We start from the raw sequence: 55,258 nt of genomic DNA on the forward strand, positions 1-55,258 counted from the left end.
GCCGCGCGTCCCAAGATGAACGTCCGAAATCCAGATCGTCCGATAACGACGACGCGGCGTCCCAGAAGGACCAATGCCCCGATCGAGCTTCGAGAGTCGCTTTGATCGGATATGGTCGGCCTCGGCCGCCATAAGTCGGTTCGGTCTCATGCGCGCCTCCGATGGCTCGATGGGCTTGAGGATGGGCCTAAGGTCGCTGCAAATTGTTACAGTTTGAATCGGTGCTCGACGTCAAAATGTGGGGGCCAAAGCAGACATTCCTCAAGCATTCATCGAATTGTCACTCACTTGTCACCGAACCCTGCTGCTCTTGCGACTAGGCCATCAACATGGATGGCGGGTCCAGGAGGCGGAAGTGAGCCGTTCCAGCGCACAGGAAACCCTACCGGCATCGGGGGCGGCATGAAGCCGCGGCTGCTTCTGGTCGAAGACGATCCGGGACTGATCGAGCTGCTGAGATGGCATCTCGAACGCGAAGCGTTCGAGGTTGCGCAGACTCCCGACGGCGAGGAGGCGCTCATGCTGGCGAAGGAATCGCCGCCCGACGTCATCCTGCTGGACTGGATGATCGAGGGCATTTCGGGAATCGAGGTCTGCCGACGCCTTCGCCGAACGCCCGGCACTGCCAGCGTCCCAATCATCATGATCACCGGCCGCGACGAGGAGGGCGATCGGATCTGCGGTCTCGATACCGGCGCCGACGATTATGTCACCAAGCCCTTTTCCCCACGCGAGCTCATCGCCCGGATCGGCGCGGTGATGCGCCGGTCGCGCCCCGTCCAGCCGAGCGAGGAGCTGCGTTTCGCCGATCTCGAGATGGACCTGGCGCGCCACCGGGTTCGCCGGGGCGGCCAGAACGTGCCGCTCGGACCAACCGAGTTCAGGCTGCTGCGCCAGCTGATGGAAAATCCGCGCCGCGTCTTCTCGCGCGAGCGGCTGCTCGACCTCGTATGGGGCCGCGACAAGGAGATCGAGATACGCACGGTCGACGTCCATGTCCGTCGTCTGCGTCAGGCCCTCGGCGCTCCCGGCAAGCCGGAGTTGATCCGCACCGTCAGGCAGGCAGGCTATGCTCTCGACGACGAAGCGGCCTGATCTTCGCCGACGGGCCCTGGCGGGCGCCGGATTGGCTACCGCCGGGCTGCTGGCGTTGCTGATGCTTCGGGAGCCGGGCACGGTGCCGGCGCCGGCTCCTCTCCCGCCGCTGCCGCCCCCGCCGATCGCGCCGGCCCCGGTGCAAGCTCCGATTCCGGCACCGAATGCGGACGGGTTGCGTCTCTTCGGCCTGCTCGGGCGGGGCGCCGTCATCGGGCTTGCCGACGGTGGGCAGTCCTTTTTCGCCATCGGCCGCGAGATCCGCCCGGGCCTGAAGGTCGCGCGGATCGAGCAGAACCATGTCGTCCTGGCTTCGGACGGAGGCGAGGTGCGTCTTGGTTTCGACGGGGCGCGGCCGCCGGAAGCGCCCGCGTCGGCCGCGGAACCGGCGGTCCCCAGCGCCGGCTCCCGGCGCGACGAAGCCCTGGCCTACCGATTCGGCCTCGCACCGCGCCGTGCGAACGGCCGAATCACGGGCTATGCCGTGCGTCCGGGCGCGAACCTCCCGCTCCTGCAACGGGCCGGACTTCGGCCCGGAGACGTGATCGTCAGCGTCAACGGGCAGCATTTCGACAGCGACGAAAAGGTGCTCGAGCTGCCGAACGAGATTGCCGGTTCCTTCACCGCCGAGTTCGAGTTCGAACGAGGCGGCCGGAGAATGCGTGCTTCACTCGACGTAAATCCAAGGACTTAGTCTAGGTAGAATTGCGTCTATTACACTAATGTTTCTGGATAATTACGGATTGTATTCATTAGTGTTTCAGAAATTCGACGAACTGGTCTGTAACACAACTATCACAGAATCATCTTAGCCCCCGCTTTCGAAAGCGTCGCATCCAGCGAGTCGCTTCCACTCCGAACCACAAAGGGGGTCAGCATGTCCAAGTTCCGCAAGCTACTTCTGCTCAGTTGGGCGGTCATTCCGCTGGCGGCCTGCGGGGCCGACGATATCGCCTCGCCGGGCGAAGGCGTCGTCGTCCCGCCGCCAAACAATGGCGGCGGCAACCCGCCCGCACCGCCGCCCTCGCCGCCGCCGCCCACGGGTGGACCGGCAGCCTCCTGCCCCACCAATACGACCGATCGCGGCGTGCTCGGCAACCGGCGCAACTGCGAAATCTCCGGAACGATCACCGGTCAGCGCCTGGTCCAGAACCTCGCCGGCGTAGTCTATTCCCTGTCCGGCCGCGTTCAGGTCGGCACCGATTGCGGACCGGATCCGGCTGCGCCACTCGCCGGCTGCGAAACCGGCCAGCTCAGCATCGATCCGGGCGTCGTCATCTTCGGCTCGGGCGGTCTCGACTTCCTGATCGTCAACCGCGGATCACAGCTGATCGCGGAAGGTACGCCGAACAGCCCCATCATCTTCACCAGCCGCTCCAATATCGAAGGCACGGCGACCGACGATTCGATCGGCCAATTCGGCGGCATCGTCCTGCTCGGCCGCGCGCCGATCCAGGCCTGCAACCAGCCCAACGTGCCCGGCGGCAGCGTCAATTGCCAGTCGCAGGTCGAGGGAACGACGGGCTTCTATGGCGGCGCGACGGCGAACGACAATAGCGGCCGCATCCGCTACGTTCAGGTCCGCTATCCCGGCTTCGAAGTCTCAACCGGCAACGAGCTCAACGGGATCACGCTTGCCGGCGTCGGCAGCGGCACGATGATTGATCACGTGCAGGTGCACAACAGCTCCGACGACGGCATCGAATGGTTCGGCGGAACCGTCAATGGGCGCTACATCGTCATCACCGGCGCGGACGACGACAGCCTCGACACCGACTTCGGCTACAAGGGCGCGAACCAGTTCGTTCTCGTCGTGCAGCGCACCGGGGGCGGCGACAAGGTGATCGAAGGCGACACTTCGGGCAACGGCAACAATACGCCGCGCTCTTTCCCGAAATTCGCCAATGCGACCTTCGTCAACCGGCGCTCGAACGACGTCCTGAACCTTCGCGGCGGGATGGATTTCGCCCTGTTCAACAGCGTGGTTACCGGCCAAGGCAATTGCCTCGACGTCGACGACGGTTCGGTCACCATGCAGCCGGCCGGTGCGGCCGACGACGAAGAGGGTCCGCCCATCTTCCGGTCGACCTTCTTTTCGTGCCCGACGCCGTTCCGCGACGAAGCCGACGTGACGGCCGCCCAGATCCAGGCGGTCTTCTCCGGCAACAACAATGTTGCCGACGGCACGTCGACGCTGGGGAACCTGTTCGTCAACGGCCCGAACGAGAGCGGCGTGGTCGCCACCGATCCGACTTCGATCAGCTCGTTCTTCCAGAATGTCGGCTATATCGGGGCGGTCCGCGACAGCTCCGACCTGTGGTTCGTCGGCTGGACCTGCGGGCTCGGCTTCACCACCGGATCGTGCACCGCCAACCCGGCCGCCTGAGCGCGCGCAGCCACGACGGGGCGGCGGCTGCGGCCGCCGCCCCCGTTCACAGCATTATCGGGGGCAGATAAATGAAAGCCGCACCAATCATCCTTCTTCTGTCGACGGCGCTGACGGCGCCGGCGTTCGCCCAGAGCACCGGCGGCGCGGATCCGGCGACGGCAACGCCGCCGGCGACCGCCGAGCAAGAGCCGGAGCAAGAAGTCGAAATCTCGGGTCCCGGCGCGGACCTGGGCGAGAGCATCACCATTACCGGCCGGCGGTCACGCAACGAGATCCGCCAGGCGCCGCAGGTCCTTTCAGTCCTCTCCACCGAGGATATCGAGCGGACCGGCGAAGGCGACATTGCCGGTGCGCTGCAGCGGGTCACCGGCCTTTCGGTCGTGGGCGGCCGGTTCGTCTTCGTTCGCGGTCTCGGCGAGCGCTACTCGCTCGCCTTGCTGAACGGTTCGCCCTTGCCCTCGCCCGAGCCGCTTCGCCGTACCATTCCACTCGACCTTTTCCCCACCGGCGTGATCGCTAGCTCCGTGGTCCAGAAGAGCTATTCGCCGGCCTATCCGGGCGAGTTCGGCGGCGGCGTCATCAACCTGACCACGCGCGCCGTTCCCGACGAGCCGTACCTGGACATCGGGGCCAGCATCGGCGCCGACGATGAAACCACCTTCCAGCTCGGCTACACCTATTTCGGCAGCCGCACCGACTGGACCAGTTTCGACAATGGCGAGCGCAGCGTACCGGGGCCGCTCCGGGATGCGCTTGACAGCGGAAACCTGCTCGTCGTCGGCCAGAATTTCTCGCTGCGGCAGGTGCAAGACATCACCGCCAGCCTCTCCAATTCCCGCACCAGCGTCATTCAGCGCAACGAGGAGATTCCGCCGAACTGGAGCGCCAACATCAATGGCGGCACGTCTTTCGACCTGGGCGGCGGCGTCGAGCTCGGACTGATCGCCGCGCTCGGCTATTCCAACAGCTGGCAGACGCGAGGCGGCCTGCAGCAGATCGCCGCCGGAATCACCCCGATCGACGGGGTCGACACGCTCCAGCCCGACGTCGACTATCGATTCGTCAGCACGGAGAATCGCGTCGTCCTCAACGGCCTCGCGGGGGTCGGTCTCGAATTCGGCGAACATCGCCTGAGGTGGACGAATCTCTATATCAGGGACGTGCTCAAGGAAGCGCGCATCCAGGCCGGCACGAACGAGATCAACGTCGGCTCCGATCCCGTCAACATCAGCAACACCGCATGGTTCGAGCGGCAGCTCCTTTCGACCCAGGGCGTCGGCGAGTTCCGTTTCGGCGATTTCGGGATCGACCTGCGCGGTGCCTATGCCAAGTCGCAGCGCGACTCCCCGTATGAGCGCACCTTCAGCTACCGCTACGACCCCGTCGCCGACGACTATGTCAACGACCTGCGCACCAACGGCCAGAATGCGCGAATATCGTTCAGCGAGCTCGATGACGAGGTGTGGTCGGCTTCGGGCGACCTGAGCTGGAGGATTCCGAGCCTCGCGAACCTCACCTTGTCGGCCGGATATGCCTATTACCTCAACGAGCGCAGCTCGACGCGGCGCGACTTCCGCTTCACCCCGCTCGACGTGCTTCCGTTCGAGGTGGCGCAGCAGCGGCCAGACTATCTCCTGTCCGACTACAACATCTATACCTACAATATCGTGCTCACCGAGGTCTCGGGAACGGCGGGCGCCGCTGCTTACGATGCCGATCTGGAAGTGCACGCTTTCTACGGCCAGGCGCAGATCGAGCCGATCGATGGTCTCCAGATCTCGGCCGGCGCGCGATACGAGGACGGCAGCCAGTCGGTCACTCCGCTCGACCTGTTCGGCCTCGGCGGTGAATCGATCATCCCCACGGAGATCGAGGAATCCTATATCCTGCCCGCAGCGACCCTAACCTGGTCGATGACTCCCGACATGCAGCTGCGGTTGCACGCCTCGAAGACCATTGCCCGGCCTCAGTTCCGCGAACTGGCGCCGCAGCAATATCTCGACACGGAGACGGATCGAACCTTTTTCGGCAACCAGTTCCTGACGGACAGCGAGCTGCTCAATGCCGAGGCTCGGTTCGAATGGTATTTCGGCCGCGACGAGCGGCTGACGGTGGCCGGATTTTACAAGGACATCGATCGGCCGATCGAGGCGATCGCGTTCCAGCAGGGTGGCACCTTCTTCACCACCTTCGCCAATGCCCCATCGGCCCAGCTTTACGGCGTCGAAGTGGAAGCGCAGCGCTACTTCCCGCTAGACTGGGTCTCGGATGCCCCGTTCTTCTCGACGCGCCGGCTGGTCACCATCGCCAACTACACCTTCTCGGAGTCCGAGATCAGGGTGCGGGAAGGCGATACGACGATTCCGGTGGGCACGGGTGGCTTGCCGGTCCCGGCAGAAAACGTGTTCGACGATGGGACGCCGCTGACCGGACAATCGCGCCATCTCGTCAATCTGCAGCTTGGCCTGGAAGGAACCGACCGGCTGTCGCAGCAGACCCTGCTGCTGACCTATTCCAGCCGCCGGGTTTCGAACCGTGGCCTCGGCCAGCAGCCCGACCTGATCGAGGAGCCGGGCCTTCGCATCGACTTCGTGTGGCGCGAGGGGGTGCGGATCTTCAACACCGAGGTGGAGCTGAAGTTCGAGGCGCGCAATCTCACGCGCGAGAATTACGAGGAATTCCAGTCCTTGAACGGCTCGCGGATCGATACCAACACCTACGATCTCGGCCGGACCTTCAGCTTCGGAGCGACCTTCCGCTTCTGATCCGGAGTACGGGGCTTTCAGGGCCGGCCAGCCACGCTTCACCGCGAGGTTGCGCCGGCCCAACTTTTTGGCCAGCGCCCACGCCTCCATCCTGGTTGCGTCTTATCCTCGATCTCGTTATTGAGAATGAGACGCAATAGCGAACAGGAGAGCGCGATGCACGTCGGCCGGATGAAGAGCGGGTTGGACTGGAACGCGCTGGTGACGGTGAGGTTGCTTCGCCGCTGGGCCGCGGCGCGGGACGAACTGGCCAATCCACTGCCAACTCTGGTGGAGTTGGCTCGCCAGATCGATTGTCCGCCGGAGGCGGCCATCGCACTGGGAAGCTTGTTTCAGCTGACGGAAAGCTGCCTCGGCCGTCCGCTCAAGGCGGAATGCTGCTGCAGCCGAACCCTTAGCGAGGACGAGCGCGCCGTACTGCTGATGATCGCCGCCGCTGCGGGGCCGGGTGAGCCCTTCGCACTTCCCGAAATTCCGCACGGGCTTCCAGGTGCTCTGGCGTGGGCGGCATCGAGTGTAAGGCGGCTGCTGGGTTCCGGCGTCGGCCCGGCCGTCATGCTCCGAACCGGCCGATGCCCGTTCCCCGCCCGTCCGCAGACCGCCATCGTCTGAGGCGCCGTTCCGCACCTGGCGGCGCCGCCGCCGAGCTAGAGAAACCGCAAGGGTGCCGCCGCAATCTCCTGCTTCAGGTCGAAGACCGCCCGCTCGCACTGCGACCGGGTCGGATAACCGTCACCGGACGCGACGATCTGGTCGTCGTCCCGCTTGAGGCGCCAGCGCCAGTCTCCACCGCCCATCAGCCGGCTGCCCCTGAGCGATGCGACAACGCTTCGCTCACGCTCGTAAATCTCGAAATACATCCGCCAGTCCTCCGTCCGCGGCCGACTCGCGGCCCCGGGATGCCGAGTCCCGGCGGATATAGCCGGTTTTCAACGTCTTGCTATCGGAGAAGCGGCGCCAGAAACAGTCAATGGACGGCCCTCGCCTGGACCGCCTCCTTGGTCTCCAGCGAAAAGCGCGACTCGGCCCGAGCGTGCGTCCCGAGCAACAGGTCGGCGGCATAACGGCCGACCGCGGGCCCGTGCTTGAAGCCGTGTCCGGACCCGGCACCTACCAGCAAGGTATTGGCCCATTGCGGATGGAAATCGATCAGGAGGTCGCCGTTCGAGCTGTTCTCATATTGGCAGACTCGAGCTTCGCTGAGCGGACTGCGAACCAGAGCGGGAAAGCGGCGCGCCATGTAGGTACGAACATCCGCAAGCGCTCCGGCCGAGGGAGTCCGGTCGCCGACGTCGGGGTCGAGCGGAGGACCATGGGCGTCGTGCGCAATCTTGAAGCCCCGCCCTTCCAGGTCGGGGAAGCCGTAATAGATGTCGCCGTCATTATAATCCGCCCAAGCCGGGAGACGCGCGGAGGCAAAATCGTCGGCCCCGGGTGGCGGCGCGAAGAAGAAGACTTCCTGGCGGGTCGGGAAGATGCGGGAGCCGAGCAGGTCCGGGAACAACCGGCCGAGCCAAGGGCCGCAGGCGAAGACGAAATGGTCGGCGCTGAGCGGCACGCCCTCGGCGGACACGACCTGCTCGAGCGCGTGGGCCGCGGTCGGGGGCCGAACCGCCACCTGCCGATACTCGCCGCCGGCGCGAACGAATTCGGCGACCAGGCTCTGGACGGCGCGCCGGGCGAGCAAGACGCCAAAGTCGGGCTCGAACAGACCGGCTTCGACGCCGGCGAAGTCGATCTGGGGGAATCGCCTTCGCATTGTCGCCGCATCGAACAACTCCGTCGGAAGGCCGAGCCGACGGTGCGCCTGAATCGTTTCCTCGAGGAAGGACTCGACGCGCTGAAAGAAGAACAGGACCCCCGTCGGTTGGAAGATGGGCAGCCCCGCGGCGTCGGAGAGGCGGCGCCACTCCGGCAGCGATTCGACCGCCATGCGCGTATAGACCGCGTCGGCGCCATAGGCGCTACGAGTCATCCGGCTCTCTCCGCCCGACGACGCGCGCGCATGTGCCGGGCCCCAGGCGTCGAGCAAGAGGACCCGCCTTCCGGCCTCGAGCAGCCGCTTCGCCGTCCAGGCGCCGAACACCCCGGCGCCGACGACGATCACGTCCCATCGTTGCCGCCCGACCAGCGGACCCGGCCCGGCCGCCACCGCCGGGACAGCGGCCGCAGCCGCCGCGCCGGCGATCAGGCTGCGACGGGTCACGCCAGGCAAGAGGGGCCGAGCGCGATCAGGAGCCGAAGCGCTTTCGCACGGTGATGCCGATGATCCGAGGCTGGCCGACATTGAAGCCGAGCCGAGCCCGGCCGCCGCGCTCGCGATCGAAGGAAAGCAGGGCGTTCTCGTCGAACAGGTTGGTGACGTAGACCATGACACCGAGCCCATTCTCCCAATCCACGCCTGCGCTCAGGTTGACATAGTCATAGGCCGGAAGCCGGAGATCCACGATCGTCGCGGCCGTGGCGGGGGCGCCGCCGAACGGAAGGCCGTGCACGAAGGCGCGCGGACTGTCCTCCTGGTCCCCCGGCTGGGTGTAGCGGCTCCCGACATGCTGATAGGAGGCGCCGACAAACGCTTCCGCCCCGGCCGCGATTGGGAAGCTGTAGCTGGCGTCGGCGGAGAATTGGAACTCGGGCACCGACGGCAGGCGATTGCCTTCGCGAATGCCGCCGATGACGTTGCCGGCGCCGTCGCGGACGGTGGAATCGAATTCCGCCTCGATCAGACTGGCGGCAAGCGAAAGGGCAAGACCGTCCACCGGCTCAGCCGACAGCTCCGCTTCCACCCCCATGGTGTGCGCCTTCTCGGCATTGAAGACGATACGCGACGAACAGGACCCCGCGTCCAGCGTCACCTGGAGGTTGCTGATGTCGGTATAGAAAGCGGCGGCATGGAAACCGATCGCGCCGCGCTGGCCGCGAACCCCCACCTCATAGTTCCACAAGCTTTCGTCGTCATAGTCCTGAAAGCCGCCGAAAATGGCTTCGTCTTCCGGCGTGCAGAGCGGTAGGTTGAGCGGATCGTTGACGCCGCCGAGCCGAAAGCCTTTCGACGCCTGAGCGTTGAAGCGGATGTCCTCCACAGCCTCCCAGCTCAGGATGAAGCGCGGACTGAAGCCATTCGAGGTCGTCCGGTCGGTCCGGTCGTCGCCGTTCGCGAACAGCCCGCCGGAGGTAAACCGCCTTTCCTCCTCGAAATCGTAATAGCGGCCGCCGGCGGTGGCGGTGAGGCGGTCGGTGATGTCGTAGCTCGCCTCGCCGAAGAAGGCAGTCTGGCGAATATCGTACGGCAGGTCGGCATTGTAGGGCGAATCCGGGCCGAAGCCGTTCGCTACCGATGCTGCCGTGCCCGGACCGAGCGTCGCGTCGGTAAAGGCGTCATAGCCGGGGGTGGGGAGGCGCTGGCGATAAAAGCGGTCGGTCTTGGAATAGAAGCCGCCAACCACCCACTGGAACGGCCCGTCGCCGGTGGAGCTCAGCCGCACTTCCTGCGAGAAGGTTTCGAGATCCGTCCTGTCCACGAGGTTCGACGGCAACAGCACGGCCTCTTCCGGAAAGCCGAGATCGACCGAGACGCTGCCACTGAGCGAGCTCGCGTCGCGGCTGACGAGGATGTCCCGATTGATGTAGGTCGATACCGAGGTCAGCTCTACGCCGCCGAAGCCGAAGCTGGCGGTCAGGTCCGTGAGCAGGGTGTCGTCGGCAAAGCTCTCATCGAGCAGCAGGAATTGCTGGCGCTCGTCGAACGTCACGGCAGGACGGGTCGTGGTGAAAGGGTTGGCGAAGAGATTATATACCTCCTGACGATTGAATCCGTCGGCGCGGATCTCCTGATAGAGAATCCGCGGCGTGATCCTGATCGCGTCGCTCGGCTCGAAGGTGATGGCGACGCGGCCACCCACGCGATGGCCGTCATTGACGTCCTCGTCGATTCCCCCGCCCTCGCGGAGCGCCTCGATGAAGCCGCCGTAGCGGGTGTAGTAACCGACGGCCCGCACGGCGACGCTCTCGCCGACGGGGAGGTTGACCATGCCCTTGATGTGGCCGCCGAAATCGTCATCGTCGACCAGGTTGAGATTGCCTTCGACCAAAGCTTCGATCCGGTCGAGGTCCGGCTGGTTGGTGATGTAGCGGATCGTGCCGCCGACCGATCCGGACCCGAACAAGGTCCCCTGCGGACCGCGCAGCGTCTCCACCCGGTTGAGGTCGAACAGATCGATGTCGGGCGTGAACAGCGACAGCGAGATGACCGATTCGTCGAGATAGACGCCGACCTGCTCCTTCACGCCCGGTTGATCGCGCACGATCTGTCCGGCGGAGACGCCGCGCACGGACACCTGGCTCTGACCGGGACCGAGATTCTGGATCGAGAGACCGGCCACATTGCGCGACAAATCCTCGATCGTGGTGGCGCCGGAGCGCTGAATGTCCGCTTCCGTCTGCGCGTTTATCGAGAAGGGAACCTCGAGCAGCGACGTTTCCCGTTTCGTGGCGGTGACGATGATGCTCTGCTCCTCCGCCCCCGCTCGGGGCTGCGGATCCTGGGCCATGGCCGCATCAGAGGCCGCCAGAGCGAGGATGGAGGCGGCGGGGCCGAAAAGGACGCGACGTTGCGCAAACGGGGCAATGCCGAGCATAATATTCCCCTCCTTTATGTTTCGGCGATGAAATACTCCTTCTTCACGCGACTGGACAGCACGGAGCAGGGACTGACATAAAAACGTCATCAACTGTGGTGGCGAGGCAACACGCCCCTGGTTCCTCCCCGTCCGCCCTCCGAGCCGAACGCGGAAGTCGACGTGCGGAACGCGTTCAAATTCGCCGAGAGCCTGACTTTGTCCTCCGGCCGCGCTAGACTGGCCACCAAGCTCCCAACCAGACCGGATCGATGAACATGGCGCACCAGGTCGACGACACCCGAATTCTCGAGATCAAGGAATTGTCGCCGCCGGCGCACGTGCTGCGAGAATTCCCGATCAGCGAAGCGGCTGGAGAGACCGTCTTCGCGTCGCGAGCGGCGATCCACGCCATACTCCACGGCCTCGACGACAGGTTGCTGGTCGTCGTCGGGCCCTGCTCGATCCACGACCCGGGCGCGGCGCGCGAATATGCCGGCCGGCTGGTCGAGCAGCGCCGCCGGCTTTCCGACCGGCTCGAGATCGTCATGCGCGTCTATTTCGAGAAGCCGCGAACGACCGTCGGCTGGAAGGGGCTGATCAACGACCCCGATCTGGACGGCAGCTTCAAGATCAACAAGGGGCTGCGCACGGCCCGCGAACTGCTGCTCGACATCGCGGAGTTGGGACTTCCCGCGGGGACGGAATATCTCGACATGATCACGCCGCAATATGTCGCGGACCTGATCGCCTGGGGCGCAATCGGCGCCCGCACGACCGAATCACAGGTGCACCGCGAGCTTGCATCGGGCCTTTCCTGTCCAGTGGGCTTCAAGAACGGCACCGACGGAAACCTCCGCATCGCTTTGGATGCCGTGAAGGCTGCATCGCAACCGCACCATTTCCTGTCGGTCACCAAAGGGGGGCATTCCGCGATCGTCGCGACCAGCGGCAATGAGGATTGCCACGTCATCCTGCGCGGCGGCCAGCAGCCCAATTACGACCGCGACAGCATCGAGTTTGCGAGCCGTGCTGCCAGCGCCGCCGGCCTGCCCTGCCGGCTGATGGTGGACGCCAGCCATGGCAACAGCCGCAAGCAGCCCGAAAATCAGCGCGCCGTGATCGAGGACATTGCCGGCCAGGTCGGCCAGGGCGAGCGCCGGATCTTCGGCGTGATGATCGAGAGCCACCTCGTCGGCGGCAGCCAGGATCTCGTCCCCGGCACCGCTCTGCTCTACGGACAGAGCATCACCGACGGCTGCGTCGGCTGGGACGAGACGGTCGAGTTGCTCGACCGCCTGGCGCAGGGTGTGGCTCTGCGGCGTGCCGCCTCGGCCACCGCTTTACGCTCGGCCTGAGCTCTCCCACGCGGCACGCACGTCGGTGGAAAAGCGGTTCCCACCTCCGCACTGCCTGTCTAACGTCGCGGAAAATAACGGGGGAATGATATGCGACTGACCAGCTTCCTGGCCCTTTCCATGCTGATTTTCGCCGGCCCCGCGCACACCGCGCAGCCGGCACCGCCGGCACCGCCACCAGCCGGCGAGACGATCGTCATCCATGCCGGCACCTTGCTCGATCGGCCGGGCCGCCCACCACGCCGAAATGCCAGCATCATCGTCCGGGGCGGACGGATCGAGGCGGTCCAGGACGGCCTGGTCCCGGCCCCTGCCGGAGCGCGGCTGATCGACCTGTCCGACCGCTTCGTACTGCCGGGGCTGATCGATTCCCACGTCCACCTCACCTCCGATCGCGCCGGGGTCGAAGGACAGCTTGCCGAGATCACCGACAGCGTCCCGCTGCGCGCCTATGAAGCGGCGTGGAATGCGCGCAAGACGCTCGACGCTGGCTTCACGACCGTCCGAAATCTCGGCGCCGACAGCGGGGTCACGCTCGGCCTGCGCGACGCAATTTCGCGGGGCTGGGCTATCGGCCCGCGAATCGTCGACTCAGGCACATCGATATCGACGACGACCGGCCACATGGATCCGACGCTTGGCGTGCGCGAGGAATTTCACGAAGCCTTGTTGAAGTCGGGAAGCACGTGCGACGGTGCCGACGATTGCCGCCGCGCGGTGAGGCAGCAGATCGCGCGCGGGGCCGACGTGATCAAGATCGCCACGACCGGAGGGGTAAACAGCCGAATCGGCCTGGGGCTCGGCGCACAGATGCTCGAGGATGAAGCAAGGGCAATCGTCGAGACGGCGCACCTTTACGGCCGCAAGGTAGCGGTTCACGCCCATGGCGCGGACGGCATTGTCCTGGCGCTCCGCGCCGGCGCCGACTCGATCGAACACGGCACCATGCTGGACGACGAAGGCATCCGTCTGATGCGTGAGACCCGCGCTTATTATGTGCCGACCCTCTCGACCGTGAACGGCTATATCGAGCGCCTGCGCAACAATCCGGGCGCCTATACTGGAGAGGTACGCGAGAAGATCGAATGGCGGATCGGAATCACCGGCCAGTCGCTGCGCCGCGCGGTTCCCGCGGGCGTGCGGATCGCCTTCGGAACCGATGCCGGCGTATCTATGCACGGCCGCAACGCGGACGAGTTCCTGCTGATGGTCGAGCACGGCATGGACCCGATGTCGGCGATCGTCGCCGCGACGGTCAATGCCGCCGACCTGCTCGGCCTGGCCGCCGAGGTCGGCACGATCGAGCCCGGCAAGGTGGCCGATATCGTCGCTGTCGGCGGAGACCCGCTGAGCGACGTCGGCGTGCTCCGCGACATGGATTTCGTGATGGCACGCGGGCGTGTCCACCGCCTCGACGAATGACCGACCGCTCCGCATCCGTTCGTCCCAGTGGAGAATGACCTTCATGACCTTCACCCTCGATCGTCGCCGGTTCCTGCTCACCTCCGCCGCGGCGACCGGTGCGTTTGTGCTGCAGGGCTGCGCAGGTCTCGCCCCGCGTTCCGACACCGCCGCGGCCCGATCCCTGTACGACAGCATCTTCGAGGGCATGCTCCGCGCTTCGCCGGAGATGGCGAGCGGACTTGGGCTCGACACCGGCGAACGCGCCTTTCTGAAAAGCCGCCTGAGCGACGCTTCGCCGGCCGGCAAGATGGGTCCCTATCGGCCGCTGCTCGATCAGCTGCCCCAGCTTCGGCAGATCGACCGCTCGCTGGTCGAGGGGCGCGAGCGGGCATGGCTCGATACCGTGCTTTGGCTCGGCGAGCGGATGAGCGAGGCGGCGACGTTCGATTATGGGGGCATCGGCGGCTACAATTATCCGATCCCCTATGTGATCTCGCAGCTGTCGGGCGCCTATCAGAACGTTCCCGACTTCCTGGACAGCCAACACAGCATCGACACTCGCGAGGATGCACAGGCCTATGTTGCGCGCCTTGAGGAATTCGCCCGCGCGGTAAACCAGGAAGTGGATCGTGCGCGCGCCGATGCGGCCCGAGGCGTGGTGCCGCCGGCCTATATCATCGACAAGGCGCTCACGCAGACACGGGCGCTTCGGCGCGAGGAGGGGCACGAATCGGGCCTCGTCCAGTCGCTCGTTCGGCGGGCGCGCGACAAGGGCGTTGAGGGCGACTGGGCGACCCAGGCGGCCGGGATCGTCGACGGCCGCCTCGCCGCCGCACTCGATCGGCAGATCGCGCTGCTCGGCGAGCTTCGCCGCGGAGCCGGCCAGGAAGCGGCGGCTAGTCGGCTCCCCGATGGGGAGCGCTTCTACAATCTGTGCCTTCGCTTCCATACGAGCACGGCATTGACGCCAGACCAGGCCCATCAAATGGGCCTCGCGCAAGTGGCCGAACTCCAGGCCGCGGTCGATCCGCTGCTGCGACGGGAAGGACTCACCGAGGGAAGTGTCGGCGCGCGGCTTACCGAGCTCGGTCGGCTCGAGCGCTATCTCTACTCGAATGACGATGCGGGACGTGCGGCGCTGATCGCGGACCTCAACCGGATGCTCGAAGAGATACGCGGGCGCATGCCTGAATATTTCAACACCATTCCGGACGCAGGCATGGCCATTCGGCGCGTACCGCCTGCGATCGAGGCCGGGGCTCCACGCGGTTACGCCCAGGGCGGCAGTTTGGACGGATCGCGGCCCGGGACCTTCTACATCAACCTGGTCGATACGAGCATCTGGCCGAAATGGTCGCTGCCGACCTTGACCTATCATGAAAGCGTCCCCGGCCATCTCTGGCAGGGCGCAATCGTGTTAGGAAGCGAGGATATCCCGCTTCTCCACCGCAATATCGGCATCCCGGCGTTCGGCGAAGGGTGGGGCCTCTATGCCGAGCAGCTCGCCGACGAGATCGGCGTCTATGCCGATTTTCCTCAGGGCCGGATCGGCATGCTCCAGAGCTTCCTGTACCGCGCCGCCCGCATCGTTCTCGACACCGGACTCCATTCGAGGGGCTGGAGCCGCGAACAGGCCATCGCCTATTTCACAGAACAGGTTGGGCTGGATCCGATCTCCGCGACCAGCGAGGTGGAGCGCTATATCGTCTGGCCCGGTCAGGCGTGCAGCTACAAGATCGGACACAATGAGATGGTTCGGCTTCGCGAAGAGGCGCGCAGCCGGCTCGGTGCACGCTTCGACATCAAGTCGTTTCACGACGCCGTGCTGCTCGGGGGCGACATGCCCCTCGAGGTGCTCGCAACGGTCGTCGCTGACTGGACCCGGACGCGGCTCGGCTGACGACGGGATCGCCGCGCCGACCTGGCCATGTCCATCCGGTCCGGCCACTGGCCCTATTCGGTTGAGGCGAACCGCGCGCTTCCGCGGTCAAGCTGGGCCAGAAGGCTACGGTCACGATTATAGATGTCGTCCCGAAATTCGAGCCCGCCCTCCGACGGGGCAACCGTAAGATAAGTGATGAAGACCGGCACGAGCCGCCGAAGCTTCACTTCCTCCTCCGGCTCGCCGCTCGTCGGGCCGATGTCCCGGCCAAACAACCATCGAGAGAGGCGCCAGGCGTCCTCCAGCCTGACGCAGCCCGAGCTGAGCCAGCGGTCGGACCGGTTGAACAGCTCCCGATCGGGCGTGTCGTGCAGGTAGATGCCGAGATGATTGGGCATCATCAGCTTGATTTCGCCCATCATGTTTCGAGGGCCGGGCAACTGACGCATTCTCAACTGCTGCCGGCCCGCGGCGACCGCCGCCCAGTCGACCTGGCTCGGATGGAGGACCACAGCATTTTCGGACCAGTCCGACAGGACCTCATATTGCTCGCGCTGCAGATAGGACGGACCCTGGCGCTGGACGTTTACGGCGCGTACGCGGGCCAGATCGGGGGGAATGTTCCAATAGGGATTGAGCGCAGCATAGCGGATCAGGGCCGCCATCATCGGCGTCTGCTCGCTCGATTTCCCGACGATCACTCGCATGCTGTCGACCGGACGCCCGTTTTCGTACATCCACAGGCGCGCCGCTGCGGCGTCGACGAGAATGAAGCGGCGGCCGGGATTTTCCGGGAGGGCCCGGGCGCGGGCGAGGTTCGCCTCGAGCAGCCGCTCATAATGAGCCGGCCCGCGATTGAGCGCCGCGATGGTTCCCGTGCCCGCAATGCCATCGTCCGGCAGCCCATGGGCACGCTGGAACGACTTGAGGATTTCGGCAACTTGGGGATCGAACGTGCCGGAAGCGGGCAGGCCAAGGCGTCGCCGCAAGGCCTGAACTCTCGATCCACGTGCGCCGACACGCAGCGCCGGCCCACCGGGGATACGAACCTGCGGCAGGCTGCCCCACCGCTGCCGGTAAGCGGCCAAAGCGTGGCGTAGTTGGACGTAGACCGGATTGCCACGATCGAGACCCTCGATGAGGTCATCGACGTCGCGAAGGCTCGAAATAGACGTGGGGCCGCGCCGCTCGGACCGGGGTTCGAGTTCTTCGTCGATATAGTTCATGCCGACGTTCACGTTCGGAACATCGTCGACGAAAGCGAGAAGGGCTTGGGTGAGACGCAACTCGGCGTCCGCTAGCGCGGCTGGAGCACCGCCCCGCGCAGCGGCGACAGCCGCGTCCAGATTTGCTGCCGCTGGAAATCCGGTGCCGCGAAGGGCGCGGACGAAGGTGCGCGCCTCCGAGGCCAGCGAGTCCGACTTCACCCACAAGGGCCGATAGCCACGCGCTCGATAGAAAGTCGACAGCCTCGAATCCGTGCCCGAGCCCTGGCGGATCAACGCCTGGACGGCAGCAGGCTCCGCGTCCGCGGCCGACGCAGCGGCCGGCAGCGACGCGACGCAAAGCAAACCGGCCGCTGCCGCCGCAAGCAAGCGGCGGGACCGGAACCAATTCGAATATGAGGGAATATCGTTCATTCAGGACCGTCCCGCGACCGATCCTCGCTACGCATCACCAACTTCTTCCCCTTGGTTGCACCGAAAGCCGAACCTCTCGCATGAGATCCGACCATCCGAACGGGGGGCACCGCCCTTTCGTTCCCAAGGTCGCACAAGGCCGGGGCGAGGCAGGACCCGAACGCCATACCGGAGACGCCGGCCGGTTTCCCGGCCGGCGTCTAAACCTTCATTCGTCGACGGGAACTCAGCCCCGCTCGCCCGAATAGACCGGAGCCGGCGGCGGCGGCGGCGGAGCCGCAGGCTGCTGCAGATGCGGCGGCGGCGATCCCTGATAGTAGGTGCCGTTATACATATAGCCATCGGCATAGCCGTCATTATCCTGATCGGCCCAGACGGCGCCGGCGATGCCGCCGATGGCGGCGCCAACCACGGCACCGGTAATCGGGCTGAGCCCGCCTATAAGCGCACCGGCGCCAGCACCGGCAGCGGCACCCACTGCAGCACCCGTACCGGCGCTCGCAAGCGTGTCGCGATCACCGTCAGCGGTGGTGCAGGCGGCAAGGGACATGGATCCTGCCAGCAGGACCGTAGCAATCATCTTCGTCATATATTCCTCCCTGATGCGGGCGGGGAAACAGAGGCCGACAGAAGTCCGCGGCAAGGTGTTGCCCGCAACGGCAGCCAAGAAACGACGAACGTGGGGCATCGTTCCGCCGACGAAATCGGGTCCGTTCCAAATTCGGACTCCTCCGTTCAACGGTGCCTTAAATACGTTAAGCCGTTCCCGGACCGGGCGCCTACGTCGCAGATGCGAGAATTTCTCCTTGCCGTAACGGCCACGATCGGGGCAAGTTGACGCTGCCGTCCTGAACGATGGCGAGTTATCGGATTACGTCGATCGGCCGGGATGCGGCTCGCGATAGCGTTCGCAGCCGATGGTCGATCGTGGATGGATCAGGATTGCGGTGGGGGGTATGCGCCCGCGCATCTTCTAGGGAGGTCGAGAATGCGTTCATCTTTGCTTGCGGCGGTCGCCGCAGCGTCCCTCATAAGCGCCAGCAGTGCCGCCGTCGCACAGACCGCAGCGCCGGCTGCCCCAGCCGCCTCTGTCGAGCGCACCGGCGCCAGCGTAGAGGGTGGCAGCGAATTGCAGGGTACCACATTGTGGGTGGCTGCAGCGGTTGCCCTGGCGCTGCTGGTCTGGGGGCTGATCGAGCTGCTGGGCGACGACGAAGAGGAAGCGCCGGTCAGCCCGTAAGGGCAGAATTTGGTCGCATGCATGCTCTTGCATAAATATTCATGAGCATGCATATGGCGGCCAATGATCGACATTGCCATTCTTGGAGCTTCCGGATTCGTTGGGGCGGAGTTGCTGCGGCTCTCCGCCCTGCATCCCGTGCTGCGCCCCGTCCGGCTGTTCGGTGACAGCCAGGCCGGGCAGCAGCTTGCGCAAGTCCATCCACATCTCGGGCTCGCTTATCCGGATCTGACTGTCGAGACGTTCTCGCCGTCGGCGCTCGACGGCGTCGGCATGGTCTTCGCGGCGCTTCCTCACGGCAAGTCCCAAGAGGTCGCTCCCGCGATCATCGAGCGCGGCATTCCCTTCGTCGATCTGGGCGCCGACTTCCGCCTTGACGACGCCGCCACCTATGAACGCTGGTACAAGGAGCCTCACCGCGCGCCGGAGCTCATGGGCCGCTTCGTCTACGGCATCCCCGAAGTGAACCGTGCTCGGATAGCCGCCTCGAAAACCGTTGCGGCGGCGGGATGCTATCCAACCTCGGCCATCCTCGCGCTGAGGCCGTTGCTCGACCTCATTCAACCGGGAACGATCGTCGTCGACGCCGCGTCCGGCGTCTCGGGCGCCGGCAAGGCGCTCAAGGAAGAGACTCATTTCAACACGGTCGACGAGAATCTGACTGCTTATGGCCTGCTCGGTCACCGCCATACTGCCGAGATGGAGATGCTGCTGGGTGCCGGCTTGCTGTTCACGCCGCACCTTGCCCCGGTGAATCGCGGCATTCTCGCCACGTGTCACGGGGTCGCGGCACGTCCTCTGGAGCCCGACGAGCCGCTCAGGGCCCTCGAGGCCGCTTATGCCGGCGAACCCTTCATCCAGGTGTCTGAGAGGCCGCCCTCGACCAAATGGACCTGTGGATCCAACGCCGTCCATCTCACCGCGCGCTACGACGAACGCACCGGCCGCGTCCTTGCTATCGCCGCGCTCGACAATCTCGTGAAAGGGGCCGCCGGCCAGATGATCCAATGCGCCAACCTCATGCTCGGCCTCGACGAGGCGGCGGGCCTTCCCAAAGCTGGAATGTGGCCGTGAGCGTGACCGCCGCCGAAGGCTTCGTCGCGGCCGGCTGCCATGCCGGAATCAAGCGGCGCCGGCACGACATGGCGCTGCTCGCGACCGCCGATCTGCAACCGGTCACGACCGTTGCCGTCTTCACCCAGAACAAATTCGTCGCGCCGCCGGTCACGCTGTCGCGCGCTCGGCTCGCCGGCAATGGCGGCAAGGCAGCCGCGATCATCGTCAACAGCGGCAATGCCAATGCGGGCACCGGCGCCCGCGGCCTGGCCGACGCCACGGCGATGGGGCAGTCCGCCGCCGAAGCGCTCGGCATAGCGGAGCAGGACGTCCTGGTCTGCTCGACCGGTATCATCGGCACGCCGCTGCCGATGGACGTCATCGTGGCTGCGGCGCCGAAACTGGCGAAGAAGCTATCGATCGAAGGCGCCGCAGACGCCGCGAAGGGAATCCTCACGACCGATCACCTGCCGAAGGAGGCGGTCGTTCGCGGCTCCACCTTCACCGTCGGAGGAATGGCAAAGGGCTGCGGGATGATCGCCCCGAACATGGCGACGATGCTCGCTTTCCTGACCACCGACGCACAGGTCGATCGCGAAGTGCTTCAAGCGGTGCTCAAGGACGCGGCAGACCGCACCTTCAACACTCTCAACGTGGATGGCGCAACTTCCACCAACGATACGGCCGTGCTGATGGCGAGCGGCCGGCGCGGCGCCCCCGATCGCGCCGAATTCGCCGATGCCGTGCACCGCGTCTGCGAAGACCTGACGCTGCAGATGGCACGTGATGCCGAAGGCATGACCAAGATGGTCAAGCTCCTCGTCAGCGGTGCCGCCAGCGATGAGGAGGCGCGTGTCGCGGCCAAGAATATCGCGGAAAACAATCTGGTGAAGTGCAGTTGGCACGGGGGCGACCCTTATTGGGGCCGATTGCTCGCCGCGGCCGGATCGGCGGGGGTCGCCTTCGAGGTCGAGCGGTGCACCGTCGCCTATGGCGGCATCGTCGTCGCGCGCGGGGGTGCGCCGATCGCGCATGACGAGGCAGAAGTCGCCACGCACATGAAGAACGAGCAGATCGACATCGAGGTCGCTTTGGGCGTCGGCGAGGGCCGGGCACAAGTGATCGGGATCGACCTCGGCCCCGGCTACATCAAGGAAAATGTGAAGACGTCATGATGAGTGCCGGAGAAACTGCGCGCGTGCTCGTCCAGGCGCTGCCCTATGTCTACCGATTCGCCGGCAAGGTCGTCGTGGTGAAGTTGGGCGGCGCCGCCATCGACGCGGAGCTCGACCGGGCGCTTGCCCAGGACGTCCTGCTGCTGCGCAGCGTCGGGGTGCGCTGCGTCCTCGTGCATGGCGGCGGTCCCCAGGTCGATGCCATGATGCGGCGTGTCGGCAAAGAGCCGGAATTTCGCAACGGCCTTCGCGTCACCGACGCGGAAACCCTCGAGCTGGTTCGCATGGTGCTGGTCGGCAAGATCAATCGCGACCTGGTCGCCACGATCAATCGCGAGACGCGCGAAGAGCCGGTCGCGGTTGGCGTTTCCGGCGAGGACGCCGGTATGCTGACCGTCGCGCCGCGGGAGGCGTCGCTGGGCTTCGTCGGCGACGTCAGCAAAGTGCGCGCCTCGGTTCTGCACCGGCTGCTGGACGAAGGACTGACCCCGGTCGTCTCGACGATCGGCGCGGACGAGAGCGGCCAGGCCTACAACGTCAACGCCGACGAGGCGGCGCGCGCTATTGCCGTCGCTATGGCGGCCGAGAAGATCGTGTATCTGACCGCGGCCCCCGGCCTGCTGGCGGACGTCAAGGACGAAAGCAGCCTCGTGCGCCGGATCGGCGCCTCCGCGCTTCGCGAACGGATCGAGCATGAGAGCGTGAGTGCCGGCATGATCCCCAAGCTGCGGGCCTGTGCCGACGCGGTCGACGGAGGCGTGGGCACTGCGCACATCATCGACGGTCGGGTGCCCCATGCCTTGCTGATCGAGCTCCTCACCGATGAGGGAATCGGGACGATGGTGAAGAGGGAGATGGAGGGGTGAAGGACCTGCTGAAGATCTGCGACCTCGGCCGTCAGGACCTGGCGGAAATACTGGCCCTGTCGGAACGCGGCGATCTCGGACGTCCGCTGGCCGGCAAGGGCGTTGCCCTGGTCTTCCAAAAACCTTCGGCTCGGACTCGCAATTCGATGGAGCTGGCGGTCGTCCAGCTTGGCGGACATCCTGTGTACATCCAGAAGGACGAGGTCGGGCTGGGAGAACGGGAAAGTGCCGAGGACGTGGCCCGCACCCTGTCCTGCTACCATGAGATCATCGCCGCCCGGGTCATGGACCATAGCGATCTGGTCACCATGGCAGGCGCCACCGAAACGCCCCTGCTCAACCTCCTGTCCGACACCGATCATCCGCTTCAGGCGTTGGCAGACCTTCTGACCATCAGGCAACTCGTCGGTCGCCTGGACGGCGTCCGCATCGCCTATATCGGCGACGCCAACAACGTCTGTCGCTCACTGGCCGAGGCATGCGCGCTCTCCGGAGCGGAGCTCACCGTCGCGAGCCCCCAAGGCTACGGGCTCGAGACCGTCATGGACACGCTCCCCGACGGCGTCCGGCAGGTGGCCGATCCCGCGGAAGCCGTGGAGGGCGCGCAGATAGTCTATACCGACGTCTGGGTCTCGATGGGCCAGGACGGCGAGGCGGAGGAACGGAGGCGCGCCTTCGCGGCCTATCAGGTCGATGCGGCGCTGATGGCGCGCAGCGCCGATGCCTGGTTCCTCCATTGCCTGCCGGCCCGGCGCGGCGAGGAAGTCTCGTCCGAGGTAATGGACGGCCCCCGCTCGGCGGTCTGGCGTCAGGCGGAGAACCGCATGCACACGGCGCGCGGCGCGATGGCCTGGATGATGACGCGGTGAGCCGGGATCGGTCATGACCGATACTCGCTCCCGACGATTGCGCACCCTTGCCGACCTTCTTCGGAGCGGCACCCTGGCGAGCCAGGAGGAAGCGACCGAGCGGCTGCGCGCGCTCGGCTTCGCCGTTACCCAGGCGACGGTATCCCGCGATCTCGAGCAGCTCGGCGCGATCAAGGTGAAGCGGGGCGGCGTGCTCACCTATGCGCTCCCCGACCAGATGGCCGAGACCGACTGGACCGCCGGCCGGCTCGAGCGGATCCTCGGCGAATGGGTGCTGTCGATCGAGGCGGCGGGGCAGCTCCTCATCGTCAAGACGCCACCCGGCTCCGCCCATTTGGTCGCCTCGGCTATCGACCATGCCCAGCTGCCGGAGATTGCCGGCACCGTCTCGGGCGACGACACCCTCTTCCTTGCCGTCCGCGACGGCGTGGCCATTCCCACCCTCCTCTGCCGCTTCGAGCGGCTGATGGGCAAAGCGAAAGAAGTGTACGCATGAGTGACAAGCGCCGGGCCGAAGGCCCGAAGAAGGTGGTGCTCGCTTATTCCGGCGGCCTCGACACCTCCATCATCCTCAAATGGCTTCAGACCGAATATGGCGCGGAGGTCGTCACCTTCACCGCCGATCTGGGCCAGGGCGAGGAGGTCGAGCCGGCGCGGCGCAAGGCCGAGCTGCTCGGCATCAAGCCGGCCAACATCTTCATCGAGGACCTGCGCGAGGAATTCGTCCGCGACTATGTCTTCCCGATGTTTCGGGCGAACACCGTCTACGAGGGACAGTATCTGCTCGGCACGTCGATCGCGCGGCCGCTCATCGCCAAGCGGCAGATCGAGATTGCCCGCGCAGTCGGCGCCGATGCCGTCTGTCACGGCGCGACGGGCAAGGGCAACGACCAGGTCCGTTTCGAGCTCGGCTATTATGCGCTCGAGCCCGACATCAGGGTGATCGCGCCGTGGCGGGAGTGGACCTTCGCCAGCCGCGAGCAGCTGATCGACTTCGCCGAGAAGCACCAGATCCCGATCGCCAAGGACAAGAAGGGCGAGGCCCCCTTCTCCATCGACGCCAACCTCCTCCACTCCTCGTCGGAAGGAAAGGTGCTCGAGGATCCTTCGGTCGAGGCGCCGGAATATGTCCATCAGCGGACGATCTCTCCTGAGGAGGCGCCTGATCGGCCGACGGTGATCGAGATCGCCTTCGAGCAGGGCGATCCGGTCGCGATCGACGGCGAGCGCCTCTCGCCGGCGGACCTGCTCGCCCGCCTGAACCAGCTCGGCCACGATAACGGCATCGGCCGCCTCGATCTCGTCGAGAACCGCTTCGTCGGCATGAAGTCGCGCGGCGTCTACGAGACGCCCGGCGGGGCGATCCTGCTCGCCGCCCATCGCGGCATCGAGTCGATCACGCTGGACGGCGGCGCCATGCATCTCAAGGACGAGATCATGCCGCGCTACGCCAAGCTCATCTATAACGGCTTCTGGTTCTCTCCGGAGCGCGAGATGCTGCAGGCGCTGATCGACAGGAGCCAGGAATTCGTCACCGGCACGGTGCGGGTGAAGCTCTACAAGGGCAATGCCACGGTGATCGGCCGCGACAGCCCGTTCGCGCTCTACGACCAGGATCTGGTCACGTTCGAGGAGGGCAGCGGCAGCTACGACCAGCGCGACGCCGCCGGCTTTATCCGCCTGAACGCCCTCAGGCTGCGCATCGCGGCGACGCGGGCGCGAAGGGCGCAGGGCTGAGCGGCGAGACCGATCTCGACCGGCTTCTCGCCGGGCTCGAGCCGCGGCTCGACCGGGTCGAATATGGCTTCGAGCCGGTGGCGGAGCCGCCGTCGCTGGGCGGCGTCTTTGCCTTGATTCGGGAGGAGGAAGGGCTGACCGCGATCCGCCCCGGCTCCGGCTGGGCGCGGATCACGCTCGGCGTCCATTCCAGCCTTGAGGCGGTGGGGCTTACGGCGCGAATCGCGGGCGCCCTGGCCGAATCCGGGATCGCCGCGAACATCGTCGCCGGCTTGCGGCACGACCATCTGTTCGTGCCGTGGGGCCGACGGGAGGAGGCGCTGGCGGTGCTGGCTGGCCTTTCCCGCGCCGGCGCGCGATGAGGAAAAGCCTCATGAAGCTCGCCATCCTCGAGACCGGAACCCCGCCGGAGCCGCTCATCGCCCGCTTCGGCCGCTATCCGGCCATGTTCCAGCGCCTGCTCGGTGACGGCTTCAACTATGAGAGCTACGACGTGCCGGCCGGCGAGCTGCCGCCGGTGCCGCGCGGTCACGACGCCTATCTGATCACCGGCTCCCCTGCCGGCGTGTATGACGGCCTGCCCTGGATCGGCGAGCTCGCGGCCTTCCTGCGCGCGACGGACCGGCATGTGAAGGTGGTGGGCATTTGCTTCGGCCACCAGATCATGGCCGAGGCCTTTGGCGGCCATGTCGAGAAATCGGAGAAGGGCTGGGGCGTCGGCCTCCACACCTATCCGGTGGTCCGCCGAGAGCCGTGGATGGACGACGTGCCTGCGGTCGCGATCCCGGCCTCGCACCAGGACCAGGTGGTGATCCAGCCGCCGAAGACGCACGTCATCGCGTCATCCCTGTTCACGCCTTATGCCGGCCTGGCCTGGATCGACCGTCCGGCGATTTCCTTCCAGTTCCACCCGGAATTCTCGCCCGATTATGCGCGGGCGCTGATCGACGGCCGCCGCGACCGGATCGCCGACGCGGACCGGGCGATCGCCTCGCTCGACGGGCCGAACGACAATGCGCGCGTCGGCGAATGGATCGGGCGCTTCCTTGCCCGCTGAACCCTTGCCTCGCCGAAGGCGCGGACCTAGTCGGACCGGAACGGAGGAGATGCCATGAAGACGAGAGCCGCGATCGCCGTCGCCCCCAACCAGCCGCTGGAGATTCACGAGGTCGACCTCGACGGGCCGAAGGCGGGCGAGGTCCTGGTCGAGATCATGGCGACCGGTGTCTGCCACACCGACGCCTATACGCTCGAGGGCAAGGACAGCGAGGGCATCTTTCCCTCGATCCTCGGCCATGAGGGCGCCGGCATCGTCCGCGAGGTCGGCCCCGGCGTCACCTCGGTGGCGGTCGGCGACCATGTCATCCCGCTCTACACGCCGGAATGCCGGCAGTGCAAAAGCTGCCTGTCGCGCAAGACCAACCTGTGCACCCAGATCCGCGCGACCCAGGGCAAGGGCGTCATGCCAGACGGCACCAGCCGCTTCCGGCTCGGCGGCGAGACCATCTACCACTATATGGGCTGCTCGACCTTCTCCAACTTCACCGTCATGCCAGAGATCGCCGTCGCGAAGGTCCGCTCCGACGCGCCGTTCGACAAGATCTGCTATATCGGCTGCGGGGTCACGACCGGCGTCGGCGCGGTGATCTGGACGGCCGGCGTCGAGCCTGGCTCGAACGTCGTCGTCTTCGGCCTTGGCGGCATCGGGCTCAACGTCATCCAGGGCGCGAAGATGGTCGGGGCCGACAGGATCGTCGGCATCGACGTCAATCCCGGGAAGAGAGCGATGGCCGAGCAATTCGGCATGACCCACTTCATCAATCCGAACGAGGTGGGCCAGGACAAGCTCGTCCAGGCGATCCTCGACGTGACCGACGGCGGCGCCGACTACAGCTTCGACTGCACCGGCAATACCGACGTGATGCGCGCGGCGCTCGAATGCTGCCATCGCGGCTGGGGCGTCTCGACCATCATCGGCGTCGCCGAAGCGGGCCGCGAAATCTCGACCCGTCCGTTCCAGCTCGTCACCGGCCGGGTCTGGAAGGGTTCAGCCTTCGGCGGCGCGCGTGGCCGCACCGACGTGCCGCGGATCGTCGACTGGTACATGGATGGCAAGATCGAGATCGATCCACTGATCACGCATACGATGCCGCTGGAAGACATCAACAAGGCCTTCGACCTGATGCATGCAGGCGAAAGCATCAGGAGCGTCGTGGTCTATTGAGCATGAATCTCGATACGGTCTCCGTCACCCGCGCCCATGGCGGGACGCAGCATGTCGTGCGCCACGACAGTCGCGAGACCGGCACGCCGATGACCTTTTCGATCTACCTGCCGCCACAGGCGCAGGGCGGCACGAACTGTCCGGTCGTCTGGTACCTGTCCGGCCTTACCTGCACCCATGCCAACGTCACAGAGAAAGGCGAGTTTCGGCGCGCCTGCGCCGAGCTCGGCCTGATCTTCGTGGCACCGGACACGTCGCCGCGCGGGCCGGACGTGCCGGACGACGAAGCCTATGATTTCGGTCAGGGCGCGGGCTTCTATGTCGACGCGACGGAGCCGCCCTTCGCCGCGAACTTCCGGATGGAAAGCTATATCATCGCCGAACTGCCGGAGATCGTCGCTGCCGAGTTCCCGGCCGACATGGCGCGCCAGGCAATCACCGGGCATTCGATGGGCGGCCATGGCGCGCTCACCCTCGCACTCCGGCATCCCGGCCGCTACCGCAGCATCTCCGCCTTCGCGCCGATCGTCGCGCCGAGCCAGGTACCTTGGGGGGAGAAGGCGCTCGGCCGCTATCTCGGCTCCGATCGCGCGAAGTGGCGCAGCCATGATGCGGTCGCCTTGATCGAAGACGGCGCGCGCGTGCCCGAGCTGCTCGTGGACCAGGGCGAAGCCGACAACTTTCTCGCGCAGCAGCTGCAGCCGGAGCGGCTGGAGCGTGCCTGCATGCAGGCGGGCATAGAGCTCAGGCTGCGGATGCATCCCGGCTATGATCACAGTTACTATTTCATTTCGACGTTCATGGCCGACCATCTTCGCTGGCACGCCGAGCGGCTGGCGGCGGACTGAAGCGCCATGATGTCGGTGCCGACCGACGCGACAGGACGGCCGGAGGTCAGGGCTCCTGATATCCGGTGACACGCACCTCAAGCGGGAAAGTCGCCGGGTCGCGCGTGAACAGCAGGCCGATTTTCCGATCGCCGCGGCCGGGTATATAATCGATCGTCGCCCGGCTCGTCTCGACGGCCACATCTCCCTGCTTCAGTGCGCCTTCCACCTGAACGGCCGCCGCGGTGCTGTCGGAGAGGTTTCTCACGCCCACTTCCGCGACAAACCCGTCACCCGCCGGCACAAGCCGCTCCGTCTGGGCGACGAGGACGGACGGGCCCTCGTTCGCGCCAGTTGCCGCTTCCCAGCCGATGAAGCCGAGCAGGCCCAGCGCGACAAGGGCGCCGACGGCCGCCATCAGCCATTCGAGCAAAGACGTTGCCGCGGGGCGCTTTCTGTCGGCCATGTCCGTCCTACACGACCAGCCGGGCGATGGCTGCGCCGATCGATCCGGGAAAGGCAAGCACTGCTACCATCATCGCTATCTGCGGCAACCCGGCTCCCTGGGTGCGTCCGAACGTCCACAGAACGAAAAGGCTGACCGCGACCACGATCGCGTAGCCCGCCAGCGTGTAGTGCATCAGGACCGCCACGAAGCCCCCGGCTCCGCGTTCTTTCTGGCCCGAGAAGCCGACCGCATAGACCAGGAGGTCGAGCAGCAGGATCGACAGCAGGACCATGGCGACCCCATGCCAAGGCGTCATGCGATAGGCGATCAGCACCATCTCCTCGGTCGGCGCGACATTGAAGGACAGGAACAGGGCGCCGGCGAGCATGAGAAAAAGCTGGCCTCGATAGGTGCCGCGCCACCTTTCCGTCCCCTTCTCCTCCTCCGCCTGGCCCAGCGTCTTGTTGGCGATCATGGCCCCGAAGCTGGCCGGAACGGCCTGGACTGCAATTTTCCCGGTGACCTCGCTCGCAGGCATGCCGAACTCGACCACGCCGATCAGGAGGAGCACCGCGGCCGATGCGACCACGGCGACGGCATAAGCGGCAAAGGCATCGAGCACGTCCTCGAGCCGGCTATGGGTCTCCTGGAAACCGGCGACGCGCGACAGGCCGACCAGGACGACGAAATTGGCGAGCGCGAAGACCAGCAGTCGGATCCGGTCGAGATAGAATCCGAACCACCACATTTCCATCGTCATCAGCAACGGCAAGCTGAAGATCACCGCGCCCGCAAAGGCCCGCGCCAGCCCGACGGCATAGAGCCTGTCCTCACGTCCGATCCCCCGGACCGTGGAAGTGGACACCGGCCATACTCCTTCGTCGACGTTACGGCCTGGAAACGGTCGCCATCGAACGCAGGTTCCCCGCGAATAGCCGCCGGGCGGTCGAGGCACGCCGCGGCTGGAAAAGCGGGCCACCCGCCGCTAGCGCCGAATCGTGGATTTCATCGACTCCCTGATGGTGAAGATCGCGCTGATCGGCCTTCTCGGCATCGGCGCTCAATGGATCGCCTGGCGGACGGGAAAGCCGGCTATTGCGCTGATGATGATCGCGGGCCTGATCGCCGGGCCGGTCACGGGAATCATCGTCCCGGAGCGTGACTTCGGCGCGCTTATGGAGCCGATCGTCAAGCTGGCGGTCGCCGTCATCCTGTTCGACGGCGGCCTCAGCCTCAACTTCCGCGAACTGAAGCACAGCGGCGTCGCCGTCCTGATGCTCGTACTGGTGGGCGTTCCGGTCGGGTGGGCGCTCGGCACCGCGGCCGCTTATTACGGCGCGGGACTGCCGCTGCCGCTCGCCGCCTTGTTCGGCGGAATCATGGTCGTCACCGGTCCTACAGTGATCGGCCCGATGCTGCGCAGCCTCAATATCGGTCGACGTCCCGCACAGATCCTCAAATGGGAAGGTATCGTCAACGACCCAATCGGCGCTCTGCTCGCCGTCTTCATCTTCGCATGGATCACCTATACCGGTGAGAGCGTCAGCATGGCCGACATCGCGATCGAAGTCGTGCTCGCGACGGCCGCCGCCGCTTTGTTGGGCGCCGGTCTCGCTTTCCTCGTAACTTGGCTGTTTCCGCGCGGCTACGTGCCGGAATTCCTGAAGGCGCCCGTCCTGCTCGTCACCGTGATCGGCGGCTTCGTGGCGGCTGACATCATGTATCACGAAACCGGCCTGGTGACGGTCACGGTGATGGGCATCGTCGTCGCAAACCGACAGGTCTATGCGTTCGCCTCGCTGCGCCGGTTCAAGGAGGATCTCGGCGTCCTGCTCGTCTCCGGCGTATTCATCCTGCTCCCGGCGACCCTGGATTGGGAGACGATGCGCGCCTTCGAGCTTCGTTTCCTTCTCTTCCTGGCCCTGCTCCTGTTCGTCGTCCGACCCGTCACCGTCATGGTCAGTCTGCTCTTCACGCGGCTGCCCTGGAACGAGCGGCTGTTCATCGCCTGGATCGCGCCGCGGGGTGTCGTGGCGGTCGCGATTACGGGCCTGTTCGCTTTCCGGCTGTTCGAGCTCGGGGTCGAGGGCACCGAAGCGCTGGTGCCGCTGTCGTTCGCCGTCGTGATCGCCACTATCGTCGCGCACGGCTTCACGGCGCAGACCCTCGCGCGCCGGCTCGGATTGGACAGGGGTCCGGGGCTTGGCGTGCTGCTGGTCGGCGCTAACGGTTGGACGGTCGCGCTGGGCACCTTCCTGAAGGAGCTTGGAGTCCCAGTCACCGTTGCCGATACCAGCCGGCTGGCGCTTCGTCCGGCGGCCCGTGCGGGTCTCGAAACCTATCAGGGCGACATATTGAACGAAGTCACCCAGGACCATCTTGAGCTGTCGGATTACCAGCATCTGATCGCGGCCACCGAAAGCCCCACCCGAAACGCCCTCATCTGTACCGACCTGGGTCCGGAAATGGGCTATCATGCGGTTGCGCAGATCGGCGTCGACAGGGACCATCCGCCGCTACACGATCGCGGCCGGGTCCTGTTCGGCGAAGACGGCTCGATCGATGCCCTCCTCGCGCGGCAGGACGAAGGCTGGCAATTCCGCCGCACGCCTATCACCGAACAGTTCAGTCTCGCCGACAAGCGAGAGCGCATGCCGGCCGGGACGATGATGGCCGCGATATACAAGCCCGACGGCCGGCTGCGCTTTTTCGCAGCCGATTCCAGTCCGTCCGCGGAAGCGGGGGACGTGCTGATCACCTACGGCCCTCCGGAACGCTGATCGTCCCCCGGCCCGGTGCAGATTGGGCGCGCGGGGAACCGCGGGGCGCCCCGCGGTTTGCCCCGTCATGCTGTTCGAGAGCCTGGAATCCGTCGCTCGGGTCGTCGTCATGGCCCTGCTGGCTTATACCGCGCTGATCATCGTGCTGCGTCTCGCCGGCAAACGATCATTGGCAAAGCTCAATGCCTTCGATCTCGCCGTGACGGTGGCATTCGGCTCCGCGCTTTCGAGCATCATCCTCACGTCCGACATCCCCCTCGCGGACGGGCTGGCTGCCCTCATCTCCCTCGCTTTGCTTCAATTCTTCGTCGCCAAGGCCTCGGTGCGTTCCGCCCGCTTCGGCAGGATCATCCGCTCGACGCCCCGGCTGCTGGTGCGCGAGGGCCGCTGCCTGACGGAGGCCATGGCGCGCGAGCGAATCACCCGAGGCGAGCTCGAGGCCGCCATCCGCAATAGCGGGATCGGGCGGATCGAAGACGTCGCCGCCGTCGTGCTCGAGACGGACGGCAGCCTCAGCGTCATCCCGGCTGGGGGCGAAGGCGAGCTTACCGCCCTGCGCTCTGTGGCGTCGTGAAAAAGCAGAAAGGAAGGCGATGAGCGAAACGGGCATGGCTGGAATCATCGATGCCATCACCGTGGCGGTGGAGTTGGCCGGAATTCTCGTCATCATCGGCGGGGCGCTCGTCTCCGCGGGCCTGTTCGTCCAGGCGGCCCTACGAAATCCGCCGGGCGACGCCTATCGCTCCCTGAGATCCAATCTCGGCCGATCCATTCTCCTCGGACTCGAACTGCTGGTTGCGGCGGACATCATCAACACGGTGGCGATCGAGCCAAGCCTGGAGAGCGTCGTCGTGCTGGCCGTCATCGTGCTGATCCGCACCTTCCTCAGTTTCTCGCTCGAAGTGGAGATAGAGGGACGCTGGCCATGGGAGCGCAATGCGCGTGGGGCTTAGCGCCCGCCTTCTCGCGCCGGCTCAGAGCGAAGCGGCCCGCGCCGCCGGTGTCTCGAGCAAGGCGGATACCTCCTCCGCCGGCATCGCCTTTCCGAACAGGAATCCCTGGCCGGTGTTGCAGCCGTTGGCGCGCAGGAAGTCCGCCTGCCGAACTGTCTCCACGCCTTCGGCCACGACCTCGATATTCAGGCTTCGCCCGAGATTGAGAACGGCCAGGACGATTGCCGTGTCATCCGAATCCGGGGTCGCGCCGAGCCCGCGGATGAACGACTGATCGATCTTCAGCGCGTCGACCGCGAACTCCTTCAGGTGCGACAGCGAGGAGAAGCCGGTCCCGAAGTCGTCGAGCGCGACGCGCACCCGGCTGGCGCGCAGCACGCGTAGCGCGCGCGCCACATATTCCGAATTCTTGCCCTGGAAGATGGTCTTTTCGGTGATCTCGACCTCGACATGCTCGTGCGGGATTCGCGCCTTCGTCAGCCGGGCGAGCAATGACTCGGCGAAGTCGTCATTCCTGAATTCCGCAGCCGACGTGTTGATCGATACCCGTCCGAACGGCTTGCCGCCGTCGAGCCAGCGCCGCATGTCCGCAAAGACCTGCTCCTGCATCCGCTCGCCGACCTGGCGCGCGAGCGCGACGTCGCCGAAGGCCTCGGCAATCGTGGCCGGCATCTGAATTCCGCGCGCGGGGTGGCGCCACCGCAGCAGCGCCTCGAACCCGGAGACCGCGCCGGTGCGCAGGTCGACCTGGGGCTGGTAGAAGGGAAGGATCAGGTCTTCCCGGAGAGCGTCTCGCGCCAGGTTCAGCATCGACAGCCGGTCCTGCAGCTCGGAACGCATCGCCGGCGCGAACATGGTGATGCCGCCGCGGCGCGACAGCTTCGCGGAATAAAGCGCCAGATCGGCATTCTTCATCAACTCGTCCGGCGAACCGCCTTGATCGGGGAAGAGCGCCGCGCCGACGCTGGCCCGGCAATCGAGCGAATGGCCGAGATAGTTGAACGGCTCCTGCAGCGCCTGCAGGATCGGCGTCAGCACCGCCGCCGGCGCATCGGCCCCGTCGATCTGACGAAGGATGACCGCGAACTCGTCGCCGCCCAGCCGGGCGACCGTGTCGGCCGGGTTGACAGCCTTGCGCAGCCGCTCGGCGAAGACGCGCAGCAAGGCGTCGCCGGCATCGTGGCCGCGCTCGTCATTCACTTCCTTGAAGTGATCGATATCGAGGATCAGCAGCCCGACGCGCTCACCATCGGCGCGCGCCTGCCGAAGCGCCTCCTGAAGCTGCTCCTGAAAGAAGCGGCGATTTGGCAACCCGGTCATCGCGTCGTGGCCGGCGGCCCAGCGGGCGCGCTCGGCGCTGCGCCGCTGCTCGGTCACGTCGCGCGAGATGGCGAGCAGAGCGGTCGGCGCTCCCGAATCGCCGCGCACCGGCGTCACCGCGACGTCCCACCACTTTTCGCTGCCGTCGGTCGCCCGGTTGCAGCCGGTGAATCGGCCGACGCCGCCTTCCTGGGCCTGGGCAACCGCGGCCTTCAGCGATGCCTGCACCTGCACCGGCCAGCAATCCGCCCAAGGCCGGCCTTCGAGGCTGGCAAAGTCTTCCACGCCGGCCGCGGCGAGGCCGTGGCGGTTCATGAAGGTCGTCCGACCGTTCGCGTCGAGCAGCGTGATTCCGTCGGCGCTCGCTTCGATGATGCTGAGATTGAGCGCCTCGCCGGCGCGCGCCGCTTCCTCGGCCTGCCGCCGCTCGGTGATGTCCATGTGGGCGCCGAGCGCACCCACCATGCGCCCGGAGCCGTCGCGCAGGTAGCGGGTGCGATTCAGCATCCACCGGACCTCGCCGTCGCTCGCCCGAATGACCCGGAACTCCATCTCCAGCGATTCGTCGCACGAGCTCGTGGCGGCTCGGCTCTCGGCGGCAACCCGTTGGCGATCCTCGGGGTGAATCAGCGCGAGATAGGCCTCCTCGGGGAGCTCCCGCGTCTCCTCGGACAGGCCGAGATTGCGGTAATATTGGCGGGAGCCGATCGTCACCAGGTCCGGCCCGACATGGTAGCTGCCGATATGCGCGGCCTCCTGCACCAGGCGCAAATGGGCTTCGCTGGCCTGGAGCTTCTGCTCGGCTTCCTTGCGCTCGGTGTCGTCGAAGACGAGGCCGACGACGCGCGGCGACTCACCCGAATCCGCCGGGACGGGGTGGCTGAGCGTCCGCAGCCAGCGAACCGTTCCATTCTGCTCGCGCAGCCGGAACTCGAACGCGCGCGGTGCCGGCGCCGATCCCGCGTCCGCAAACAATAGCGGCGGCCTGGCCGCGTCCTCCGGATTGACCAGCTCGAGCCAGTCGCGGTGCGTCAGCTTGCCGTCATGGCTGTCGGGCAGGCCGTAGATCCGCACGGCCTCGGGCGACAGCCGCACCGAATAATCCTCGAGGCTGAGCTCGAACGTCCCGGCTTCGGCGCCCTGCAGCGCCATGCGAAGCATGTCGAGCGCGCGGATGCGCTGCTCGTCCACCTGGCGGCGGCGCGTCGTGTCCACCACGACAACGATCGAGGAATCGATCTCGCCGTCGTCCCCCCGGACGAACGAGACCTGGATGTCGCACCAGACCACCGAACCGTCGGGGCGCAGGTAACGCCGTTCGGTGGAATAAGGCGTCCCATATTTGGCATGCTGATCATGCATGCGCGCCGCCTTCTCGGCGTCGTCGGGATGCCAGAGCTGAGAGATTGGCAGTCGCACCAGTTCCTGCGCGCTGCGCCCCAGAATGCTGCACAGGCCGCGATTGACCTGGATAGTCCGGCCGCTTCGGTCGCGATGGAGGATACCGACCAGCGCCTGGTCGAAGACGGTGGAAAGCCGAGCCTTGCCGGTGCGCAACGCGCTTTCGATAAGGCGGGCCTCGGTCCTGTCCTGGATGAAGCCTTCCAGCACCATCCCTTCCGGTCCTCGCTCGACGACGACGCCCTGCTCGGCGACCCAGCGTGTCCCGCCGTCGCGATGCCGGATCCGGTAGTCGAGCGAGAATCGCTCGCCCGCCGCCGTGTCGGCACCCAGCTTGTCGGCAATGCCGGAGAGATCGTCCGGATGGACGAGGTCCGCCCAGAACAGCCGCTGCGCGAGGAAGTCTTCCGGCGGATAGCCGGTGATCGCCTCGACCGCGTCGCTGATATAGCACATCCTCCAGGGAAGCTTGGCCTCGCAGCGATAGACGATGCCAGGCAGCTGGCTGACAAGGGCGGACAGCCCCGCCGGCCCCTCCGCCGTCCCGGTGGCGCTGGGTTCGTCGATTCCGCTGCTTCCTCGCGCGCGATCGACCTTCGGGCCGGCGACGGCACGATTCGGCAGGGCCTGTTTTTCGCTCTCTTGCACCGATGCGTACCGTGAAGCCGATGAACCGCTTTGTCGCCCCGCGCCGGTTACGGCCGCGTTAAGAAGGGGTTGCGCTCTCCCTGGACTGGAGGGCCCGGCAATCCGGATATGCACCGGAACGGCGCCGGGCCCGGCACGTTTTTCGGGCGAGGGCGCACGCCATGCGCTTCCAAGCAGGAGGTGCTCATGGACAGAATCGAAAACTCCCTTCGCCGGCCCGCTTTCGCGGCCGCGCTCGCCACGGTCCTGCTCGCCGCCGCCTGCGCCACACCCACCCCCTATCAGCCGATCGGCTCAGGCCACGGCGCCGGCGGCTACGCCGAGCAGCGCATCGAGGCAAATCGCTTCCGCGTCTCGTTCACCGGCAATTCGCTGACGTCGCGCGAGCGGGTCGAGAACTATCTGCTCTTTCGCGCGGCGGAGCTGACGGTGGAGCAGGGTTATGACGGCTTCACCGTTGTCCAGCGCGAGACCGAGCGCGACGTCGATACGCGGGTGGTTCCGGTCGGCCCGAGCCCTTACCATTTCTGGCGGCCCTATTGGCGCTGGTACGGCCGTCCGTTCGGCTGGCGATCCTGGGATCCGTGGCTGAACGATCCGTTCTGGGCCAACGACGTGGATGTCCGGCAGGTCGAGCGCTACGAGGCTTTTGCCGAGATCGTCATGTTCCGCGGGTCCCGCCCGGGCGATCCGAACAGTTTTGACGCCCGCCGAGTGATGGCCAATCTCGGCCCGACGATCGAGGTCCCGCGCTGATCGCCGGGATGCTTAAGCGGCGCAGCTCGGCGACGATTGCCGCCGGAGGTGCCGGGTTCCTGGGCTGCATGAAATCGGGGTCCGCCATCGCCGTCGATGCCTCGCCTCGCGACGACATGCGAGTCGGTAGCGCTTCTCGCCCGCTCCACCACCACCTCCTCCTCCGCACGTCGCTGATGATAATCCCGGTCATCGGCCGACATGAACTTCCTCCCCGTCCTCCAGAAGACAGCCGGTCAGTTCCTCCCCCGCTCCCGGTGCCGGTACCGGCCATTCGGCACGCGGATTTTCCGACGTCTTGCGGTCGGCCGCCGAATCAGGCCGCCCACTCCAGTGACGTCTTGCCGCGAAGAAGCCCCAGCGCGTCCGCCACCGTGGCGCAGCCGATCGCTTCTTCCTCAGATATGGTGATATCGAACGCTTCCTCGAACCGCATGGTGAGCTCGACTAGGTCGAGGGAATCGGCGCCGAGATCGTCCTGGAACGCCGCCGCATCGACGACGCGCTCGACCCCGACGGCCAACTCCTCGGGGATCAGTGCGCGGGCGTCGGCCTCCTCCATACACAATCCCAATGCTGCGTTGCAGCATAGGCAACGCCACCGCCGCGCCGGCGTCAAGCCGATTCGGCGCGAGGTGAAGATTTCGCCCGCCGCCCGTGGCTCGACCGCATGGCCGCGTTTGCGCGGTTCAGCGACGCGCTCCCTGCTAGCGCCGGATCCAGCGCTGGAGCTCCGAGGATTACGGCAGTGATGAAGCAGGCTGGTCGAATGTTGGGCGCGAATGGGATGAAGACTTCCCTGATAACGATGGCGACCCGTTCTGACAGACGCGCTCTCGAGCGTGGATCAACCAAGAAGGAGTTCATCGAGCCTCTTTCGGCCGAATGTTGTGAAGTGCCCTAAGCGCAGCGTGCGGATTGCGGAGCCCACGACTTATTATAGAATTTCGGCACCTGAACTGCATGCTGACGGTCAGTTTTGCAACAACGGTGCCGAGTGACTGTTTCTCAAATCCGGATCCGCCCGCCCCAGCCGACGTTGTCGCGCGGCGACCGCAGAGCAGTCAGGCAGCCGCCTTCTCCAGCAGCTCGATCCGCTCCGAACATACAGCGTGAATGACGCGCCCAAGCTCCTCGACCCGCTCACCGAGCCAGGCTAGCTCCTCCTCGCTGATCCGGTAGTGCTTCGAATAGCGCGCCTTGACGTAGGCTTCCTTCAGCTTTTCGAACATGGCGCGCTCGCGGCGGCCGTCGTTCGGCCAGACGTAGACCAGCCGCCGGTCGATCCGCTCAGCCTGCGTCCGTAAGAATGCGAGGTTATGCACGTGCGGCGTGTAGAAGGTGCAGACGAGAAGAACGCAGTGGTAGAGGCGCTCAGCTGCCTGGTGGAGGTTGAACGCTGCCTCGGCATGGTTGCCACGCTCGATCAGGAACTGCGCTGAGGCGTGGAATGCGTCCGCACTTGGAAACCACTTTGCCCAGTACTCCTTAGCCATAGCGAGCGCCTGCTCCGCCGTCTTCGGCTTGGGCGTATGCAGCCCGCTATCGTCGCTCTGGTAAAGCGGGATCCCCTCGCGGGCGACGTCCATGAAGAAATAGCGCCCGTGCGCCAGCCCGTCATTCACCTCCTGCAGCGTGTGCACGATGAAGTTGACCGGGGTGCGCAGTGTCTTCGTGATCGCCAGCTCTCGGATCAGCCGGTCCTCGGCTTTCGCCCAATACTGCACCCGGTCGACCAGCCGCCGGTCGTTGACGATGATTAGCAGGTCGAAATCCGATTGGTAGCCCTTGGCGGTGTGCGGTTCGTCGACCCAGCCGCCACGTGCATAGGAGCCGTAGAGTATGACCTTGAGGATACGGCCCTTCTTCTTCCAGTCCTGAGTAGCGAGCCCGATCGCGTCCTCAAACTCCTCGAACAGGATCTGGACCACGCGCTCAAGCTCGCGCTGCTTGGCCGGGGGTAGATGGTCGAGGTTAGTTCGCATCGGCATCGATCCTAGCTTCCATGACAAACAAAGCCAGCCTCGCTGGCGATCCTCGGCGAGGCCAGTACTGAGGTTCACCAGGGCCGCAGCCCGCCGTGCGGCCGCGGGCCAAATAGAGGACCGGCGGGCGATGTGGCGCTAGACCTCTTTGGAGGTGAGGCGGGTGCGGCGGGCGATCTCGGCATAGTGCATGTCGTCCAGCCGGTGGCCCATGGAGATTTCGCGGGTGAGCCGGAGCATGCGGCGCATGATAGCCCCCGTGCGCTCGAGCAGCTCCTGCTGGTCGTAATCGGGAGTGCTCATCTCGTGGCTTCCCTCTCGGCCGCCGCGAAGGGGAGCAGATAGTCTGCCGCCTTGCTGGCGAGACTAGCGGCCCGAAAGATCGCCTTCTCATCCTCGCGCGACACCTGAAGCCACGCACCCTCACAATTGGCATGGCGCACGGTCGGCTGGCCGCTTCCATGAACTTGGCGTTGACTGCGCTTTTCTGCTCGGCGTCCCGCTGGCGGATATAGGCCGGGCGTCCGGATCGAGCGATTGCCACAGCTGCGCTTTGTCCGTGGGCCAGGAGTCGGAAAGGCCGGCTCCGGCGGGCTGGTCCGCTTCGTCCTCGGCCTCGGCGGACTCGTCCGCCGAAGCGTCGGCGAAGGCGGATGCCTCGTGGCCTTCCTCATCCTCGTCCCGGCTCTCCGCGCCGGGCTGCACCCCTTCATCCTCCGGGGCGCTCTCCGATGCGTAGTTCTGTACCGGACCGCGATCCGGCATCCCTTGTGCGGCGTCACCCGCGAAGCGCCCGCTTCCATCGCGGCGGCGCGTGGGCGGCGCCTCCTGGCCGAGCTCGACCTTGAAGGCCAAGGCGGCCGCCGAGAGCGCCTCGCCGGTGGACGCGAATCCACCTTTTGCTGGGCTCGCGCCCTGGGCAGTGTCGGTCATCATGTCTTCCTTTCGGGAATTCCTCCCCGGCCTTTTCCGGGGAGGGGTAAACTTCATTGGGGGGGTCGCCTCGGCCCCCATCGCCGCCCCAGCGAAGGCTGGGGCCCAAGCGGACTCCACACGAATGCAGGCTGTAGGTCATCCTGAACGACGCCAGGGCGGCACCGAAGGGCCAAAGTGGTGTCGGGACGCCGCCGGCGTCGAACCTCAGTTCACCAGGCGGATGCCCAGGAACACCGCCAGCGCATAGAGCGGCGCGATCATCCCGATCAGTCTCAAGACCCTGGCTTCGCACATGGGGCACGTCTCCCGAAGGACGACCGATTATCCCCTCGTCCCGCTTACGGGAGGCTTAACGCGGGCGACGCAGACTCCGCCTTTTTCGGCATTCCGGCACCTTTCATTCGCCTCCCGTCGGACTTCCGGACGAAATCGGAGACAAGCATCCCCGGGCGGCGGAACTGTTTCGGCGTCGAAAGAGTCTTCTCCGCGGCTGGAACGGCCGAAGCGGAGGAGGAGAATAATGGGTATCATCATCATCCTGATCGTCGGCGCATTGGTTGGCTGGGTCGCCGGCATGATCATGCGCACCGGTGGGGGAATCTTGTTCGACATCGTGATCGGAATCGTGGGAGCGCTGATCGCGGGATTCCTGTTCGGCGGCGGCGCGTCGATCCTGAACGCCCCGCTCAACCTCACGTCGATCCTCTATTCCTTGATCGGAGCGATCATCCTGCTCGCCCTCTACAAGTTGGTCATGCGCGGCCGGGTCTAGGATCTGTCCGCCTGCACCATCGCGTCATATGGCGAAGGCCGGTATCCAGGATCAGGGGGACCTTAAGCGGTCTATCCCTGCAAGCGCAGGATCCCGCCTTCGCCAGCATGAGAAGCGATTCGATCAAATCAGGTCCAACTCCACGGCCTGCTCGGAGCCTGGCCACGGTGCTGGTTTGACGCTTGCTTCAGCAAAGCGACCTGGCGTGGCACCCCTTGAACGGGACCGCCTGATACTTGCGGCGGTGCTGCGCTCGAACATCCCACGGGAGCAAATCGTCCCCTTCAGTTGGCCCTCACTTCCCGCTCATCCTGAGTAGCGGCTGAGTTCATCGAAGCCGCGCATCGAAAAGCCCGCCTTACCGCCGCCGGATCATGGCTCGCGCCGCTGTGCAGCCATGTTGCCAGCGCTCCTTGTCCTCTTGCGGCCTGTTGCCGATTCTGAAAGGGTAGGCCGACGCACGGGATTCAGTTGTTCCGCATCTCTGGTAGAACGAGCGCCTTGCACTTGTCGGCAAATTCCTCCCGCAGAGCCGGTGGAGCAACCGGAAAGCTGCTCGTTTGCTCTTCATAAGTTGCGGTGATTGCAGACCCATCTTTGAACGCGTCTAGAAAGCTATCGCTGATAGGGAATGCGAATGAGAAAGCCGTTTGATCTCCGATCATCCGCAAATCGGGGTCATCCGCTCGCTCGACCGTACCAAGTCTCACCGACAGAGTTGGCTGCGGCCACTGCTGAGCAGCATCAAATCCCCTGATCTGAATATTGGTTTGTGTGCCTTCGCAAGTCATCACCAAACGAGGGCGGCCCTGCTCATGATAAGAGATAGCAGGCCGGCTTTCCGTCATTCCGGCGGTCCCCCACCGGGCTGATGCTCCATCCTCAGCACTCATCGAGGCGAAGAATCCAACGACAAGAACAATGCTCATGTTGCCCTCCATGAGGAGCGAAGGTTCGCGTCTGCTCTCATCGTAGCTACTGCCAAAGGTGACGGGCCGCTAGCCACCCCGAGCGAACATTCGGCAGGCGGGATCCTCCCATTCGCGCGCCCCTCACCTTCCCCGCCTCACCGCCGTGAGATCATGGCTCGCCGCTGAGTGCAGCCAAGTCTTCAGCCGCTCCATCGCGTCGACCGCGCGCCACAGATTCTCGCGCTCTTCGGGGCTGCGCGCGCGCTTCCACGCCTGCATGAGGTCCGCCTCGACCGAGGCGAAGACTTAGCGAACGCTGTGATCGACCACGGCCGAGCAGCCGTCGAGCACCGGCAGATCGTCCATCCGCCCGTAATAATAGTTGATCGCCTTGGTCTACTCGTCGGCGATCTCGCTGTTGAAATTGCCGATCGCCCGGCTCTCCTGCGCCGCCAGCAGCGCGGCCAGTTCGCTGTCGTCCATGAACATCCCCGAAATGATCCTCTCTTCCCTGCGGGAGAGGGTGAAAGAGAAGGGCGGGCCGGAGGGCGGCGCCACTGGCCCGACTGTCGCCAGCGCAGGTGCGCAGTCGCCGGGGCGCAAGGTCGTCCGCGCCATACCCGGTCGTGCCGGCGGAACTCGCCTGAATCGTTTTCGTACGGGCGGCCTAGCTCCGCCTGCTCATCGGGCCGCCTCCCGCACAGGCAGCGCCTCAGCGCCGGGCGACGCAGGGAGCGTCACCACGCCGTGCGAGATCAATGCTTCTCGAGGTTCGGCGCCCCTGTCAGACCGCGCCTCCGTACGGTCGGCCGCGTCGCGGTGGATAAACGGGAAACCACAAGATCCTCCCATTCGGCCTTCTCGTCCGAGACTCTGAACGCCCGGTTGAGGAGAAAGCGCGCGCGCTCCTTCGGGCGGAACGCAAATTTCCCCCGCGTGAGCTCGCGGGTCGCGGCGATCCGGTCGCGCCGCATATGAAACGCCGTCCGCCAGAACATGTAGGCGAGCATCGCGATCGTCGAGAATGCCATAAAATAGATCATGGTCGGGCCAACGTATCAGCCGCAGGTAATTTCCGGCCAGCGCAGCTTTTTTCGCTCGCCCCTTGATCAGCCACCCACTGCACTTCCCGCTTCGGCTTTCGCATTACCGGCGGCCGCCGATACTCACCGCCACATCGCAGCGCGCCTCCTCCTCGCCCGATCGGACAGGCGAGCTCATCGGAACCACATTGCTCATATTGGGCCTTTCTTGACTCGGGCGAGGACGCCCGGTCGCGTCGAACGGAACCGCGGAAATCGCGGCTGATCGAGATCATGCCCGCCCGGCGCGCAGCGCCGACCGCCTGCGGCCAAGGGACCGATGCGTGCTGCGGTCGGATGCGGTCCGGGCGGGCACCGCGCGCGAGAGGGGACCGCGCGCGGCAAGTGGAAGTGGAGTGGGATTCAGCGGCCATGAAAAAGCCCGCAGCCGGGGCGGCGGGCGCAATTCACACCTTTACTATTTCGGTAGGACTAGAACATATCATGAACATCGCCAAGCGGAATTAGCTTTGCCAATGCGACGCTCACGCGCCAACACGGTGCAATTTCGCGCGGGGTGATCGGGAGAACGGCTCTCGCCCCCGGGGAGTCGGTCGGGGAGCTTGCATGGATCGCCTCATCGTCGCGGCAGGTGCCCTGCTGGGAGGTTCGGCCGTGACCCTCGGCGCCTTCGGCGCCCATGCGCTGGAGGGCGCCTTCACGCCTGAGCAGGCCGGTTGGTGGGAAATGGCGGTGCACTACCAGATGTGGCACGCTCTAGGCCTGCTTTTCGTGGGCGCGCTGCCGCTCGCCCGTATGCGGCTTCCCGCCTGGTGCCTCGGCTTGGGCGCCGCCATCTTCTCCGGCACGCTCTATTTGATGGCCCTAGGACTACCGCGCTGGCTCGGCGCGGTGACGCCGCTGGGCGGTGCGCTGATGATTGCCGGTTGGATGATCCTCGCATGGTCCGCGCTTCGACGTCGAGATCCCGACAGCCGCCGCTAGCCATCGGCGGTCACCTGCAAGAAGTCTTTCTCGGGCGGCTGAATGCCCCGTATTCTGGCGAGACCGGCTCGGGTGACGCCTGTGCGACGATCGGTCGGTTGCTGCTCGGCGCAGCCTCGTCTCGCGTCGGCGGAAGAGGCAGGCAAGCCGGAAAAGAAGAGACCCCGGGAAAGGGTTCCGGGGCCCAGGTTGCTTGCCAGCTGCGGGAGTTCAATTGGCCCGACTCCCTTCAACGGACGATATCAGCCGCGAGCGGGGCTGTACAGCGCGAGCGGCTCTTCGCGATCGCTTCGCGCCGGCTGGTCCGGAGCGGGACGTTTTCGACCGGGCGCTGCCTCGGCAACGGCTCGTCTGTGCCGCTCCGCCTTATTAGAAGGATTCAGGAAATTGCCTGACGCATGGCGAACAGCGGCAGGTAGTTATCGCGCCGTTCATCCTCGGTGCGAACGCTTTGTAGGTTGGTCCGGCGCCAAAACGCGCGGACCGCGTGGAGCATCGAACATGACCGGACATCATCACGAATCGTCGGAAGCGCGGCCGGGAGCGGCGACGGCCGGGATGGACGAGTGCCTGGCGGCGCGACCCGGTTCGGCGGTCCTGCGCGTGGGCGTGCTCGTTCGCCACGGCGCACGTCAGCTCTGCCTCATCCGCAGGCTCTCTCGCCGCGGCCTGATGGTACGCCTCTTCTCTGACGTAGAGCTCGGCGAGACGGTCGTGATCGAGCTGAGCGAGCAACGGCGACTCACCGGCCGGATCGCTTCCTGCACCGACGGCAATGCGGTCATCCGCTTCGACCTGCCCGCTGATCTCGACGGGATCTCGATGCCGAGGACTCCAGCGCCGGGGGCGCGCAAGAGCGTCATTCGCGAGGTCGATCGCCTCGCGATGATCCGCGCCGGCTCGGATATTTCCTTCGCCTCGACGCGCCATATCTCGCAGGGCGGCGTTCGGGTCGTCTGCGAACGGCCCCTCGCGAACGGCACGCCGGTCGTCCTGACGCTGGAGGGCTTTCGCCCGCTCCAGGGCATGGTGCGCTGGAATCGCGGCGACTGCTGCACGATCAGCTTCGACCGGATGATTCCGCCAGGCGAACTCGACCGCTGGCTCGCTTCCTGATTCGCGCAAATTACCGGGCGGTCGCCGACAGGCCTTCTTGAGCCTTCCTCGATAGCCTTTCGGCCGGACTAGCGATTTCCGGCCCATATAGAATCGCTCGGCTCGGAAATGGCGGCCGACCGGAGACTTTGAAACGATTGATCCGAGGCCATCGCTTCAGCCCGTCGGGCCTGGCTGACGTGGGATATTCTCGAACGCTCGGTCCACCCGTCGTTGCGGCGGCCGGGGCCACGCCTTGACCAGCTTTGCGATCTTCCCGACGTCCGCCGTCGCCGCCATTCTCGTTATGTCGACCCTGTAACGGGCGCTCCTCGAGATGGTGGAGGAGTTCGGACCGCGCGAACTGGCTGCACGGCATCAGTCGCCGCGCGATCGGCTCACCAGCGGCGTCGACCCCGTTTGCCCAGAGCGGCGCGTTAACTTTTCGTTAACGGTTTCCCATCAGGAGTTGAGGCTACCGAGCGGGGGCATGGTCCGCGAGGTCCAGATGAGCATTGAACAGCCTTGCGAGGCAACCGATCCGGCCGTGGGGGACGCGCGGTCGAAAGCAGGGCGCTTTCCTGTCGCAACGGGGCGAGCCACGTCCGTCCGCGATTATGAGGAGGAGCTGCGCCGACAGGAAGACCTGCATCGGCTCGCCTGCGAAGCGGGCCGGACCGGATCCTGGTATGTCTCCCTCGAAAGCATGGAATGCACGCTTTCCCCGATGGCGGCGGCTTTGCTTGGGCTGCCGGCGCAGGCATTCACTCTCCCGGCCGAAACCTGGCGCGCCCGGATCGGCTCGGCACACCTTGCCGGCCTCGAAGAGGCGGTCCGCGCCAGCGCAGCCGACGGCAGGCCGTTCGAGTTCGAGTTCATGGTCACCCGTAGCGACTCGCGCGAGTTGTGGCTTCACCTCCGCGGGGAGGTCGTCACGGACGTTTCGGGCCGTCCGTCGCGCGTCCATGGAGCACTCGTCGACCTTACCGAGCAGAAGCGCGCCAAGGACGAGCTGGAGCGGCTGAACGAAACCCTGGAGCTCCGCGTCGCGGAGCGAACCGCCGCCTTGCTCGAGACTCAGGAGGCATTGCGTCAGGCTCAGAAGGTGGAAGCGATGGGCCAGTTGACCGGCGGCATCGCCCATGACTTCAACAACCTCTTGACCCCGATCCTCGCCAACCTGGACCTGCTCCGCCACAGCGCTACCAGCGAGCGGGACCGGCGACTCATCGAGGGGGCGCTTCGCTCCGCTGGAAGCGCCCAGGCCTTGGTGCAGCGCCTGCTGGCTTTTGCGCGACGCCAGGCGCTGGAGCCTACCCGAGTAGAGCTTCCCGCATTGATCGAAGACTTGGCCGAGCTGGTCTCGCGCACCCTGGGGCCGAGGATCCAAATCGCTCTCGATCTGGCGCCCGGGCTCCAGCCCGCCCTCGCCGATCGAAACCAGCTCGAGATGGCCATCCTCAACCTCAGCGTTAACGCGCGCGATGCCATGCCCGAAGGCGGCACTCTGACCATAAGTGCCGCCAATGAAATTGCGGGACCGGGCCATGAGGCGCGGCTGCCCCCCGGCGGCTATGTTCGCCTGTCGATCGTCGACACGGGCTTCGGCATGGACGAGAAGGTCCTGCGGCGCGCTGTCGAGCCCTTCTTTTCGACCAAGGGAGTCGGCAAGGGTACCGGTCTTGGCCTGTCGATGGTGGACGGGCTCGCCTCGCAGATGGGCGGTGCCTTCTCGCTGAGGAGCGAACCGGGAAGCGGCACCGCTGCCACCTTGTGGCTGCCGATCTGGGTCGGCCCTGCCCGTACCGACGCCTCGCCGCGGCCGGCTGCCCCGGCGTTCGCACACGAAGGCGTCGCTTTGCTCGTCGACGATCACGATCTCGTCCGCGCAAGCACCGCCGAAATGCTGGGCGATCTCGGCTATCGGGTCGTCGAGGCGGGCTCGGGCGAGGAAGCCATCCAGCTTATCGACGGCGGTCTGCACGCTGACCTGATGGTCACGGATCATCTCATGCCGGGAATTAGCGGCGCCCAACTCGCGGATTTGGCACGATCGCGCCTTCCCGGGCTCCCGGTGCTCCTCGTGACGGGTTTTACAAGGCCTGACGGCGTTCCGGCCGATCTGCCCTGTCTGACCAAGCCCTTCCGAAAGGCCGTGCTGGCCGAGCGCATAGCGAGGTTGCGCAGGCCGGCGATCCAGCCCGCCCACTGACGACGAGGTAGACGCTCGCAGGGGAAGTTCACGGCCGCGCACAGGATGCTTTTTCGGGCGCGATAGCGGTCGCTTGGCGGATCGGAGGAACCAAGCCGTCGCCGCTTCTGTTCACCGAAAAGCCCGCCGGTAGAAGGTTTCTCGCATGAATACTCCATCGTCCCGCAGACAAATTGTCGTCGTCACCGGCGGAAGCGCCGGAATCGGGCGGGCCACGGTGCGCGAATACGCCCGCCACGGCGCGGACGTGGCGATTATCGCTCGCGGCCGCGAGCGGATCGACGCCGCGTGCCGCGAGGTGGAGGAAGCCGGCGGCCGGGCGCTCGGGATCTCGGCAGACGTGGCCGACACCGCCGCGGTGGAGGACGCTGCAGAGCGGATCGAGCGCGAGCTCGGCCCGGTCGACATCTGGATCAACAACGCCTTCGCCGGGATCTTCTCCACCTTCATGGACATGACCCCCGAGGAATATCGGCGGATCACCGATGTGACCTACTTCGGACAGGTCAACGGCACGCGTGCAGCTTTGAAGCATATGCTTCCCCGCGACCGCGGTACGATCGTCCTGGTCGGATCGGCGCTGGCCTATCGCGGCATCCCGCTCCAGAGCGCCTATTGCGGCGCCAAGCATGCGACCCAGGGGTTCCTCGATTCGGTCCGCCCGGAGCTCATTCACCGCGCCAGCAGGGTCCGCCTGTGCATGGTGCAGCTTCCGGCCGTGAACACGCCTCAGTTCGATTGGGCGCGCGTCCATATCGCGAACCGCCCCCGCCCGGCCGGCAAGATCTATCAGCCCGAAGTCGCGGCGCGAGCGATCCGTTTCGCCGCCGGCTCCGGACGAAAGGAAGTCTGGGTCGGCCGCACGACCGTGGAAGCGATCGTGGGCGATCGGCTCGCGTCGCCGCTGCTCGACCTGTATCTCGCGCGGAGCGGGATTTCTGGGCAGAGCACGCAGGAGTCCGTCGACCCCGATCGCCGTGACAACCTGTTCGATCCCGTGCCGGGCGATCCCGGCGCACACGGCCGGTTCGACGAGGTGGCGGCGGCGTCCAGCCTTCAGATGACGCTCAACCGGAACCGGAACCTGGTTGCGGCCGCCGCGGCCGCAACGGCAGCTGGCGCCGCCTGGCTGGTTCGCCGGAGACGCGCCCGGACCCGATTGGCGATGGACGGGCCGCCTCCGGGCCGCTGAAGACGCGCTTCAGGCTGGAGTGCAGGGGCGTCGCCGCTGGAGGCGCGCTCGAAGGTCGGTAAGCGTGACCTGGTCGACCGCCAGATCCTTCTGTTCGGCGGCGATGATCCGGGCGAGGTGACCAAGCAACTGATGGATCCGGTCGATCGACTGCAACTCCTTGGCGTGACGCTCGAGCAGTGCGGGGTCGCAGACCAAGGTCCCGCCGAGCAGGTCCAGGTCAACCCGGATGCTCTCAATCTCCTCGGCGATGCGATGGTCGAGCGCATCTGTCGAACAGTCGGGCCGGGGTGGCTTCGGCGGGAAGGCGCTCGCCCGGGCGCAGCCTTCCTCGTCGCGGACCTGGGCCTGGATCTCGTCGACCCGGCGCTGATGCTCCGGCACGACCCCGTCGGTCCGCGGCGACGCCGCGGTTGTATTGAGCATTGCGGTCTCCCTCTCGCGGCCGGGACTTTAGCGCCAGGCTGGTAAATGCGGCGCTAATGCCTCATCCCGCCAATCGGCGACGGCTTCCCTCGACGATCGCCAGCAATGCCGATTTCAGCACGTCGAGCCGGTCCGAGTCGCCGCGCACGGGAAGATAGCGACCCGCGTAGAGCGGCGGCCGCTGTCTCGCCTTCCATGCATTGATCAGCCGCTCGAGGAAGGGAGGAAGGTTCCAGCCGTCGCCATATTCGACGCACACCAGGTTGAGGCATTCCCTCTCGCGGGCGGTGAGGCCGGCGACGATTGCCGCCCAGTTGCGGTAGCGCAGGTCGGTGGGGGTCGTCACGGTGCTTGGCTCCGATCGGCCGATTCGTTCCAGATTGCGGGTCTGTACGCCGCCGCCGAACGTGGCCCGGTAGAGCCGGTGCCATTCCTTGCCATGCTCCAGGAGAACGCGGCCATCTACCCGTGTGCCCTCCAGCAGCCCCGCCGCGTGCGCCTGTCCGAGCGCGCAGTCGAGGTCGTCCGTCGCCTTGATCCCGCTGTGGCGGAGGTACAATTCGCGATGCGCCCGCACCCGATCGTTGCCGAGGTCGCGCACCGGCCGCAGCTTGCCAGAAGGAAAGCGCTCGCCCGATTTCCTGTTCCGTCCCTTTCTCGCCATGCTTATGCCTTTCCCTGACGCTGCCGGCCTGCAGGCGTGGGTCTGCCGGGCCGCATGGGCTCCGACGGGACGGCGGCCTGGCGGATCGATCCGCATGCGACTCGGCTGATGCCATTTGAGTACAAAAAAAGCGTAGACAATGCAACAATTATCTTGTAGATAATGCCCAGAACGGAGGGTGATGCGATGGATCAGCGCAAAGCGGACGTGATTGAGGCGGGCCGTTGGCTGTTGGAGCGGCGTGCCGAGCTCGGCGCATCGTCGATGCTCGTGGCCCGGATGGCCACCCTGCTCGCCAATCGGCAGGGCGATCCGGTAAAAATCCACCAGCAGCAGATTTCGGACATAGAGAATGCGCGGCCAGACAAGGGCCCTCGGTCGTTGCGCCCTTGGTTTCGCTACGTGAGGGCGGCATTCGATTCCGGCCTCATCGCCGACGCCCTCGGCAAGGCGACAGGCGAAGGCGAAGGTCCGGGGGAGGAGACCTACTACATCCATTCGGCGTCTGGAGAGGTTGTCGGCCGGCTCACATGGTTCGCAAGAGCCTTGAAATAGATTCGGCCCGGCTTACCGCCCGCACGAGCTTGTAGCGCCTCTTGACAATCTACAAGTTTCTTGTATACACGGGACATCGGCTCCGCTTTCGGCAGCTGCGAAGGAGGCTCGATGGAAGGTGGCACCTTGGACTCGATCGCCCGAGGCGGCTCGGATTCTCGCTTCCTGCGCCGCGGCCCCGCCACCGCGGCGGTGCATGGTCTTTCGCTTCCAGGAGACGCAGACTCGCTTCGTCGGGTGGCGGGTGAAGCGCCTGCGTCGCCTCTACCGGCTGGCGGAGCCGGCGATCGACACGCCGGAATGGCGGACATGGCTGGCGTGGGATCCCTACCGCGCGATTACGGAACAGATTCGCCTCGCCCGGCGCGGACCCGCGCGCGCGGCGGCGGCGATCCGCTGCAGGAACACGGCGCTTGCTCCGACGCTCTCGACGGCCACCGCCGGCTGATCGCGGCCTGGTGCGAAGATCTCTCCAGCAGCGAATTCCGGCTCACGGGGCGGACACCTCGCGCAGATGCTGTCATCAGATCGACACCAGACGAGGCGGATCAATAGGCCCCAGGCTTTTGAGATTGTCGAATTCGAGCTTGTCTGCTTTGTTGTCTGGCGCGCGGGGGCGCGCACGAGGGGAGGACGGCGATATGTCCAACGCCATGAAGATGTTCGCTTTCGGCGAGGCTCGGCCATGACCGTCGAGGGCGTGGCAACGCTGCCGCCCGTAGGCGGCGGCCCCGCTGGAGCCGGAATGAGGATGCCGCCGGCGGCGAGCCCTCCGGCCGATGCGGATTCGCCAACGACCGTCTCCGACTTGATGTCGCCGCCGATCGGCGTCTTCCGCCGCGAAATGACCGTTGCCGAGACCGTCGACGAGTTGCGCGAACAAACCCGGGCGGGGCTCATCACCTATTGCTACATCACCGACGAAGCTGGGAAGCTCGAAGGCTTGGTCGTGATGCGCGACATGCTGCTCGCCGACCCGGAGACCCGGCTCGAGTCGATCATGCTTCGCAATCCGTTCTGGCTGGACGTGGGCATGCCGCTCGAGGAGGCGCTCAAGGCGGCGCTGTCCAAGCATTTTCCGGTCTATCCTGTGTGCGACGCCGACGGGAACCTCAAGGGCCTCGTGCGCGGCGACGAACTGTTCGCCGAGCAAGCGATCGAGATCAGCGCCCAGGCCGGTAAGATGGTCGGCGTCGAGAAGGAGGAACGGCTTTCGACGCCTCTGAAGCGCAGCCTGCTGCTGCGGCACCCGTGGCTTCAAATCAATCTTGTCACGGCCTTCATCGCTGCGGGGGTCGTCGGCATGTTCGAAGACACGCTGGCGCAGCTCGTCATCCTGGCGGTGTTCCTTCCCGTTCTCGCCGGCCAGTCCGGGAATACCGGCTGCCAGGCACTCGCGGTCACCTTGCGTGGCATGACGCTCGGCGATCTCCAGCCGGGCTCCGAGCGCAGCCTGGTGGTGAAGGAAGGCTTTCTGGGGCTGTGCAACGGCCTTCTCGTCGGCATCACATCCGGGCTCGGCATGTTCGTCTATGCGACGATGCAGAACCAGGCTCAGCCGCTTCTGCTCGGCGGCGTCGTCATGTTCGCGATGACGGTGAGCTGCATCAGCGCCGGTTTGGCCGGCGCCCTGATCCCGTTGACGCTGAAGCGCCTCGGCGCGGACCCCGCGACGGCCTCGAGTATCTTTCTCACCACCGCCAGCGACGTCGTCAGCATGGGGGTCTTCCTCTCGGTCGCTACTCTCCTGCTGCTTTAGGGACCGGACTCATTCACCTCGCGGTCAGCCTCGATGTGGAATGATCGCGGCATGTCGCGCCTCGCCCGATGGACCGTGCTCTGCGCGGCGAGCTTCGCCGCAGCCGTCCCGATCGCCTTGCCCGCCGCCCAGACGCCGGATGAGCCGCTCGGCGATCTGCTGAACGTCATTCCCCTCCCCGAAGGCCCGCCGGCCGAGGCAGACGCACCGGCCTCATCTCCTTCCCCTCCGCGGTTCGTGCCCGCTCCTGCGCCGAGCGTTCCGGCCGGCAACGTCCTTCCGGTCGATCTCCCCCCCTCGGCGGCCACCGGCGAGCCGGTTCTGCCCGACGAAGCGGCATCGGAGGCCGATCTGGCCGCCCAGGACGGGCTCGCCGGCGAGGCCGACCTGACGGAAGAGGAAGCTGCGGCTGCGGCAGCCGATGCCGCGGCCGAAGCCGCGTGGGCTGCGATTCAGGAGCAGCGGCGGGCGCAGGTCAATGCTGTCGAGGCGCCGATCGTTGCCGGGCTTAACGCGGAGATGGCGGCAAGGGCGGAGGCCGAAGGACGGCGCATGGCCGAGGAGCGGGCCGCCTACGAGCAAAGCCTCATCGAGCTCGAGGAACAAGCGAGACGCCGCGAGGCCGAGCATGCTGCGGCCATGGAGGCGCACGCGAGAAGGATTGCGCGCGAGCAGGCGGAATATCGCGCCCGGGTCGAAGCCTGCCTCGCAGGCGATCGCCGCGCCTGCGAACAATGACGGCGTTCCCTCCTCGAAAGCGACGGAATTCCCTCGCGTCAGCAATTCGGCCCCTGATCCGGAAGGCGTGACTTGCAGCAGGATGGCGGCCTGATCCCGGCCAAGGCGCTCCGCCTGATCGCCTTGTACCTGCTGCTTCTCGTGGGGCTGGCGGCAAGGCCGCTCGACGGCTTCGGCTCGGAAGCCGGTCGCTGGCTTCAGGCTGGAGCCGCTGCGCATCAGCAGGTCGCAACCAGTACGCCGGCCCAAGGCCTGCTCGCCCGCCCCTCTGCACAGCTTTTCCTGGTTTCCTCCATCGATCCGGACGGGCCCGGCAGCGACGATCTCACGCGCGGCTTCGCGGTCATGCCGGCGCACGGCCCGGCTTCCGCACCGACGCAACTCGTTCCGCGGGTCCCGCGCATCGCCGGCCTTTCGGCGGGCCACGCCTACAGCCCACGGGCGCCCCCGCCGGCCTGAGTCGACGCGGGCGGCTGCGGCCGCCTCCTGATCCTCATTTCCGGCCGGCCTGGTCCGCGGCGAAGCCGCGGGCTGCGCCTGCCGCTGCGAAAGACGAACAAATGACAACGAACCCTGTGCGGGCGGACGGCCCGCAGATAACGACCGATACGGCCGGACTGGAGTTTGACGAGGCACGGGTAGAGCAGATGGCCGGTCTGTTGCGTCGCTATCCGAGCCTGGACGAAGCGGACAAGGCCACGCTCCTCCACTTCCTGCGTAAGGGCAGGCAGATCGAGATCGGCATGGTGAGCGCCCGCGACGGCGTGGCTGAGCGGCTGGCTGCGTTCCGCATGGACCATCGCGAGCATTTCCGTCTCGGCCTCACCCAGATTCTCGGGTTCGTCGCCTTGATCATCGGCCCTCTGGCCGTGCTCGCCTGGGCCTGCCTCGGCTGACCCATGGGGACCGGGAGGTCGGCCGAACCTCCCGGACCCTGTCTGGCCATTTCGCTCCGCGGAACAAAGTTGCCACGGTTCCGGAACCGTTCCGAGGTCATGGAAGTTTCTGATTCAGTGGAATTATGGCTGCCGGCGGACCTGCCGGTGCCATCCGCCGGGGAAAATGAGAATGTCTTACTACAATCTCTACTTCATCAACGGGAGAATGGGCTATTTCGATCGCGCCGATTCTTTCGATGCGATGAATGACGAAGAGGCGGTCGGAATTGCCGCCCGCCAGGCCGGCGCCCAGCCGCTCGAACTTTGGTGCGGCGGAAGGCTGGTCCAGCGCTTCGCCTCGGAGCCTGTCGCAAGGCCCGAAGTCGCCGCCTGAGCGGCGGCCTGCCCGAACGGCCGTATCTGCGGCCAGCGGGTCGCCCACCGTCCGACAAAAAAAGGGGCCCCGCGGGGCCCCTTTTCATTGAGTATGGCTGACCGGCTGTCATCCGGTCATGAACCGCTTCATCCGTCCTCGCGGGTGAGGAAAGCTGGGGCGAATTCGGGCTCGCCTTGCTCGCCGCCGCCTTCGCCCTCGGGACGGGCCGGACGCTCGGCCCGATCTCCGCGCTCGCGGCCGCGACCGCGGCCTCGGTCGCGGCGACCCTCACCGCCTTCGCGGCGCGGACCCCGATCCCCCCGATCGCTGCGCTCACCGCGCTCACGCGACTCGCGGGGCGGACGCGTGTCCTCCAGCTCAGCACCGGTCTCCTGGTCGACGACCCGCATCGACAGGCGAACCTTGCCGCGTGGATCCACTTCCAGCACCTTGACCTTCACTTCCTGGCCTTCGGACAGCGCGTCGCGAACATTCTCGACCCGTTCGGCCCGGATTTCCGAGACGTGGACCAGTCCGTCCTTGCCGCCCATGAAGTTCACGAAGGCGCCGAAATCGACGATGTTGACCACTTTGCCGTTGTAGATCTTGCCGACCTCCGGCTCCTCGACGATCCCGGAGATCCACTGGCGGGCCGCCTCGATCTGCGACACGTCGGACGAGCTGATCTTGATCACGCCTTCGTCGTCGATGTCCACCTTGGCGCCGGTGGTGGCCACGATCTCGCGGATCACCTTGCCGCCGGTGCCGATCACGTCGCGGATTTTGTCCTTCGGGATCTGCATCGTCTCTATACGCGGCGCATGCGCGGACAGCTCGGTCCGCGTGTGGTCGAGCGCCTTGGCCATCTCGCCGAGGATGTGCTCGCGGCCGTCTCTCGCCTGGGCGAGGGCGATGCGCATGATCTCCTCGGTGATGCCGGCGATCTTGATGTCCATCTGCAGGCTGGTGATGCCTTCGGACGTCCCGGCCACCTTGAAGTCCATGTCGCCGAGATGATCCTCATCGCCGAGTATGTCGGAGATGACGGCGAACTCGTCGCCTTCCTTGATCAGGCCCATGGCGATGCCGGCGACCGGCCGCTTCAGCGGAACGCCCGCATCCATCAGCGCAAGGGAAGCGCCGCATACCGTCGCCATGGACGACGATCCGTTGGACTCGGTGATGTCGGAAAGGACCCGGATCGTATAGGGGAACTCTTCGTGGCTCGGCAGCATCGGGTGGATGGCCCGCCAGGCGAGCTTGCCATGGCCGACCTCGCGCCGCCCCGGCGCGCCGAAACGCCCTACTTCGCCCACCGAATAAGGCGGGAAGTTGTAGTGGAGCATGAACCGCTCGTAGGACAGGCCGGTCAGGCCGTCGATCATCTGCTCGCTGTCCTTGGTGCCGAGCGTCGTCGTGACGATCGCCTGGGTCTCACCGCGTGTGAACAGCGCCGATCCGTGGGCGCGGGGCAGGAAGCCGACCATCGCCTCGATCGGGCGGACCGTCTTGGTGTCGCGGCCGTCGATGCGACGGCCTTCCTTCAGGATGGCGGTGCGGACGATCTCCGCCTCGAGCTTCTTGCCGAGCTTCGAGGCCTTGAGCTTGGTAGCCGGATCGGCTTCCTCATAGGCCTGCTTGAGCGGGGTCTTGGCGGCCGCGATCGCGGCGACGCGCTCGGCCTTCCCGACCAGCTTGTAGGCCTGCTCGAGGCCGGTGCCGGCGAGTTCGCGCAACTTGGCGAGGATGTCGCTCTGCCCCTCGTCGGAGGCGAGTTCCCACGGCTCCTTCGCCGCCTGCTCGGCGAGGCGGATAATCGCGTCGACCACCTTCTTCGATTCCTCGTGCGCGTACATGACGGCGCCGAGCATGGCCTCCTCCGACAGCTCCTTGGCTTCAGATTCCACCATCAGCACCGCGTCGCGCGTGCCCGCGACGACCAGGTCGAGATCACCTTCGGCGATCTGCTCGAGCGTCGGGTTGAGGATATATTCGCCGTCCACCTGGCCGATGCGGGCGGCGCCGATCGGGCCCATGAAGGGGACGCCCGAGAGGGTCAGAGCCGCCGAGGCGGCGATCATTGCGACGATATCCGGCTCGTTCTCGCCGTCATAGGAGAGGACCTGGGCGATAACGAGGATCTCGTTGTAGAAGCCCTCTGGGAAGAGCGGCCGGATCGGGCGGTCGATGAGGCGGGAGGTCAGCGTCTCCTTCTCGGTGGCGCCGCGCTCGCGCTTGAAGAAGCCGCCCGGGATGCGCCCGGCGGCCGAGAATTTCTCCTGATAGTGGACGGTGAGCGGGAAGAAGTCCTGCCCTTCCTTCACCGACTTGGCCGCGGTTACGGCGCAAAGGACGACGGTGTCGCCCAGGCGGGCTATCACGGCGCCGTCGGCTTGACGGGCGACGCGGCCGGTTTCGAGGGACAGCGTCCTGCCGCCCCACTCGATTTCTACTTTCTTCGTGTCGAACATGGATGTTTCCTTGCGTCCGGCCGCCCTATGCGGCCGGGGCCTCTGTGCGGGCAATGTTGCCCGCTTGGTCGGGCCCGAATGGCCCAATCGGGCGGCCGCCGAATTGCGGTGGCCCGATACACGAAACGGCCCCGAAGGGCCGTTTCTGATTACTTGCGAAGGCCGAGCTTCGCGATCAATGCGGTGTAACGCGCCTCGTCCTTGCCCTTGAGATAGTCGAGCAGCGAACGGCGCTTGTTGACGAGCATCAACAGGCCGCGCCGGCTGTGATTGTCCTTGGCGTGGGTCTTGAAATGCTCGGTGAGATTGGTGATCCGTTCGGTGAGGATTGCGACCTGCACCTCCGGCGAACCGGTGTCGCCCGATCCGCGGGCATTCTCTTCGATCAGCTTCTGCTTGCGCTCGGCGGTAACCGACATCGTCCATTCCTTTCGAAAACTAGAGGTTGAAGCCGCGCACCACCCGGAGCCCTTCTCCGATATCGGCTTCGACCAATGCGACCGGAACAGACTGGTCGGTCGCGAGGTGAAGCCCTGGCGTTGCGGCGATCCCGATCACTCTGCGCCCCTCGCGGAGCGCCCTTGCCTGATCGGGTGTGACGGGAAGAGCCGGGATGTCGTCCAGCCCTGCCGCCAGCGGCAAGAGTGCCTGTTCAAGGTCGCGGGCCTTAGCGAGTTCCTCCAAATTGTCCAGAGAAATCGCCTGTTCGAGGGTGAACGGACCGGCCTTGGTTCGCCTCAACATGGTGACGTGACCGACGCTATCAAGGGCCCGCGCAAGGTCGCGGGCGAGAGAACGGATGTAGGTGCCTT

Annotated in this window: 55 protein-coding genes (1 of these 55 cut by a window edge); 35 read left to right on the plus strand and 20 right to left on the minus strand. The window is 65.9% G+C overall.

Going from position 1 to position 55,258, the window contains the following annotated elements; translation table 11 throughout:
* Positions 1 to 402 precede the first annotated feature (402 nt).
* The 5 genes from phoB (at position 403) to EKM57_RS19425 (ending at position 6,861) form a co-directional block, all read left to right on the plus strand.
* Entirely contained in the window at positions 403 to 1,095 is a 693-nt protein-coding gene (phoB, locus tag EKM57_RS19405; RefSeq protein WP_129794190.1) for a phosphate regulon transcriptional regulator PhoB, read from the plus strand.
* Between the two features lie 31 nt (positions 1,096 to 1,126).
* Positions 1,127 to 1,789, plus strand: a complete 663-nt coding sequence (locus EKM57_RS19410) for a PDZ domain-containing protein (protein WP_165357561.1) — start codon at positions 1,127 to 1,129, stop codon at positions 1,787 to 1,789.
* Positions 1,790 to 1,972: 183 nt separating this feature from the next.
* On the plus strand, positions 1,973 to 3,481 hold the full coding sequence (locus EKM57_RS19415) for a hypothetical protein (protein WP_129794192.1): 1,509 nt from the start codon (positions 1,973 to 1,975) through the stop codon (positions 3,479 to 3,481).
* Positions 3,482 to 3,552: 71 nt separating this feature from the next.
* Positions 3,553 to 6,249, plus strand: coding sequence for a TonB-dependent receptor domain-containing protein (locus tag EKM57_RS19420; protein WP_129794193.1), 2,697 nt, complete (start codon positions 3,553 to 3,555; stop codon positions 6,247 to 6,249).
* 126 nt (positions 6,250 to 6,375) lie between these two features.
* The gene (locus tag EKM57_RS19425; RefSeq protein ID WP_129794194.1) at positions 6,376 to 6,861 is read left to right on the plus strand and encodes a hypothetical protein; all 486 of its coding nucleotides are present in this window, start codon (positions 6,376 to 6,378) and stop codon (positions 6,859 to 6,861) included.
* Positions 6,862 to 6,896: 35 nt separating this feature from the next.
* On the opposite strand, the gene EKM57_RS19430 is transcribed toward EKM57_RS19425, so the two are convergent.
* The 3 genes from EKM57_RS19430 to EKM57_RS19440 form a co-directional block, all read right to left on the minus strand.
* Positions 6,897 to 7,109, minus strand: coding sequence for a YegP family protein (locus tag EKM57_RS19430; protein WP_129794195.1), 213 nt, complete (start codon positions 7,107 to 7,109; stop codon positions 6,897 to 6,899).
* 107 nt (positions 7,110 to 7,216) lie between these two features.
* A complete protein-coding gene (locus tag EKM57_RS19435) occupies positions 7,217 to 8,455 on the minus strand; it encodes an FAD-dependent oxidoreductase (protein WP_165357562.1) in 1,239 nt (412 codons plus the stop codon).
* 25 nt (positions 8,456 to 8,480) lie between these two features.
* Positions 8,481 to 10,886 carry a TonB-dependent receptor gene (locus EKM57_RS19440; protein ID WP_129794197.1) on the minus strand — a complete coding sequence of 802 codons (2,406 nt, stop codon included), beginning with the start codon at positions 10,884 to 10,886 and terminating at the stop codon, positions 8,481 to 8,483.
* Positions 10,887 to 11,143: 257 nt separating this feature from the next.
* On the opposite strand from EKM57_RS19440, the gene EKM57_RS19445 reads away from it, so the two are divergent.
* The 3 genes from EKM57_RS19445 to EKM57_RS19455 all read left to right on the plus strand — a co-directional run bounded on the left by EKM57_RS19445 (position 11,144) and on the right by EKM57_RS19455 (position 15,527).
* Positions 11,144 to 12,223, plus strand: coding sequence for a 3-deoxy-7-phosphoheptulonate synthase (locus EKM57_RS19445; RefSeq protein ID WP_129794198.1), 1,080 nt, complete (start codon positions 11,144 to 11,146; stop codon positions 12,221 to 12,223).
* Between the two features lie 90 nt (positions 12,224 to 12,313).
* Positions 12,314 to 13,645, plus strand: coding sequence for an amidohydrolase family protein (locus tag EKM57_RS19450; RefSeq protein WP_129794199.1), 1,332 nt, complete (start codon positions 12,314 to 12,316; stop codon positions 13,643 to 13,645).
* 43 nt (positions 13,646 to 13,688) lie between these two features.
* On the plus strand, positions 13,689 to 15,527 hold the full coding sequence (locus EKM57_RS19455) for a DUF885 family protein (RefSeq protein WP_165357563.1): 1,839 nt from the start codon (positions 13,689 to 13,691) through the stop codon (positions 15,525 to 15,527).
* 53 nt (positions 15,528 to 15,580) lie between these two features.
* Here EKM57_RS19455 and EKM57_RS19460 read toward each other — a convergent pair whose 3' ends face one another.
* Positions 15,581 to 17,149: a murein L,D-transpeptidase gene (locus EKM57_RS19460; protein WP_129794201.1), complete on the minus strand. Its 1,569-nt coding sequence runs from the start codon at positions 17,147 to 17,149 to the stop codon at positions 15,581 to 15,583.
* A gap of 226 nt (positions 17,150 to 17,375) precedes the next feature.
* Entirely contained in the window at positions 17,376 to 17,738 is a 363-nt protein-coding gene (locus tag EKM57_RS19465) for a hypothetical protein (protein ID WP_129794202.1), read from the minus strand.
* Between the two features lie 399 nt (positions 17,739 to 18,137).
* Between EKM57_RS19465 and EKM57_RS19470 the strand changes: the two genes are divergently transcribed.
* From EKM57_RS19470 to fghA, 11 genes are all read left to right on the plus strand, one after another.
* Entirely contained in the window at positions 18,138 to 18,389 is a 252-nt protein-coding gene (locus EKM57_RS19470; RefSeq protein ID WP_129794203.1) for a hypothetical protein, read from the plus strand.
* Positions 18,390 to 18,452: 63 nt separating this feature from the next.
* Entirely contained in the window at positions 18,453 to 19,463 is a 1,011-nt protein-coding gene (argC, locus tag EKM57_RS19475; RefSeq protein ID WP_129794204.1) for an N-acetyl-gamma-glutamyl-phosphate reductase, read from the plus strand.
* Positions 19,460 to 20,620 (plus strand): bifunctional glutamate N-acetyltransferase/amino-acid acetyltransferase ArgJ, encoded by a 1,161-nt coding sequence (gene argJ / locus EKM57_RS19480; RefSeq protein WP_165357564.1) that lies wholly within the window; start codon positions 19,460 to 19,462, stop codon positions 20,618 to 20,620. The genes argC and argJ overlap by 4 nt, the downstream gene beginning before the upstream one ends.
* Complete coding sequence (argB, locus tag EKM57_RS19485) at positions 20,617 to 21,486, plus strand: acetylglutamate kinase (RefSeq protein WP_129794206.1); 870 nt, start codon at positions 20,617 to 20,619, stop codon at positions 21,484 to 21,486. The genes argJ and argB overlap by 4 nt, the downstream gene beginning before the upstream one ends.
* Positions 21,483 to 22,355 (plus strand): ornithine carbamoyltransferase, encoded by an 873-nt coding sequence (argF, locus tag EKM57_RS19490; RefSeq protein WP_129794207.1) that lies wholly within the window; start codon positions 21,483 to 21,485, stop codon positions 22,353 to 22,355. Before argB ends, argF begins: the two co-directional genes overlap by 4 nt.
* A 13-nt stretch (positions 22,356 to 22,368) precedes the next feature.
* Positions 22,369 to 22,851: an arginine repressor gene (locus EKM57_RS19495; RefSeq protein WP_129794208.1), complete on the plus strand. Its 483-nt coding sequence runs from the start codon at positions 22,369 to 22,371 to the stop codon at positions 22,849 to 22,851.
* Positions 22,848 to 24,092, plus strand: coding sequence for an argininosuccinate synthase (locus EKM57_RS19500; RefSeq protein ID WP_129794209.1), 1,245 nt, complete (start codon positions 22,848 to 22,850; stop codon positions 24,090 to 24,092). Before EKM57_RS19495 ends, EKM57_RS19500 begins: the two co-directional genes overlap by 4 nt.
* Entirely contained in the window at positions 24,089 to 24,454 is a 366-nt protein-coding gene (locus EKM57_RS19505) for an ACT domain-containing protein (RefSeq protein WP_129794210.1), read from the plus strand. The genes EKM57_RS19500 and EKM57_RS19505 overlap by 4 nt, the downstream gene beginning before the upstream one ends.
* 11 nt (positions 24,455 to 24,465) lie before the next feature.
* Positions 24,466 to 25,149, plus strand: a complete 684-nt coding sequence (locus tag EKM57_RS19510; protein ID WP_129794211.1) for a type 1 glutamine amidotransferase — start codon at positions 24,466 to 24,468, stop codon at positions 25,147 to 25,149.
* A 54-nt stretch (positions 25,150 to 25,203) separates the two neighbouring features.
* Entirely contained in the window at positions 25,204 to 26,316 is a 1,113-nt protein-coding gene (locus EKM57_RS19515; protein WP_129794212.1) for an S-(hydroxymethyl)glutathione dehydrogenase/class III alcohol dehydrogenase, read from the plus strand.
* A gap of 2 nt (positions 26,317 to 26,318) precedes the next feature.
* Positions 26,319 to 27,164 (plus strand): S-formylglutathione hydrolase, encoded by an 846-nt coding sequence (gene fghA / locus EKM57_RS19520; protein WP_129794353.1) that lies wholly within the window; start codon positions 26,319 to 26,321, stop codon positions 27,162 to 27,164.
* 46 nt (positions 27,165 to 27,210) lie between these two features.
* On the opposite strand, the gene EKM57_RS19525 is transcribed toward fghA, so the two are convergent.
* Entirely contained in the window at positions 27,211 to 27,609 is a 399-nt protein-coding gene (locus tag EKM57_RS19525; RefSeq protein WP_129794213.1) for a hypothetical protein, read from the minus strand.
* 7 nt (positions 27,610 to 27,616) lie between these two features.
* Positions 27,617 to 28,456: a TIGR02587 family membrane protein gene (locus tag EKM57_RS19530; protein WP_129794214.1), complete on the minus strand. Its 840-nt coding sequence runs from the start codon at positions 28,454 to 28,456 to the stop codon at positions 27,617 to 27,619.
* 133 nt (positions 28,457 to 28,589) lie between these two features.
* Here EKM57_RS19530 and EKM57_RS19535 point away from each other — a divergent pair, with 133 nt between their 5' ends.
* The 3 genes from EKM57_RS19535 to EKM57_RS19545 all read left to right on the plus strand — a co-directional run bounded on the left by EKM57_RS19535 (position 28,590) and on the right by EKM57_RS19545 (position 31,324).
* Positions 28,590 to 30,371 (plus strand): cation:proton antiporter, encoded by a 1,782-nt coding sequence (locus EKM57_RS19535; protein ID WP_371414159.1) that lies wholly within the window; start codon positions 28,590 to 28,592, stop codon positions 30,369 to 30,371.
* 67 nt (positions 30,372 to 30,438) lie between these two features.
* Entirely contained in the window at positions 30,439 to 30,945 is a 507-nt protein-coding gene (locus EKM57_RS19540; RefSeq protein ID WP_129794215.1) for a DUF421 domain-containing protein, read from the plus strand.
* A gap of 19 nt (positions 30,946 to 30,964) precedes the next feature.
* Positions 30,965 to 31,324: a DUF1622 domain-containing protein gene (locus EKM57_RS19545; protein WP_206185510.1), complete on the plus strand. Its 360-nt coding sequence runs from the start codon at positions 30,965 to 30,967 to the stop codon at positions 31,322 to 31,324.
* A 21-nt stretch (positions 31,325 to 31,345) separates the two neighbouring features.
* Here the strand turns inward: EKM57_RS19545 and EKM57_RS19550 are convergent, their stop codons facing one another.
* A complete protein-coding gene (locus EKM57_RS19550) occupies positions 31,346 to 34,693 on the minus strand; it encodes a PAS domain-containing protein (protein WP_129794216.1) in 3,348 nt (1,115 codons plus the stop codon).
* Positions 34,694 to 34,879: 186 nt separating this feature from the next.
* On the opposite strand from EKM57_RS19550, the gene EKM57_RS19555 reads away from it, so the two are divergent.
* Positions 34,880 to 35,449, plus strand: a complete 570-nt coding sequence (locus EKM57_RS19555; protein ID WP_129794217.1) for a hypothetical protein — start codon at positions 34,880 to 34,882, stop codon at positions 35,447 to 35,449.
* Between the two features lie 316 nt (positions 35,450 to 35,765).
* Here EKM57_RS19555 and EKM57_RS19560 read toward each other — a convergent pair whose 3' ends face one another.
* The 4 genes from EKM57_RS19560 to EKM57_RS19570 all read right to left on the minus strand — a co-directional run bounded on the left by EKM57_RS19560 (position 35,766) and on the right by EKM57_RS19570 (position 38,367).
* Positions 35,766 to 36,011, minus strand: a complete 246-nt coding sequence (locus EKM57_RS19560; RefSeq protein ID WP_129794218.1) for an acyl carrier protein — start codon at positions 36,009 to 36,011, stop codon at positions 35,766 to 35,768.
* Between the two features lie 502 nt (positions 36,012 to 36,513).
* Positions 36,514 to 37,434: a nucleotidyltransferase and HEPN domain-containing protein gene (locus EKM57_RS19565; RefSeq protein WP_129794219.1), complete on the minus strand. Its 921-nt coding sequence runs from the start codon at positions 37,432 to 37,434 to the stop codon at positions 36,514 to 36,516.
* A gap of 138 nt (positions 37,435 to 37,572) precedes the next feature.
* Positions 37,573 to 37,737 carry a hypothetical protein gene (locus EKM57_RS22015; RefSeq protein WP_165357565.1) on the minus strand — a complete coding sequence of 55 codons (165 nt, stop codon included), beginning with the start codon at positions 37,735 to 37,737 and terminating at the stop codon, positions 37,573 to 37,575.
* A 120-nt stretch (positions 37,738 to 37,857) separates the two neighbouring features.
* Positions 37,858 to 38,367 carry a hypothetical protein gene (locus EKM57_RS19570; RefSeq protein ID WP_129794220.1) on the minus strand — a complete coding sequence of 170 codons (510 nt, stop codon included), beginning with the start codon at positions 38,365 to 38,367 and terminating at the stop codon, positions 37,858 to 37,860.
* Positions 38,368 to 38,890: 523 nt separating this feature from the next.
* Between EKM57_RS19570 and EKM57_RS19575 the strand changes: the two genes are divergently transcribed.
* Positions 38,891 to 39,142, plus strand: coding sequence for a GlsB/YeaQ/YmgE family stress response membrane protein (locus EKM57_RS19575; RefSeq protein WP_129794221.1), 252 nt, complete (start codon positions 38,891 to 38,893; stop codon positions 39,140 to 39,142).
* Between the two features lie 467 nt (positions 39,143 to 39,609).
* On the opposite strand, the gene EKM57_RS19580 is transcribed toward EKM57_RS19575, so the two are convergent.
* From EKM57_RS19580 to EKM57_RS19585, 3 genes are all read right to left on the minus strand, one after another.
* Positions 39,610 to 40,071, minus strand: a complete 462-nt coding sequence (locus EKM57_RS19580) for a hypothetical protein (protein WP_129794222.1) — start codon at positions 40,069 to 40,071, stop codon at positions 39,610 to 39,612.
* Positions 40,072 to 40,194: 123 nt separating this feature from the next.
* Complete coding sequence (locus EKM57_RS22020) at positions 40,195 to 40,332, minus strand: hypothetical protein (RefSeq protein ID WP_165357566.1); 138 nt, start codon at positions 40,330 to 40,332, stop codon at positions 40,195 to 40,197.
* Positions 40,333 to 40,808: 476 nt separating this feature from the next.
* Positions 40,809 to 41,084 carry a hypothetical protein gene (locus EKM57_RS19585; protein ID WP_129794223.1) on the minus strand — a complete coding sequence of 92 codons (276 nt, stop codon included), beginning with the start codon at positions 41,082 to 41,084 and terminating at the stop codon, positions 40,809 to 40,811.
* Positions 41,085 to 41,702: 618 nt separating this feature from the next.
* Here EKM57_RS19585 and EKM57_RS19590 point away from each other — a divergent pair.
* The 4 genes from EKM57_RS19590 (at position 41,703) to EKM57_RS19605 (ending at position 46,579) form a co-directional block, all read left to right on the plus strand.
* Positions 41,703 to 42,080 (plus strand): DUF423 domain-containing protein, encoded by a 378-nt coding sequence (locus EKM57_RS19590; RefSeq protein ID WP_129794224.1) that lies wholly within the window; start codon positions 41,703 to 41,705, stop codon positions 42,078 to 42,080.
* Positions 42,081 to 42,581: 501 nt separating this feature from the next.
* Complete coding sequence (locus EKM57_RS22025) at positions 42,582 to 43,196, plus strand: PilZ domain-containing protein (RefSeq protein WP_165357567.1); 615 nt, start codon at positions 42,582 to 42,584, stop codon at positions 43,194 to 43,196.
* A gap of 487 nt (positions 43,197 to 43,683) precedes the next feature.
* Positions 43,684 to 45,387, plus strand: a complete 1,704-nt coding sequence (locus EKM57_RS19600) for a PAS domain-containing sensor histidine kinase (RefSeq protein ID WP_206185511.1) — start codon at positions 43,684 to 43,686, stop codon at positions 45,385 to 45,387.
* Positions 45,388 to 45,532: 145 nt separating this feature from the next.
* Positions 45,533 to 46,579 (plus strand): SDR family oxidoreductase, encoded by a 1,047-nt coding sequence (locus EKM57_RS19605; RefSeq protein WP_129794227.1) that lies wholly within the window; start codon positions 45,533 to 45,535, stop codon positions 46,577 to 46,579.
* Between the two features lie 9 nt (positions 46,580 to 46,588).
* Here the strand turns inward: EKM57_RS19605 and EKM57_RS19610 are convergent, their stop codons facing one another.
* Both EKM57_RS19610 and EKM57_RS19615 read right to left on the minus strand, forming a co-directional pair.
* The gene (locus EKM57_RS19610) at positions 46,589 to 47,005 is read right to left on the minus strand and encodes a hypothetical protein (RefSeq protein ID WP_129794228.1); all 417 of its coding nucleotides are present in this window, start codon (positions 47,003 to 47,005) and stop codon (positions 46,589 to 46,591) included.
* A gap of 61 nt (positions 47,006 to 47,066) precedes the next feature.
* Positions 47,067 to 47,669, minus strand: a complete 603-nt coding sequence (locus EKM57_RS19615; RefSeq protein ID WP_129794229.1) for a hypothetical protein — start codon at positions 47,667 to 47,669, stop codon at positions 47,067 to 47,069.
* Positions 47,670 to 47,855: 186 nt separating this feature from the next.
* On the opposite strand from EKM57_RS19615, the gene EKM57_RS19620 reads away from it, so the two are divergent.
* The 7 genes from EKM57_RS19620 to EKM57_RS19650 all read left to right on the plus strand — a co-directional run bounded on the left by EKM57_RS19620 (position 47,856) and on the right by EKM57_RS19650 (position 51,993).
* On the plus strand, positions 47,856 to 48,224 hold the full coding sequence (locus tag EKM57_RS19620) for a hypothetical protein (RefSeq protein ID WP_129794230.1): 369 nt from the start codon (positions 47,856 to 47,858) through the stop codon (positions 48,222 to 48,224).
* 196 nt (positions 48,225 to 48,420) lie between these two features.
* Complete coding sequence (locus EKM57_RS19625; RefSeq protein WP_129794231.1) at positions 48,421 to 48,672, plus strand: hypothetical protein; 252 nt, start codon at positions 48,421 to 48,423, stop codon at positions 48,670 to 48,672.
* 297 nt (positions 48,673 to 48,969) lie between these two features.
* Positions 48,970 to 49,983, plus strand: coding sequence for a magnesium transporter (locus EKM57_RS19630; RefSeq protein ID WP_206185512.1), 1,014 nt, complete (start codon positions 48,970 to 48,972; stop codon positions 49,981 to 49,983).
* Between the two features lie 33 nt (positions 49,984 to 50,016).
* Positions 50,017 to 50,721, plus strand: coding sequence for a hypothetical protein (locus tag EKM57_RS19635; protein WP_206185513.1), 705 nt, complete (start codon positions 50,017 to 50,019; stop codon positions 50,719 to 50,721).
* A gap of 72 nt (positions 50,722 to 50,793) precedes the next feature.
* Complete coding sequence (locus EKM57_RS19640; RefSeq protein WP_129794234.1) at positions 50,794 to 51,180, plus strand: hypothetical protein; 387 nt, start codon at positions 50,794 to 50,796, stop codon at positions 51,178 to 51,180.
* A gap of 101 nt (positions 51,181 to 51,281) precedes the next feature.
* The gene (locus EKM57_RS19645; RefSeq protein WP_129794235.1) at positions 51,282 to 51,617 is read left to right on the plus strand and encodes a hypothetical protein; all 336 of its coding nucleotides are present in this window, start codon (positions 51,282 to 51,284) and stop codon (positions 51,615 to 51,617) included.
* A 172-nt stretch (positions 51,618 to 51,789) separates the two neighbouring features.
* Entirely contained in the window at positions 51,790 to 51,993 is a 204-nt protein-coding gene (locus EKM57_RS19650; protein ID WP_129794236.1) for a hypothetical protein, read from the plus strand.
* Between the two features lie 128 nt (positions 51,994 to 52,121).
* Here EKM57_RS19650 and pnp read toward each other — a convergent pair whose 3' ends face one another.
* From pnp to truB, 3 genes are all read right to left on the minus strand, one after another.
* Complete coding sequence (pnp, locus tag EKM57_RS19655) at positions 52,122 to 54,446, minus strand: polyribonucleotide nucleotidyltransferase (protein WP_129794237.1); 2,325 nt, start codon at positions 54,444 to 54,446, stop codon at positions 52,122 to 52,124.
* A gap of 149 nt (positions 54,447 to 54,595) precedes the next feature.
* Positions 54,596 to 54,865: a 30S ribosomal protein S15 gene (gene rpsO, locus EKM57_RS19660; protein ID WP_129794238.1), complete on the minus strand. Its 270-nt coding sequence runs from the start codon at positions 54,863 to 54,865 to the stop codon at positions 54,596 to 54,598.
* A 19-nt stretch (positions 54,866 to 54,884) separates the two neighbouring features.
* Positions 54,885 to 55,258: the 3' end of a tRNA pseudouridine(55) synthase TruB gene (gene truB, locus EKM57_RS19665; protein WP_129794239.1), read on the minus strand. The gene runs 535 nt beyond the window's last position; 374 of the gene's 909 nt are visible here — the last part of the coding sequence; its start codon lies off the right edge, out of view — the gene reads right to left on this strand; it ends in the stop codon at positions 54,885 to 54,887.

The organism is Sphingosinicella sp. CPCC 101087 (assembly GCF_004151485.1).
In the GTDB taxonomy this organism is placed as follows: domain Bacteria; phylum Pseudomonadota; class Alphaproteobacteria; order Sphingomonadales; family Sphingomonadaceae; genus Allosphingosinicella.

What these genes read in the sequence shown, in the direction of transcription:
- phoB (WP_129794190.1), top strand. Translation starts at nt 403, where the DNA reads ATGAAGCCGCGGCTGCTTCTGGTCGAAGACGATCCGGGACTGATCGAG.
- EKM57_RS19415 (WP_129794192.1), top strand. Translation starts at nt 1,973, where the DNA reads ATGTCCAAGTTCCGCAAGCTACTTCTGCTCAGTTGGGCGGTCATTCCG.
- EKM57_RS19420 (WP_129794193.1), top strand. Translation starts at nt 3,553, where the DNA reads ATGAAAGCCGCACCAATCATCCTTCTTCTGTCGACGGCGCTGACGGCG.
- EKM57_RS19425 (WP_129794194.1), top strand. Translation starts at nt 6,376, where the DNA reads ATGAGACGCAATAGCGAACAGGAGAGCGCGATGCACGTCGGCCGGATG.
- EKM57_RS19430 (WP_129794195.1), bottom strand. Translation starts at nt 7,109, where the DNA reads ATGTATTTCGAGATTTACGAGCGTGAGCGAAGCGTTGTCGCATCGCTC.
- EKM57_RS19440 (WP_129794197.1), bottom strand. Translation starts at nt 10,886, where the DNA reads ATGCTCGGCATTGCCCCGTTTGCGCAACGTCGCGTCCTTTTCGGCCCC.
- EKM57_RS19445 (WP_129794198.1), top strand. Translation starts at nt 11,144, where the DNA reads ATGGCGCACCAGGTCGACGACACCCGAATTCTCGAGATCAAGGAATTG.
- EKM57_RS19450 (WP_129794199.1), top strand. Translation starts at nt 12,314, where the DNA reads ATGCGACTGACCAGCTTCCTGGCCCTTTCCATGCTGATTTTCGCCGGC.
- EKM57_RS19455 (WP_165357563.1), top strand. Translation starts at nt 13,689, where the DNA reads ATGACCTTCACCCTCGATCGTCGCCGGTTCCTGCTCACCTCCGCCGCG.
- EKM57_RS19460 (WP_129794201.1), bottom strand. Translation starts at nt 17,149, where the DNA reads ATGAACGATATTCCCTCATATTCGAATTGGTTCCGGTCCCGCCGCTTG.
- EKM57_RS19465 (WP_129794202.1), bottom strand. Translation starts at nt 17,738, where the DNA reads ATGACGAAGATGATTGCTACGGTCCTGCTGGCAGGATCCATGTCCCTT.
- EKM57_RS19470 (WP_129794203.1), top strand. Translation starts at nt 18,138, where the DNA reads ATGCGTTCATCTTTGCTTGCGGCGGTCGCCGCAGCGTCCCTCATAAGC.
- argC (WP_129794204.1), top strand. Translation starts at nt 18,453, where the DNA reads ATGATCGACATTGCCATTCTTGGAGCTTCCGGATTCGTTGGGGCGGAG.
- argB (WP_129794206.1), top strand. Translation starts at nt 20,617, where the DNA reads ATGATGAGTGCCGGAGAAACTGCGCGCGTGCTCGTCCAGGCGCTGCCC.
- EKM57_RS19495 (WP_129794208.1), top strand. Translation starts at nt 22,369, where the DNA reads ATGACCGATACTCGCTCCCGACGATTGCGCACCCTTGCCGACCTTCTT.
- EKM57_RS19500 (WP_129794209.1), top strand. Translation starts at nt 22,848, where the DNA reads ATGAGTGACAAGCGCCGGGCCGAAGGCCCGAAGAAGGTGGTGCTCGCT.
- EKM57_RS19510 (WP_129794211.1), top strand. Translation starts at nt 24,466, where the DNA reads ATGAAGCTCGCCATCCTCGAGACCGGAACCCCGCCGGAGCCGCTCATC.
- EKM57_RS19515 (WP_129794212.1), top strand. Translation starts at nt 25,204, where the DNA reads ATGAAGACGAGAGCCGCGATCGCCGTCGCCCCCAACCAGCCGCTGGAG.
- fghA (WP_129794353.1), top strand. Translation starts at nt 26,319, where the DNA reads ATGAATCTCGATACGGTCTCCGTCACCCGCGCCCATGGCGGGACGCAG.
- EKM57_RS19525 (WP_129794213.1), bottom strand. Translation starts at nt 27,609, where the DNA reads ATGGCCGACAGAAAGCGCCCCGCGGCAACGTCTTTGCTCGAATGGCTG.
- EKM57_RS19540 (WP_129794215.1), top strand. Translation starts at nt 30,439, where the DNA reads ATGCTGTTCGAGAGCCTGGAATCCGTCGCTCGGGTCGTCGTCATGGCC.
- EKM57_RS19545 (WP_206185510.1), top strand. Translation starts at nt 30,965, where the DNA reads ATGAGCGAAACGGGCATGGCTGGAATCATCGATGCCATCACCGTGGCG.
- EKM57_RS19555 (WP_129794217.1), top strand. Translation starts at nt 34,880, where the DNA reads ATGGACAGAATCGAAAACTCCCTTCGCCGGCCCGCTTTCGCGGCCGCG.
- EKM57_RS19560 (WP_129794218.1), bottom strand. Translation starts at nt 36,011, where the DNA reads ATGGAGGAGGCCGACGCCCGCGCACTGATCCCCGAGGAGTTGGCCGTC.
- EKM57_RS19565 (WP_129794219.1), bottom strand. Translation starts at nt 37,434, where the DNA reads ATGCGAACTAACCTCGACCATCTACCCCCGGCCAAGCAGCGCGAGCTT.
- EKM57_RS22015 (WP_165357565.1), bottom strand. Translation starts at nt 37,737, where the DNA reads ATGAGCACTCCCGATTACGACCAGCAGGAGCTGCTCGAGCGCACGGGG.
- EKM57_RS19570 (WP_129794220.1), bottom strand. Translation starts at nt 38,367, where the DNA reads ATGACCGACACTGCCCAGGGCGCGAGCCCAGCAAAAGGTGGATTCGCG.
- EKM57_RS19575 (WP_129794221.1), top strand. Translation starts at nt 38,891, where the DNA reads ATGGGTATCATCATCATCCTGATCGTCGGCGCATTGGTTGGCTGGGTC.
- EKM57_RS19580 (WP_129794222.1), bottom strand. Translation starts at nt 40,071, where the DNA reads ATGAGCATTGTTCTTGTCGTTGGATTCTTCGCCTCGATGAGTGCTGAG.
- EKM57_RS22020 (WP_165357566.1), bottom strand. Translation starts at nt 40,332, where the DNA reads ATGCAGGCGTGGAAGCGCGCGCGCAGCCCCGAAGAGCGCGAGAATCTG.
- EKM57_RS19585 (WP_129794223.1), bottom strand. Translation starts at nt 41,084, where the DNA reads ATGGCATTCTCGACGATCGCGATGCTCGCCTACATGTTCTGGCGGACG.
- EKM57_RS19590 (WP_129794224.1), top strand. Translation starts at nt 41,703, where the DNA reads ATGGATCGCCTCATCGTCGCGGCAGGTGCCCTGCTGGGAGGTTCGGCC.
- EKM57_RS22025 (WP_165357567.1), top strand. Translation starts at nt 42,582, where the DNA reads ATGACCGGACATCATCACGAATCGTCGGAAGCGCGGCCGGGAGCGGCG.
- EKM57_RS19600 (WP_206185511.1), top strand. Translation starts at nt 43,684, where the DNA reads ATGAGCATTGAACAGCCTTGCGAGGCAACCGATCCGGCCGTGGGGGAC.
- EKM57_RS19605 (WP_129794227.1), top strand. Translation starts at nt 45,533, where the DNA reads ATGAATACTCCATCGTCCCGCAGACAAATTGTCGTCGTCACCGGCGGA.
- EKM57_RS19610 (WP_129794228.1), bottom strand. Translation starts at nt 47,005, where the DNA reads ATGCTCAATACAACCGCGGCGTCGCCGCGGACCGACGGGGTCGTGCCG.
- EKM57_RS19615 (WP_129794229.1), bottom strand. Translation starts at nt 47,669, where the DNA reads ATGGCGAGAAAGGGACGGAACAGGAAATCGGGCGAGCGCTTTCCTTCT.
- EKM57_RS19620 (WP_129794230.1), top strand. Translation starts at nt 47,856, where the DNA reads ATGGATCAGCGCAAAGCGGACGTGATTGAGGCGGGCCGTTGGCTGTTG.
- EKM57_RS19625 (WP_129794231.1), top strand. Translation starts at nt 48,421, where the DNA reads ATGGTCTTTCGCTTCCAGGAGACGCAGACTCGCTTCGTCGGGTGGCGG.
- EKM57_RS19630 (WP_206185512.1), top strand. Translation starts at nt 48,970, where the DNA reads ATGAGGATGCCGCCGGCGGCGAGCCCTCCGGCCGATGCGGATTCGCCA.
- EKM57_RS19635 (WP_206185513.1), top strand. Translation starts at nt 50,017, where the DNA reads ATGTGGAATGATCGCGGCATGTCGCGCCTCGCCCGATGGACCGTGCTC.
- EKM57_RS19645 (WP_129794235.1), top strand. Translation starts at nt 51,282, where the DNA reads ATGACAACGAACCCTGTGCGGGCGGACGGCCCGCAGATAACGACCGAT.
- EKM57_RS19650 (WP_129794236.1), top strand. Translation starts at nt 51,790, where the DNA reads ATGTCTTACTACAATCTCTACTTCATCAACGGGAGAATGGGCTATTTC.
- pnp (WP_129794237.1), bottom strand. Translation starts at nt 54,446, where the DNA reads ATGTTCGACACGAAGAAAGTAGAAATCGAGTGGGGCGGCAGGACGCTG.
- rpsO (WP_129794238.1), bottom strand. Translation starts at nt 54,865, where the DNA reads ATGTCGGTTACCGCCGAGCGCAAGCAGAAGCTGATCGAAGAGAATGCC.